Source organism: Streptomyces sp. NPDC000594 (assembly GCF_040299965.1).
GTDB lineage: Bacteria > Actinomycetota > Actinomycetes > Streptomycetales > Streptomycetaceae > Streptomyces.
In genome coordinates this window covers 1-49,093 of the sequence record NZ_JBEPCY010000035.1, presented here as the reverse complement: position 1 = coordinate 49,093, position 49,093 = coordinate 1, and the positions used below count along the sequence as shown (strand labels likewise).

The window sequence follows — 49,093 nt, the reverse complement described above, 5'->3', positions numbered from 1 at the left end:
TACGTCCTTCGACGACGTGCACCGCGAGGCGGTCCGGCTCGCCGCCGAGCAGGCCCTGCTGCGGGGCAACGTCAACGCGATGTTCACCAACCTCTCCCGGCGCTCCCAGGGCCTCATCCAGCGCCAGCTCTCGCTCATCTCCGAGCTGGAGTCCCGTGAGGCCGACCCGGACCAGCTCTCCTCGCTCTTCAAGCTGGACCACCTCGCGACCCGTATGCGCCGTAACGGCGAGAACCTCCTCGTCCTCGCGGGCGAGGAGCCCGGCCGCCGCTGGACCCGACCGGTCCCGCTGGTCGACGTCCTCCGCGCCGCCGCCTCCGAGGTGGAGCAGTACGAGCGGATCGAACTGGCCGCCGTGCCCGCGACCGAGGTCGCCGGCCGCGTGGTCAACGACCTCGTGCACCTCCTCGCCGAGCTGCTGGAGAACGCCACCTCGTTCTCCTCGCCGCAGACCAAGGTCCGGGTCACCGGCCACGCCCTGCCCGACGGGCGGGTCCTGGTCGAGATCCATGACACCGGCATCGGCCTCTCCCCCGAGGACCTCGCCGCGATCAACGAGCGGCTGGCCTCGCCGCCCACCGTGGATGTCTCGGTCTCCCGCCGCATGGGCCTCTTCGTGGTCGGCCGTCTGTCGCTGCGCCACGGCATCCGGATCCAGCTCCGCCCCTCCGACTCGGGCGGTACGACCGCGCTGGTCATGCTCCCGGTCGATGTCGCCCAGGGCGGCCGGAAGGCGCCCGGCGCCCCCGGTTCGGGTGTCCCCGGCGGTATGCCGCCGGGCGGCCCCGGTGGGGCGAACCGTCCCGGCGGTCCCGGTACGGGCGCCACCCAGGGCGGTCCGCTGCCCGGCATGGGTGCCCCGCAGCGCGGCCAGGTCGGCGCGGGCTCGGGCGGTCCCGGCCAGCGCACGGCCCTGCCCAGCCGTGACGGCGGGCCCCCGGCCGGCCGCAGCGGCGGTGGCCTCGCGGGCGCCTTCGGCAACCGTCCGCCCCAGAGCGGATCCCCGCGTGGCTCCGGTCCCAGCGGCCCCGGTGGCCTCGGTTCCGGCCCCGGTGGTCCCGGTGGCCGCGGCTCCGGCCCGGGTGGCCCGAACGCGGGCGACCGCGGCCGGCAGCTGCCCGCCTCCGGCGGGCCCCGGCCCGAACTGCCCGGTGGCGGCGGACCGCAGCGTCCGCAGACCCCGGCCTGGGGCGCCGAGCAGCCCGGCCGTCCCGGTGGCCCTGCCGGTCCCGGTGGCCCCGGCGCCGATGCGCCGCGCGGCCACGAGGAGGGCAACGCCCCGCGTTCCTCCGGTGCGCCGGGTGACCGTCCGGGTGCCGGCTCGCAGCAGCCCGGCACCGGCGCTCCGTTCGTCCGTCCCGATGTCTTCGGTCCTCCGGCGGGCGGCGGTGCCGCTTCCGGTGGCTTCCCGGCCCGGCCCGGCACGGGCCAGGACGGCCCGGCGGCGCCCGGACAGTTCGGCGACGGCCGGAACCAGGACCCCGCCGAGACCTCGCCGATGCCGAGGATCGACCTCGACGCGTCCCGGCCGCCGGTACGGGACCGGGAGCCGGGCGCGACCGGGCACTTCGCCCGCCAGGAGTTCCCCGGCCCCTCCGCCGAGCGGATACCGGGCACCGGTTACCAGGACCCGTCCTCGGGCCAGACCCCGCGCCCGGAGTTCCAGAACCCCTCCTCCGACCAGTCCGGGCAGTACGCGCGGCCCGGCTACCAGGACCCCTCGTCGGGGCAGTACGCCCAGCCCGGCTACGGCGACCCCGCCGCCACCGGCCAGTACACCCGGCCCGACTTCCAGAACCCCTCCTCCGACCAGTCCGGGCAGTACGCCCGGCCCGGCTACCAGGACCCGTCCTCGGGCCAGGTGCCGCGCCCGGAGTTCCAGGACCCGTCCTCCGGCCAGGTGCCGCGTCCCGAATTCCAGGACCCGTCCTCCGGGCAGTACGCCCAGCCCGGCTACGGCGACCCCGCCGCCACCGGCCAGTACACCCGGCCCGACTTCCAGGACCCCTCGTCCGGGCAGTACGCCCGGCCCGGCTACGGCGACCCCGCCGCCACCGGTCAGTTCCCCCGGACCGATCTCGGTGCCCCGCAGCCGCCCGCACCGGGCCAGGCGCCCGCGCCGCGCGGCTACGAGCCCGCGGAGGGTCACCGTCCGCCCGCCCTGCCGGACCGGCCGCAGCCCGAGGCGCTGCCGCCCGCGCCCGGCCCCGGCGACGGCCGTACCCCGCTCTTCGACACCCTGGAGACGGACTGGTTCCACTCCCAGGACCGGAGCCACCCGGAGCAGCCCGCCCCGGCGGACCGGCAGGGCGGCCAGGACGCACCCGCCGTGCGGCCCGAGCCCGCGGAGGAGCCCGAGGCGCTGCCCCGGCGTACCCCCGGGCAGTCCACCGACGGCACCGAAGGCGCCGAAGGACCCGAGGGCGCCGAGGGCTGGCGGACCTCTCCCAACGACGAGCTGGTGCGGCAGGCGGAACGGATCCGCAAGCCCGCCTCCGGCGGCGTCACCACCTCAGGACTCCCTCGCCGGGTCCCGCGCGCCAACCTGGTCGCGGGCACGGCGCAGGAGCAGAGCGCTCAGAGCGGTCCACAGGTCTCGCGAGCGCCCGACGACGTGCGCGGCCGACTCACCAATCTCCGCCGTGGCATTCAGCAGGGCCGTCAGCAGCAGAACAGCTCGACGACCGGCAGCTTCAACCTCGGCCCCACACACCCGCAGGAGCGTTAGTTGAGCCCGATGAGCCAGGCGGCGCAGAATCTGAACTGGTTGATCACCAACTTCGTGGACAACACCCCTGGGGTGTCCCACACGGTGGTGGTCTCCGCCGACGGACTCCTGCTGGCCATGTCCGAAGGATTCCCGCGCGACCGCGCCGACCAGCTGGCCGCGGTCGCCTCCGGGCTGACCTCGCTGACCGCGGGAGCCTCCCGCATCTTCGAGGGCGGTCCGGTGAGCCAGACCGTGGTGGAGATGGAGCGCGGCTTCCTCTTCCTGATGTCGATCTCGGACGGCTCGTCGCTGGCCGTACTGGCCCACCCCGAGTGCGACATCGGCCTGGTCGGCTATGAGATGGCCCTGCTGGTCGACCGCGCGGGCGGGGTGCTCACCCCGGACCTCCGCGCCGAGCTGCAGGGAAGTCTGCTGCATTGACCGCCGAAACCGACACCATCCATCCGCCCAGATCCAGACCATCCAGATAGCGCGCGCTCGCGCCGTCACCGTCAGGTCGCCCAACCGGACCCCCACCGGCCCGCTCCGACGGCACGCCGACCACTGCTGTCCCGCCCGGAGGACTCATGACCCCGCCAACCGCCTCCCACGATCCGTACGGCTCCCAAGCCGACTACGGTTTCGAGGGTGACCAGCCGCTGGTACGTCCGTACGCCATGACCGGTGGCCGGACCCGGCCCCGTTACCAGCTCGCCATCGAGGCGCTGGTGAGCACCACGGCCGACCCCGCGCTGCTCGCCGGTCTCCTCCCCGAGCACCAGCGGATCTGCCATCTGTGCCGTGAGGTCAAGTCCGTGGCCGAGGTGTCGGCCCTGCTGTCCATGCCGCTCGGCGTCGCCCGGATCCTCGTCGCCGACCTGGCGGAGGCCGGCATGGTGGCGATCCACCAGCCGGGCAACGGAGACGCCGGCGGCACGCCGGACGTGACACTGCTCGAAAGGGTGCTCAGTGGACTTCGCAAGCTCTAGCGGCGGTGCCGGTCCTCAGAGCCGGTCGACCACCAGCGCGAAGATCGTGGTGGCGGGCGGATTCGGCGTGGGCAAGACCACGTTCGTCGGCGCCGTCTCGGAGATCAACCCGCTGCGTACCGAAGCCGTCATGACATCGGCCTCCGCCGGAATCGACGACCTCACCCACACCGGGGACAAGACCACCACCACCGTGGCCATGGACTTCGGACGCATCACCCTCGACCAGGACCTGATCCTCTACCTCTTCGGCACCCCCGGACAGGACCGCTTCTGGTTCATGTGGGACGACCTCGTACGCGGCGCCATCGGCGCCGTCGTCCTCGTCGACACCCGCCGCCTCGCCGACTGCTTCCCCGCCGTCGACTACTTCGAGAACAGCGGCCTCCCCTTCGTCATCACCCTCAACGGCTTCGACGGACACCAGCCCTACAGCCCCGAAGAAGTCCGCGAAGCCCTCCAGATCGGCCCCGACACCCCCATCATCACCACCGACGCACGCCACCGCGCCGACGCCAAAAGCGCCCTCATCACCCTCGTCGAACACGCCCTCATGGCCCGGCTCAAGTAGACACGGCCATACGGAAGTTGTCGTAGTCACGGATGGGCGGACTGTGTCCTTTGACACGGTCCGCCCCCGTCTTCATAACGTTTCGACAGAGAATTGCCCCGGATCGGACACCCGACGCATCCGGACGGTGTCGCTGCGCTCACATTTCCCTTGCCTTTTGAAGCATCTCGCTCTTTATGCCCGTTTTATCTGTCGACCTGATCGCTCGGAATGGCTGATTCCAACTGTTTGGAACCCGCCCGCTCCACATGCTGAAATTCGACGGACTTCTGAGTGGTACCGCTCGGAAACAGGACAACGGCACCGTACCCGTGCCGGCGCCGAGAGGTTTTGGTCGAGTGAGGCGAAGCAAGAAGAGCTCCGCGGAGCAACAGGCGCGGGGCAACTTCACCCCGCCCCCGCGCACGGCGGCGGGGCCCTCCGGCGCGCCCGCCCCGGCTCCTCGTCCGGCCCCCGCCGCCTCCACCAGCCGGCTCTCCCCGCGCAACTGGCGGGTGCCCACCCGGCTGAACGCGATCCTGCTGATCCCGGTCCTCGTCGGCCTGGTCATGGGCGGCTTCCAGGTGAAGTCGTCCATCGACACCTGGAGCGAGGCCCAGGACGCCGAGCGGACCGCGCTCGTGGTGCGGGCCGCCGCCGAGTACGGCGCCGCGCTGCTCAACGAGCGCGACCTCACCGCCCAGCCGCTGCTCACCGCCACCACCGAGGAGGCCCGCCGCTCGGACGAGGTCACCCAGGCGTACACGGCCACCGACACCGCCAAGGCCGCCTTCGACAAGGCCGTGAAGGACATGCCCGCCGGGCAGGGCCTGGAGCGCCGGCTGAAGCTCTTCCGCGAGGAGGAGCCGGGGCTGAAGGAGCTGCGCGAGGCCGCCTACACCACCAGCCTGGACCCGGTCGCCACCGAGGAGGGCTATGTCCAGGTACAGCACTCCCTCATGGAGTTCGCCAACGAGCTGGGACTCGGCACCGGAAATGTGACGAGTTTCGGGCGCATGGTCTACGCCATTCAGCTGGCGAAGGCAGCTGAATCGCTTCAGCGCTCCATTGGTATGCACCTGTTGGTCCGTCCGAGTGGCAAGCCGGATGTCTTCCAGAAGCAGACCATCGCCTTCAATTCCTACAACTACCTGGAGCAGATCGCCGTCGCCGAGTTCGTCTCGGGCGGTACCCAGGGGGATGTGGACCGGCTTCAGTCGGCCATGGCCAAGCGGGACAACGAGAGCGAGAAGAAGCTGGCGGAGTCCGGCCTCGAACCGCCTCAGGAGAACGAATCCGTCTTCACCGGGATGGCCCGCCGTATCGGTACCGGCGCCGAGCCCTCGGAGCTGAAGAAGCGGGACATCACGCCCGAGACCTGGATGGCGGTCGCAACCGGAAAGTTCGAGGCCTACAGCGAGGTCGAGAACGAGCTGGTGGACCGGGCCGTCACCGAGGCCTCCTCCATCGCCTCCGACGCCCGCCGGGACGCCTTCGTCAACGGCGCCATCACCGTGGTCGCCCTGCTCGCCGCCTTCATCCTGGCCGGTGCCGTCGCCCGGCAGATGAGCCGCTCCATGCAGCGGCTGCGCACGGCCGCCTTCGGGATCGCCGAACAGCGGCTGCCGATGCTGGTCGACCAGCTCTCGCGGACCGATCCGGGCCGGGTCGACACCCGGGTGGAACCCATCCCGATCGACACCCAGGACGAGATCGGCGAGGTCGCCCGCGCCTTCGACCAGGTCCACCGGGAGGCCGTCCGGCTCGCCGCCGAACAGGCGATGCTGCGCGGCAATGTCAACGCGATCTTCACCAATCTCTCCCGCCGCAACCAGTCGCTGATCGAGGGCCAGCTGACCCTCATCACCGAGCTGGAGAACAGCGAGGCCGACCCCGACCAGCTGGCCTCCCTCTTCCGGCTCGACCATCTCGCCACCCGTATGCGCCGCAACGGCGAGAACCTCCTCATCCTGGCGGGTGAGGAGCCCGGCAGCCGCTGGAACCAGCCGGTGCCGCTGGTGGATGTGCTCCGCGCCGCCTCCTCCGAGGTGGAGTCGTACGAGCGGATCGAGCTGACCGGCGTCCCCGAGACCGAGATCCACGGCCAGGCCGTGACCGACCTCGTCCATCTCCTCGCCGAGCTGCTGGAGAACGCCACCACCTTCTCCTCGCCGCAGACCAAGGTCCGGGTGACCGCCACCCGGCTGCCCGACGGCCGGGTGATGATCGAGATCCATGACAAGGGCATCGGCCTGACCGCCGAGGACTTCGCGGACATCAACCACAAGCTGGCCAACCCGCCGGTGGTGGACGCCGCCGTCTCCCAGCGCATGGGCCTCTTCGTGGTGGGCCGGCTCGCCGACCGCCATGGCATCCGGGTCCAGCTGCGCCCCTCGGGCGAGCAGGCCGGCACCACCTCGCTGGTGATGCTCCCCGAGCCGATCACCCGGGGCGGGGGCGGCGAGGCGCCGCCGGAGAACGACTTCACCGTCTCCCAGATCATCCCGGAGCAGGAGTCCCTCACCACCGCCCCGCTGAAGACCGCCGCTGAGCTGGGCTTCGACGACTCCCGCTACGAGACCCAGCAGCCCCAGCAGCCGGGGGGCGCCGGACTCAACCCCGTCAACCGCTCACTGAAGCGCGGGGAGCGGCGTGCGGCACTGGAGGCGCAGTCGCAGCACCCCGCGCGCCCGGTGCCCGGGAACCAGCCGCACCAGGGCCACCAGGGCCAGGCGCAGGGCCAGCCACACGGCCAGGGTCACGGACACAGCCAGGGCCAGGGACACGGCCAGGGCCAGGGGTACGCCCCGCAGGGACAGCCGCAGGCCCAGGGGCAGCCGTACGCCCCGCAGGCCCCGGCCGACCCGTTCGGCGGACAGCCCTACGCCCAGCCGGGCTATCCGCAGCAGGACCAGGGCTCCCCCCAGCCGTACCCCGGATACCCGGCCACCGGGCATCCGCAGGGCACCGCGCCGGGCGCGCACGGCGGATACACCGCCGGGGGCCCGCAGGAGACCCTGCCCGCCCGCCAGGAGCCGCAGCAGCCCGTCCAGCCGGTCGCCGGGGGCTATACGGAGGATCCGTTCCAGGCCGCCGGGCAGGACCGGACGGGCTATGAGACGCCCTATGTCCACCAGCCCCACCAGGGTGACTGGACGGAACAGACCTCCTACCCCGCTGCGTTTGAGCCGAATTTCCAGCCAGAACCGGAGGCCGCTCCGACCCCTCAGGGCGGTCCCGGCATCGGTTCCGAGCGCGTAGGCTTCGACCGTCCGGGTCAGTCCCCGGGCGGCGGTCATCAACTGACCGAGGCCGGTCTGCCGCGCCGCGGCTCCCAGCAGCCGCACTCCGCGCCGCAGCAGCCCCGGGAGGAGTGGCGGCCGGCCGTGGAGGAAGCCCCGCGGACGCCGCGGAGCGACCGGTCCGAGGCGATGGGCGGCGCACACAGCTCCCCCGAGTCCACGGCCGGGCGTTCGGCCAACGACGAGCGCTGGCAGCGGGCGGAGAAGCTCCGTGAGCCGAAGGCGGGCGGGGTCACCTCGTCCGGGCTTCCGCGACGGGTGCCCAAGGCCAACCTCATCGAGGGCGCCGCGGAGCAGACCGCGGAGCAGGGTCCCCCGATCTCCCGCGCTCCGGAGGACATCCGCGGCAGGCTGAGCAATCTCCGCCGCGGTGTCCAGCGGGGACGCAGCGCGGGAACGGACACGAACGGACCGGGCCTCGGCCCGGGTAGCACCTACAACCAGGAGCGTTAGTGTGAGCCCGATGAGCCAGGCAGCGCAGAATCTGAACTGGTTGATCACCAACTTCGTGGACAACACCCCCGGGGTGTCCCACACGGTGGTGGTCTCCGCCGACGGACTCCTGCTGGCCATGTCCGAAGGATTCCCGCGTGACCGCGCCGACCAGCTGGCGGCCGTGGCCTCCGGGCTGACCTCGCTGACCGCGGGGGCCTCCCGCATCTTCGAGGGCGGCGCCGTCAACCAGACGGTCGTGGAGATGGAGCGCGGCTTCCTCTTCATCATGTCGATCTCGGACGGCTCCTCGCTGGCCGTACTGGCCCACCCCGAGGCCGATATCGGCCTGGTGGGTTACGAGATGGCCCTGCTGGTGGACCGCGCCGGGAATGTCCTGACTCCCGATCTGCGCGCGGAACTTCAGGGGAGCCTTCTCAACTAACCGGCAGACAGTGCGTTTCACGCCATCGCACCATAGGGTGCGGTGGCGCGGCTCCACAGGGACGGGACCGGCTACTCGCATTCGGAGGAGGAAACGTGGCAACACCCCCAGGCGGACACCCTTACGACGGCGCTGCTCACCGGAGGCCCGAGGAGCGATCCCGCCACCGCTACGGTTTCCCCCCGGCGCCGGAAGGAAACGGCGGTACCCCGCCGTACGAGCAGTACGAGAATCCTTCCTCCGAGCAGTACGGGCAGCACCAGCAGCACCAGCAGTACCAGCGATACGACGAGTACGAGGAGTACGGGCAACAGCAGCACCAGCCGCCGCCCTCCTCGTACGAACAACGGCCGTACGACCGGCAGCCGCCCTATGATCAGCGGGACCGCCGGGCGGCGGAACCGTCGCCCGTGCAGAACGCGCACAACCCGCTGGTCCGTCCGTACGCCATGACCGGCGGCCGGACCCGGCCGCGTTACCAGCTCGCCATCGAGGCGCTGGTCAGTACGACGGCTGATCCGATGAGTCTGCACGGGCAACTGCCCGAGCACCAGCGGATCTGCCGACTGTGCATCGAGATCAAGTCGGTCGCGGAGATCTCGGCACTGCTCCATATTCCCCTTGGCGTCGCCCGGATCCTCGTCGCCGACCTGGCGGAGGCCGGTCTCGTCGCCATCCACCAGCCCGGCGGCGACGAAGCCGCCGGTGGTCAGCCAGATGTGACACTGCTCGAAAGGGTGCTCAGTGGACTTCGCAAGCTCTAGCGGCGGTGCAGCCCGCTCAACCACCAGCGCGAAGATCGTGGTGGCGGGCGGATTCGGCGTGGGCAAGACCACGTTCGTCGGCGCCGTCTCGGAGATCAACCCGCTGCGTACCGAAGCCGTCATGACATCGGCCTCCGCCGGAATCGACGACCTCACCCACACCGGGGACAAGACCACCACCACCGTGGCCATGGACTTCGGACGCATCACCCTCGACCAGGACCTGATCCTCTACCTCTTCGGCACCCCCGGACAGGACCGCTTCTGGTTCATGTGGGACGACCTCGTACGCGGCGCCATCGGCGCCGTCGTCCTCGTCGACACCCGCCGCCTCGCCGACTGCTTCCCCGCCGTCGACTACTTCGAGAACAGCGGCCTCCCCTTCGTCATCACCCTCAACGGCTTCGACGGACACCAGCCCTACAGCCCCGAAGAAGTCCGCGAAGCCCTCCAGATCGGCCCCGACACCCCCATCATCACCACCGACGCACGCCACCGCGCCGACGCCAAAAGCGCCCTCATCACCCTCGTCGAACACGCCCTCATGGCCCGGCTGCGTTAGACGATCCCGCTCCACCGTCCGTCGGCCCCCCACGCCCTCTCTCCGGCGCGGGGGGCCGCCGGCCGTTCCGGAACGGTTTCTTCACGGCGGCACGGCGGCACGGCGCCGGCAGCACGCCGAGGGGCCCGTACTCCCCCCTGAACGGGTGGTGTACGGGCCCCTCGGTCGACGGAGAGGTCAGCCCTGCCAGCTGTGCGAGGGCTGGAAGCCGCGCTGGCGCTCCAGGCGCCGCCAGCCGGCCGCCGACGGACCGGCCGAGGCGGGCTCCTCCGGCTGGGCGGCGGCGCGGGCCAGCAGCACGGCGGTGATCGCCGCCAGCTCCTCGGGCGCGCAGTCGCCCTTCTCCACGCGCAGCAGTGAGGCATCGGTGGTAGGTGTGCTCATCGGTCGGGCTCCGTTCTCTCCGCCGCGTTACTGCGGGGGGTTGCCGTGCTTGCGAGAGGGGAGGTCGGCGTGCTTGGTGCGGAGCATCGCGAGCGCGGCGATCAGCACCTCGCGGGTCTCGGAGGGGTCGATCACATCGTCGACCAGGCCCCGCTCCGCCGCGTAGTACGGGTGCATCAGCTCGGACTTGTACTCCTTGACCATGCGGGTGCGCATGGCCTCGGGGTCCTCCGCCTCGGCGATCTGGCGGCGGAAGATGACATTGGCGGCTCCCTCGGCGCCCATCACCGCGATCTCGTTGGTGGGCCAGGCGTAGGTTAGGTCCGCTCCGATGGACTGGGAGTCCATGACGATGTACGCGCCGCCGTACGCCTTGCGCAGGATCAGCGAGATCCGGGGCACGGTCGCGTTGCAGTACGCGTAGAGCAGCTTGGCGCCGTGCCGGATGATCCCACCGTGCTCCTGGTCGACGCCCGGAAGGAAGCCGGGGACATCCAGGAAGGTGATGATCGGAATATTGAAAGCGTCGCACATCTGGACAAAGCGCGCACCCTTTTCCGATGCCTCGATGTCCAGGACACCGGCGAGGGTCTGCGGCTGGTTGGCCACGATGCCCACGACCTGGCCGTCCAGCCGGGCCAGGGCGCAGATGATGTTCCGCGCCCAGCGCTCGTGGACCTCCAGATAGTCGCCCTCGTCCACCAGCTCCTCGATGACCTGGTGCATGTCATAGGGGCGGTTGCCGTCGGCGGGGACCAGGTCCAGCAGCACGTCCGAGCGCCGGTCGGCGGGGTCGTCGGTGGCGACGGTCGGCGGGTTCTCGCGGTTGTTCTGGGGCAGCATCGACAGGAGGTAGCGCACCTCGGCGATGCAGGTCTCCTCGTCGTCATAGGCGAAGTGCGCCACCCCGCTGGTCTCGGCGTGCACATCCGCGCCGCCGAGCCCGTTCTGGGTGATCTCCTCGCCGGTGACGGCCTTGACCACATCGGGCCCGGTGATGAACATCTGCGAGGTCTCGCGGACCATGAACACAAAGTCGGTCAGGGCCGGGCTGTAGGCCGCGCCGCCCGCGCAGGGGCCGAGCATCACCGAGATCTGCGGGATCACACCGGACGCCCGGGTGTTCCGCTGGAAGATCCCGCCGTATCCGGCGAGCGCCGAGACGCCCTCCTGGATACGGGCACCGGCCCCGTCGTTCAGCGAGACCAGCGGAGCACCCGCCGCGATGGCCATGTCCATGATCTTGTGGATCTTGGTGGCATGGGCCTCGCCCAGCGCGCCGCCGAAGATCCGGAAGTCATGCGCGTACACAAAGACGGTCCGGCCCTCGACCGTCCCCCACCCGGTGATCACACCATCGGTGTACGGCTTCCGCGCCTCCAGGCCGAAGCCCGTGGCCCGGTGCCGCCGCAACTGCTCCACCTCACGGAACGAGCCCGCGTCCAGCAGCAGATCGATCCGCTCGCGCGCGGTCAGCTTGCCCTTGGCGTGCTGCGCCTCGGTAGCCCGGTCACTCGGGCCGCGAACCGCGCGCTCACGCAGCTCACGCAGCTCCGCCACACGGCCGCGCGCGTCCGTCGGCTCGCTGGGGGTCTCGTCCACAACGGTCATGCATCGACCCTACGGATCGATCCAAGGAAAGCATCCCGTTGACACCGAACAGTCTCCTGCCCGATCTCCTGTCGGCCCCTGACAGAACGGTGTGGCCCGCCGGTCCACCCACCAGCCCAGCACGGGTGACGATTATAGGAATCCCACAATCACCTCAGATCAACGCAATCTCGCAGCCATACCCCGCACCGGCCGTTGCACCGTTCAGCCGAAGCCTCAGCGCCCGTCCGGTGGAGATCACCTCGATCTGTGGATCATTCTCCAGGACCCGCCGCACCGGGTGGTGCCAGACGATCTCCAGGGGGGTGCCGGTGCGTGGCGGGTCGCCGACCCGGAGGGTGGCCCGGCGGCCGGGGCGGCGGCGTACGAGCACACTGGCCGGGCCGGTCGCGGTGAGCGGGCCCGCCCGGCCGGGCTCCCAGAAGTTCGCGGCGAGCAGCCCGATCGACGGCACCTCCACGGCCTGGCGGGCGCCGCCGCACGCGTGCACGGTGAGCCAGTCACGGTCGGCGGCGCGGGCGGCGACGGCCCGGCGGCTCGCGCCCGGCATCAGCAGATAGAGGTAGGAGGCGTCCACCGGGTCGACGCCGTGGTCCCAGTACAGGGTCTGGTAGCGGCGGGTGAGCGGGGCCGGGGAGCCGCCGGCGTTGATCTCCCGCCAGGAGCCGGTCCGGTCCTCGCGGAGCAGCCGCAGCGATCGGGGGCGGGCTCCGGGGTGCCTTTCCGTACGGGTACCGGGGCCCTGTTCCGTACGGACACCGGGGCCCTCTCCCGTACCGGGGCCGGGGCGGGTGCCCCATCGGCCGGCGGGCACCACCCAGCCGCCGTGGCCCGCGAGATGGACCCACCCCGGCCCCCGGGTGAGCACCGCGTCCCCGCCCTCGCCGAGATTGCGGTTGTCCACCACCGTCTCCACGGGGACACCGTCGGCGCAGCGGATCCCCGCTCCCAGGCAGATGATCGCGTCATCGGCGCAGAACCATGACTTCCGGGCGGTGAGGGTGGAGCCGAGCCCGGCGAGATCCTGGCCGAGGGCGGCGTACTCCCCGTCGGTCACCCCGCCGGTCCAGCGGGTGGCGGGCCGGGGCTCGCCCCACTCACCGCCCGCCCGGTCGGGCAGACGGCGGGTGGAGACCGTGGTGCCGGGCATCCGGTACGGGTCGACGGTGGGCCAGAACGCGTCGGTGTACTGGCCGCCCTGCCGGTCGGCGGGCCACCACAGCACCATCCCGGCCCCGGTGTGCCAGCCGCGCGGGTGCTCGCCGTTGCCGCACTCGTAGTACGCGATCCGCTCTGAGGCCATCGCGACGGCGGCAGCCCAGCCGGGGCGGCGGTGGACGGCCCGGTCCATCCCGGCGAAGAGCCGGTGGCCCACCGGTTCGGGGGCGACGGGCCCGGGGGCGGCGGCGATGGTGTGCAGCCGGGCCAGATCGGCGACGCCGAACTGGGGCGCGGTCAGCACCGGTTCGGTGGTGTCCCGCTCGATCCAGCCCCGGATACGGGCATGCCAGCGGGAACGTTCGGCGGGGCTCGCCCCCTCGGCGAGCAGCGCGATGGCGGCGATCATGGCATGGCCGTGGAAGTGGTCCCCGCGCAGGATCCGGGGGTCGTCCTGGAGCTGCCGCCCCCGGCTGACCGCCCGGCCGTTGACGGTGTCCATCATCAGCCCGTTGTGGATCAGGGGGGCGAAGGCGTGCTCGACGCTGTCGAGGACATGGCGCCGGGCGGGGTCGGTGATCTCCCAGGGTGATCCGCCGAGCAGCGCGAACAGCCGGGCAAGACCCTCCAGGAAGACCTGGCCGTAGGTGCCGGAGTAGGCGACCCGGGTGTGCTGGACGAAGGAGCCGTCCGCGTACATTCCGTCGCCCCGGGTGACATGGGGGAAGACCGGTGAGAGGGCGTCCCGGGCGAGGGCGAGCCGGTCCGGGGCACGGCCGAGGACCCCGCGCAGGGCGACCGAGCGGCAGAGGTCCACCCGGTTGGCCCCGGTGGAGACGCCGGTATAGGCGCCGAGGAGGGCGTCGGGGATGAAGTGGTCCACGGCGGCGCAGGCGGCGTCGCGCCGGTCGGTCCCCAGCTCGGGGCCGAGGACGGCGGCGGTGTCCAGCAGTAGCCGGGGGCTGCCGATCTGCCACTCCCACCAGTTGCCCCAGCGGGTGGTGCCGGGGTGGTAGACGGTGGTGGCCAGATGGTCCAGCCCCGTCAGGACGCCCGTGAGGAGGGCGGGGTCCCGGGTGTGGGTCCAGGCCTGGGCCATGGTCCAGAGCCGGCGGTAACTGCGGGTGATCCCGGCGGGCGGGTCATAGGGGTCGCCGGGCCAGAGCGAGCCGGGGGCGGGCGCCATGGTGGCCCGGTACCGCTCGGCCTCCTGGACACCGGCCGCGATCCGGGAGGCGTAGGGCTCGGCGGTGGGGTCGTAGCCGCCGCCGAGGGCGATGCCGAGCCAGCGGTGGCGCAGGGTCTCGTAGGGGTCGCCGGGGTCGCCCGGACCGCCGGGCTCCGGGGCGGTCCCGGTCCCGGTGGTCCCGGTCCCGGTGGTCCCGGTGCCGGTGGCGGCGGCCGGGCCGAGGGTGGCCGGGGCGAGGGCGGCGGTGAGCGCGGCGACCACGGCCCGGCGGGACCAGCGGTACGCGGCGGGCCGGGCGGGCGGCTGGGACACGGGACCTCCGATGCGCCGGACGCGATACGGGCCGTTCGCTCCGGTCTACCACGGGGCGCCGGGCGGCTGAAGGGCCGCGACCGAGCCGGGTTCCCGCAGAGTCACCCCATTGAGTGATGGTGATTTGCCGGGGAATTTCGGCCGCCAGCAGAGTGAAGCCGGGGCGGCCCCAGGTCCGCGCCGCGCCGGACCCGCCCCGACCCCCCACCCGTCTCCCCGTCCCGCCCCCGTGCGGCGCCCCGGGCGACCGGTCCGCACCGGACCGCGCCCCGGACCCGTCCGGGCACCGGCACACCGGAGGGGACATCAGTGAAGGAGCTGCCCACCGTGCCCATCGCACCCGTGGCCCCGGCGCCCGTTCCGCGCGCCCCCGGCCGTCTCCCGCTGCTCGGCCACGCCCCCGCGCTGCTGCGCGACCCGCTCGGCTTCATCGGCTCGCTGGCCAGGGTGGGCGGGGTGGTGCGGATATCGCTCGGCCCGCGCTCGGTCTGTGTGGTCACCCGGCCCGAACTGGTCCACACCCTGCTGGTGGCACTCGCGCACGACTGCCCGCGCGGCGCGGTGCAGGTCACCCTGCGCCGGGCCTTCGGGGACGGGCTGCTGATGTCGGAGGGGCGCGCCCACCGGGACCGCCGACGCGTGCTCCAGCCCGCCTTCACCGCCCGGGACATGGAGCACCGGATCCGCGCGGTGGAACGGGTGACCCGGGAGCGGACCGCCCGCTGGCGGGAGGGCCAGGTGCTGGATGTCGGCGGGCAGATGAGCCGGCTGGCCCTGGACATCGTCACCCGGGTGCTCTTCGGCTCCCGGCTCCGCGAGGAGTCCGCCGCCGCCTTCCACCGGGCGCTGCCGGACCTGGTCCGGGGGCAGATCGTCCGGTCGCTGCTGCCGCACCCGGCCTTCGCGCTGCTGCCGCTGCCGCTGAACCTCCGCTTCGAGTCGGCGGTACGGGCGCTCAACCGGGTGGTGGACCAGGCGGTGAACGGGTCCGGCGGCCCGGACTCGCTGCTGTGGCTGCTGCGCACGGCCCGGGACCCGTCGACCGGGCGGCGGCTGGACGAGGCCGCCGTACGCGCCGAGGCGATCACTGTCCTCGGCGCGGGCACCGAGACCGTCTCCACCACGCTGACCTGGCTCTTCCATGAGCTGACCCGGCATCCGGAGATCGCCGGGCGGCTGCTCGCGGAGCTGGACGGCCTCGGCGACGAGCCGCTGACCGCACCGGCCCTGGGCCGTCTTGAGCTGCTCCACCGGGTGCTGCGGGAGGTGCTGCGGCTGCACACGCCCAATGCCTTTCTGATGCGGACGGCCACCACCCGGGTGCGCCTCGGCCCGTACTCCGTCCCGGCCGGTACCGAGCTGCTGTACAGCCTGACCGCGCTCCACCGCGATCCGGAGCGCTATGCCCGGCCGCTGGTCTTCGACCCGGACCGCTGGGTGAACGGGAGCGGGGCGCGGGACCAGGGGGGCGAGCGGGAGCTGTTCCTCCCCTTCGGCGCGGGCAAGCACCGCTGCATCGGCGAGGGCTTCGCCTGGATGGAGCTGGCGGTGGTCGCCGCGACGGTGCTGCGCGAGTGGCGGCCGGTGCCCGTCGCCGGGGCGCGGGCGAGGGAGCGGGTCTGGACGACGGTCCAGGCGGACGGGGTGGCCATGGCGGTGACCCGCCGTCAGGGCCGCCCGGCCCCCGGCCCCGCCGCCGCTTCCTCCGCCGCCACGTCCTCTGCCTCCGCCTCCACTTCCTCCCAGGACCAGGGGGGAGCGGGATGAGCGGGGTGCCCGAGGGCCGACTGTCCCTGCTCGACCGCGAGGAGCGCCACACCGCCTGGCTCGCCCGGTACGGTCTGGTGGCCCCCGCCGACACGGACCAGTACCGCGGCTACGCGCTGCCCCGGCTGATAGAGCTGGCCTATCCGGGGGTCCCGGAGACCGAACTGGAGCTGCTCACCGATCTCCTGGGCTGGTACACCGTGCTGGACGACCACTTCGACGGCCCGGCGGGGCGGGATCTGCGGGTGGCCCGTACCCTCTTCCGGCGGTTCGAGGACATCGTCAACGGCTTCGGCGGCGGGCGGTGGTTCGCGATGCCGCCCGCGCCCTGGGCGGACAGCGTCTCCGCCGCCTGGGCGGATCTGTGCCGGCGGCAGGCGCAGGGCCGCAGCGCGGTGTGGAACCGCCGTTCGGCCCGGGACTGGCGGGACTGTCTCTACACCTTTGTCGCCGAGACGGTGCACCGCTCCCGGGGCAGCGGCCCCTCGGTGGTGGAGGCGCTGATGCTGCGGCGGCACGCCAGCTGTCTCTATCCGTTCCTGAATCTGCTGGAACGGGCGCTGGACACGGAGGCCCCCAGCGGGCTGCGCACCCATGGGCCGTGGCACCGGCTGCGGACCCACACCGCGGAGGCGGCGGGGCTGATCAACGATCTCTTCTCGCTCGCCCGTGAGGAACGGCGGGGGTCGGTCTTCAACACCGTCCTGGTGCTCCAGCGCGAGCACGGGGTGACCCGGGAGCGGGCGCTGGAGATCGTGGCCGAGCGCGTCCGCGAGCTGCGGCGGGAGTGCGTGCTGCTGCGGGAGGAGTGCGCCGCCGCGTACCCGGAGTGCCGCGGCTATCTGGAGGCCACCCGGCATCTGGTGGACGCGGTGGAGACCTGGGCGCGGTCCAGTGGGCGCTACAGCGGGCCGAACAGCCAGTTGCCCGGGGTGTCCCGGGTCTCGCTGGTGTAGTACTCCTCGACCGCGGCGTACACCTCGCCGCGGTCGAGATATCCGTCGCCGTCGATGTCGAGGGTGGTGAACGCCTCGGCCAGGGCGCGGGCGGAGAGCCCGAGCGTACGCCCGTACATCATGGTGAACTCCCGGCGGTCGATCCGGCCGTCCCCGTCCCGGTCGCAGAGGTCCAGCCAGGCCTGGAGCATGGTGCTCATCCGCCCGAGGAAGCCGGTGCGGTCCCGGGCGACGGCCCGGCGGACCCCGGTGGACCACTCCTCGCGGGAGATCGCGCTGTCCCCGTCGGTGTCCATGGGGCGCAGATCGGTACGCCACAGCACGGCGAAGGCCCGCTCCAGCCGGGCGACGGCGGCGGGGGCGCCGCCGGGGAAGGCCGTACCGAGGGTACGGGCGAGGCTGACCAGGTCCTGTTCCCGGATACGGCCGTCGCCGTCGGTGTCGAGCATGCGGAAGGAGCGGTCGAGCTTGAGATCCAGGACGGTGCGTTCGGTCATGGGCGGACGCTACCCGGGGCCGACGGGGGGAAGACCGCGCCCACGGGTGGTTTGAAAAGGCGCGGAGCCCAAACGGTACGGCTCGGAGGGCCACCCGAGGACCGGGAAAGTTGAATGTCGAACCATGAAGTTGAATGTTGGACGGAATAGCGCTACTGTCGTTCTCGTTGAACATTCAACCAACACCGGAGCGTCGCCGGCGCCCCTCCCCCACCGCCCCGAAGGAGCACATCGTCATGGGTCTCTTCAACCGCAGGTCCGCCACCGCCACCCTCCCCGCGACGGGCGCGACCGCCGCACCGGTCGACCCCGCGCTCGCCGCGCTGACCGGCGACTACGCCATCGACCCGGCGCACTCCAGCATCGGCTTCACCGTCCGTCACGCGATGGTCACCAATGTGCGGGGCAGCTTCGCCGACCATGAGGGCGTCCTCAAGCTGAACGGCGCGGAGCCGGCCGCCTCCAGCGCCTCCATCGATGTGCGCATCGACTCCATCGACACCGGCATCGCCGACCGGGACGCGCATCTGCGCAGCGGTGACTTCTTCGACACCGCCCAGTTCCCGCTGATGGCCTTCCGCTCCACCGGCGCCGAGCAGCTGGGCGGCGACCGCTACCGCGTCACCGGTGACCTCACGATCAAGGACGTCACCCGGCCGCTCGCCATCGACCTGGAGTTCAACGGCGCCGCCACCGACGTCTACGGCAACGAGCGCGTCGGCTTCGAGGGCAGCGCGGAGATCCTGCGCTCCGAGTGGGGCCTGACCTGGAACGCGGCGCTGGAGACCGGTGGCGTCATGGTCAGCGACAAGGTCAAGCTGACCTTCGACATCTCCGCGATCAAGTCGGCTGCCTGACCCCGACCGGTCCGAGCGGCAGTTCCCCAGAGCGCGCCCGCCCAGCCGCCCCGTGCGGCGAGGCGGGCGCTCTGCCGTCCGGGCCCGGCCCCGGGGCGGTCACCCCGGGTGCTCGGTCCCGCCGGTCACCCCGGGTGCCCGGCCCGGGGCAGATGTCCACTCCGAGGGCTCGGCTGTCTACTCCGAGGGCTCGACCCCGGCACGCAGCAGACCGTAGGTGTACGCGTCCTCCAGCGCCTGCCAGGAGGCGGCGATGACATTGTCGGCGACCCCGACCGTGGACCACTCCCCCGTACCGTCACCGGTGGTGATCAGTACCCGGGTGGTGGAGTCGGTGCCGTGCCGGCCCTCCAGGATGCGGACCTTGTAGTCCACCAGCTCCAACTTGGCGAGCTGGGGGTAGAAGCGTTCCAGCCCCACCCGCATCGCCCGGTCCAACGCGTTGACCGGGCCGTTCCCCTCCGCCGTGGCGACGATCCGCTCGCCCTTGGCCCACAGCTTCACGGTGGCCTCATTGGCGTGGCTGCCGTCGGGGCGGTCCTCCACGATCGCCCGCCAGGACTCGGTACGGAAGTAGCGCGGGGCCCGCCCCGCCACCTCGGCGCGCAGCAGCAGCTCGAAGGAGGCGTCGGCCGCCTCGTAGGTGTACCCCTTCAGCTCACGCTCCTTGACCCGGGCGACCACCCGGCCGACCAGCTCGCGGTCGTCGCCGAGGTCGATCCCCAGCTCCTTGCCCTTCAGCTCCACGGAGGCGCGTCCGGCCATGTCGGAGACGAGCATCCGCATGGTGTTGCCGACCAGCTCGGGGTCGATGTGCTGGTAGAGATCGGGGTCGACCTTGATCGCGGAGGCGTGCAGCCCGGCCTTGTGGGCGAAGGCGGAGACCCCGACATAGGGCTGGTGGGTGGAGGGCGTCAGGTTGACGACCTCGGCGATGGCGTGGGAGATCCGGGTCATCTCGGCGAGCGCGCCCTCGGGGAGCACCTTCTTGCCGTACTTCAGCTCCAGCGCGGCGACCACCGGGAAGAGGTTGGCGTTGCCGACCCGCTCGCCGTACCCGTTGGCGGTGCACTGGACATGGGTGGCGCCCGCGTCCACGGCGGCGAGGGTGTTGGCGACCGCGCAGCCGGTGTCGTCCTGGGTGTGGATGCCGAGCCGGGCCCCGGTGTCGGCGAGGACGGTGGCGACCACGTCCTGGATCTGGGCGGGGAGCATGCCGCCGTTGGTGTCGCAGAGGACCACCACATCGGCGCCCGCACCGGCGGCGGCGCGGACCACGGCCGTGGCGTAGGCGGGGTTGGCGCGGTAGCCGTCGAAGAAGTGCTCGCAGTCCACGAAGACCCGGCGGCCCTGCTCGCGCAGATGGGCGACGGTGTCGCGGACCATCTCCAGATTCTCGTCCAGGGTGGTGCGCAGGGCGAGTTCGACATGGCGGTCATGGGCCTTGGCGACCAGGGTGATCACCGGAGCGCCGGAGTCGAGCAACGCCTTGACCTGCGGGTCCTCCGCAGCCCTGCCGCCCGCGCGGCGGGTGGCGCCAAAGGCGACCAGCTGCGCGTTACGGAAGGTGATCTCCTGCTGGGCACGGGCGAAGAACTCCGTGTCCCGGGGGTTGGCCCCCGGCCAGCCGCCCTCGATGAAGGAGACACCGAAGTCGTCCAGGTACCGGGCGATGGTCAGCTTGTCCGCGACGGTGAGGTTGATCCCCTCGCGCTGGGCGCCGTCGCGCAGCGTCGTGTCGAAGACATGGAAGCTGTCGTCGGCACGGTGGCCCTCGTCGGATGCCGGGCCCTGGTCCGTGGGCTTTCTGGTCATGACTCTGTTGACTCCTGTCGGGTGAGTGGCTCCCGGAATATCTGGATCCACTTGCCCCCATCTTCGCGTGCCGTCCGTCACCGGCCGGGGTCGGGCCGGAAAAACGAAAAAACCCCTCGCGGGTGCGAGAGGTCTGCGCGCGGGTCTGGGGCACGGTGGCCGCGCCGTACGGGTGGTACGGGGCGGTCACTGCGGACCGGCGCGCCTGCTGCCGATAATCATCGTGAAGGTAGGCACGGGGGCAGTCTGGCACACCCCCGGGCCGGAACGGGATGGCAGTCTCACCATCCGGTCACCCGACCCTCCGGGGGCCGGTCGGGACCCCCGGGGGACCGGGCTCAGACGACGGGGGTGGTGGCCTCTTTCCGTCCGGCGGCCGGACGGTCGGCGCGGCCCACCCGGTTGAGGTCGATGTCCCGGGTCTCCCGCATCGTCAGATAGACGATCAGCGAGACCGCCGCGCAGCCCGCCACGTACCAGTAGAAGCCGGACTCGATCCCCCGGTCCTTGAACCAGAGGGCGACATACTCCGCCGTACCGCCGAAGAGCGCGTTGGCGACGGCGTACGGGAGGGCGACGCCCAGCGCCCGTACCCCGGTCGGGAACAGCTCCGCCTTCACACAGGCGTTGATGGAGGTATAGCCGGTGATCACCACCAGGGCGAGCAGCGACAGCCCGAAGGCGGGCCAGAAGGAGCCGGCGCGCTGGAGCAGGGTCATGATCGGGACGGTGAGGAGGGTCGATCCCACCGCGAAGGTGATCAGCAGCGGCCGGCGGCCGATCCGGTCGGAGAGCGCCCCGGCCAGCGGCTGGAGACAGGCGAAGACGATGAGCGCGCAGAAGGACACCAGGGTCGCGGTCTCCTTGGGCAGACCGGCGGTGTTGGAGAGGTACTTCGTCAGATAGGTGGTGTACGTGTAGTACGCCACGGTGCCGCCCATGGTCAGCGCGACGACCAGGAACGCCTCCCGCCGGTGGGCCATCAGGGCGCGGATGGTGCCCTTCTCGGTGTCGGGGGTGTCGTCGCCCGACTCCTCGTACACCTCCGTCTCCAGCATGTTCCGGCGCAGATAGAAGACGACGGCGGCGCCGAGCGCGCCGATGATGAAGGGGATGCGCCAGCCCCAGCTGTGCAGGGCCTCGTCGGACATCGTGCGCTGGAGCACGATCAGCAGGCCGAGGCCGAAGATCTGGCCGACGGTCATGGAGACGTACTGGAAGCTGGAGGCGAGGCCCCGGCGGCCGGGGGCGGACGCCTCGGTGAGATAGGTGGCGCTGGCGGCGTACTCCCCGCCGACGGAGAGCCCCTGGAGCAGCCGGGCGACGAGCAGCACGGCGGCGCCCCCGTACCCGGCGACGGAGTAGGTCGGGGCGACGGCGATGAGCAGGGCGGAGGCGGACATCAGGGTGACGGTGAGGGTGAGCGCCGCCTTGCGGCCTCTGCGGTCGCCGACCCGGCCGAGCAGCCAGCCGCCGACGGGGCGCATGAAGAAGCCGACGGCGAAGATCCCGGCGGTGTTCATCAGCTTGGCGGTCTCATTGCCCTCGGGGAAGAAGGCGCCCGCGAAGTAGGTGGCGAAGCTGGCGTAGACGAACCAGTCGAACCATTCGACCATATTGCCGGCGGAGCCGACCCAGATCTTTTTCCAGTGCTCTCGTCCCATGGGGGACCACCGTGCCGGAGCTGTCGGAACACCGACAAGAAGGGGGGCGGCAACGATCGGGAGTACTTGCGTGCGTTGCGTTCCCGGTCCCGTCCCCCCAGGTCACAGGGTTCTGGCCAAGGAGCGGTCAGGGAGCGGTCAGGGGGCGGTCAGGATGGTGGCGAGGAACTCGGCCACATGCGCCAGCGCGCGCTCCCGTCCGGCACCGGGGAGGCCGACGGCGACATGGACGCTGAACCCGTCGAGCAGCGCGCGCAGCCGGGTGGCGTAGCGGTCGGGGTCGACGGGCCGGAAATCACCCCGGGAGATCCCCTCGGCGAGCAGGGCGGCCAGGTCCCGGTGCCAGGCGCCCTCGATGGCGGCCTGCCGGGCGCGGGCGTCGGCCCCGGCGTTCTGGGAGCGGTTCCACACCTCCAGCCAGAGCGACCAGTGGGGGTCGCGGGGGCCGTCGGGGAGGTACAGCTCCACATAGGCCGCCAGCCGTTCGGCGACCGGGGCGGGGCCGGCGAGCAGGGCGGCCCGCTCGGCGCCGAGTCTGCCCTCGCTCCACTCCAGGGTGCGCAGCAGGAGTTCGTCCTTGGTGCGGAAGTAGTAGAGGAGATGGCCGCTGCTCATGCCGACCTCACGGCCGAGTCCGGCCATGGTCAGGCCGTCGAGTCCCCGGGTGGCGATGGTGGCCATGGCGGCGGCGAGGACGGACTCGCGGGGCGGGGCGATATTGCGGCGGCGGGTGGGAGGGGTCATCGGGTGGCCCGCCCGCCGGTGTCGCGGGGCGGGCCGCTCGGCTCGGTCATCCGTCAGTTCTACCCGATTCCGGTGCGGGCCGCCGCCGGGTCCGGGACAGTCGTCGCCGCCGGGTCCGCGACAGTCGTGGGGGGCTGGGTGTCAGGTCTCAGGGGCGGGGTGCCAGGGACCGGGGGCCGGGGGCGGGCAGCCAGGGGCGGGGCTGCTGCTGGGTGATGCAGTGGATACCGCCGCCGCCCGCGAAGATCGGCCGGGCGTCGACCAGGACGACCTCGCGGTCGGGGTGGAGCCGGCCCAGGATCCGTGCCGCCTCCTCGTCGCGGGGGTCGCCGAAGGCGCAGAGCACCACGGCGCCGTTGCAGAGATAGTGGTTGATGTACGAGTAGTCGGCCCAGCCGCCGTCCTCGTCGTGGAGGAGGGTGGGGGCGGGGAGTTCGACCACCTCCAGGGGGCGTCCGGCGGCGTCCTTGCGGGTACGGAGGAGGGCGACGTTCTCCGCGCAGATCGCGTGGTCGGGGTGGGCGGGGTCGGGCTGGGTGTGGGCCACGACCACACCGGGGCGGGCGAAGGCGGCGACGATGTCGACATGGCCGAGGGTGCCGTAGCCGTTGTAGTCGGCGGTCAGTCCGCGCCGCAGCCAGATCGCGGTGGTGGTGCCGAGCCGGGCGTGGATCTCGGCCTCGACCTCCTCGCGGGTCCAGCCGGGGTTGCGCTCGGGGCCGAGCTGCACGGTCTCGGTGAGCAGGACGGTGCCCTCGCCGTCCACATGGATCCCGCCGCCCTCATTGGTGAGCGGGGAGGGGTGGACGGGGATCCCGGCGAGGTCGGCGACCTCCCGGGCGATACGGGCGTCCTGGCCCCAGCGGGCCCACTCCTGGCCGCCCCAGCCGTTGAACACCCAGTCGACGGCGGCGAGCCGGGTGCCGTCGGTGACGAAGGTGGGGCCGATGTCCCGCATCCAGGCGTCGTCCAGCTCCCGTTCGGCCAGGTCGATCCCCGGGCCGAGCAGGGCGCGGGCCTCGTCGGCGCCGCCCGGCGGGACCACCATGGTCACCGGTTCGAAGCGGCGGACGGTCCGCGCGACCTCGGCCCAGGCCCGGCGGGCCTCGGCGAGATACCCACCGGTGAAGGTGGTGTTCGGCACCGGCCAGGCCATCCAGGTGCGCTCGTGCGGGGCCCATTCGGGCGGCATACGGAACAAGGTGCGGACTCCTGACGGGGTACGGGACGCGGCGGCGGTACGAGGGCTCCGGAGACCTGTGGGATTCCGGAGGCTTCAGAGGAAGTAGAGCCGGTTGAGGGAGACCGAGTCGGCCGGCTCCGAGCGGATCGGGTCCCCGTCGAGGGTGACCAGACCGCTCCCGCCGTCCACCTGGACCTCGCCGATACGGGAGTTGAGCAGCAGATCCGCGGGCCCGATGCCCCGGGTGCCCCGGACCGCGACCCTCCGGCGGCGGGTGGGCATCCGGTCGGCGCCCAGCTCCACGGCGGCCCCGGCGACGAAGGCGACGGAGATATCGGCCGCGGTCGCCCCGTACGCCCCGAACTGGGGTCCGAGGATCAGGGGTTCACAGGTGTCGGTGGCCGCGTTGGGGTCGCCGGTGACGCCATAGGCGGGGAAGCCGGACTTCAGGACGAGCTGGGGCTTGGCGCCGAAGAACTCGGGGCGCCAGAGCACGATGTCGGCCATCTTGCCGGTCTCGATGGAGCCGATCTCATGGGCGAGGCCATGGGCGATGGCGGGGTTGACGGTGAGCTTGGCGATATAGCGCAGCACCCGGCCGTTGTCGTCGTGCGGGCCGTCGCCCTCGACCGGTCCCAGCTCGGCCTTCATCTTCCCGGCCAGGGCGAAGGTGCGGCGGACGGTCTCCCCCGCGCGGCCCATGCCCTGGGCGTCGGAGGAGGTGATCCCGATCGCGCCCAGGTCGTGCAGGACATCCTCGGCGCCCATCGTCCCGGCCCGGATGCGGTCCCGGGCCATGGCGGCGTCACCGGGGAGGTCCGTCTTCAGATCGTGGACGGAGACGATCATCCCGTAGTGCTCGGCGACGGCGTCCCGGCCGAAGGGGAGGGTCGGGTTGGTGGAGGAGCCGATGACGTTCGGCACCCCCGCCATCTTGAGGACATTGGGCACATGCCCGCCGCCGCAGCCCTCGATGTGGAAGGCGTGGATGGTCCGACCGTCCAGCACCCTGAGGGTGTCCTCGACCGACAGGCACTCGTTCAGCCCGTCGCTGTGCAGGGCGACCTGGACATCGTGCTCGTCGGCGACGCGCAGGGCGGTGTCCAGGGCCCGGGTGTGGGCGCCCATGTCCTCATGGACCTTGAAGCCGCTGGCGCCGCCCTCGACCAGCGCCTCCAGCAGCGGCGCCGGGTCCGAGGAGGAGCCCCGGGCGAGGAAGCCGATGTTCACGGGCCAGGCGTCGAAGGCGCCGAAGGCATGGCGCAGCGCCCAGGGCGAGTTGACCCCGACCCCCCAGACGGGGCCGAACTCCTGCCCGATGACGGTGGTGACCCCGGAGGCCAGCGATGCCTCCATGATCCGCGGCGAGAGCAGATGGACATGGGTGTCGACGGCTCCGGCGGTGGCGATCAGCCCTTCGCCGGAGACGATGGTGGTACCGGTGCCGGTGACCACGTCGACCCCGTCGAGGGTGTCCGGGTTCCCGGCCCGCCCGATGCCGGCGATCCGGCCCTCGCGAATGCCGATGGAGACCTTGCGGATGCCCTGGACGGCATCGATGACCAGGACATTGCTGATGACGATGTCACAGGTGTCGCGGACGGCGGCGGCCTTGAGGTGGAGGCCGTCGCGGGCGGTCTTGCCGAAGCCCGCGAGGAATTCGTCGCCGGGGCGCTGGGCGTCGGACTCGACCCGGACGACGAGTCCGCTGTCGCCGAGGACGACCCGGTCACCGGCGCGGGGGCCGTGGACGGCGGCGTAGTCGCGCGGATCCATGGTGGTCATCGGTCCCTCCGGGGCGCGCTGGGGGTACGTCGTGGACCACCCGGGGTACGGGTGCCCGGACGGCCCGGAGTTCGGGGTCCCGTGCCGAGGCGGGCCACCGTGCCGGCCCGCCGGGAGAGCAGTCCGGTGGCGGTGGTCGCGACGGCGACGGCCACGGCGACCGTCAGCAGGGAGAGCGTGGGCAGCCCCTGTTCCTGCGGGGAGCGCTCGCCGGGCCGGGGGCAGACGGAGACCGCGATGACGGCGACGATCCCGATCATGGGGTGGCTCCCCGATAGCCGCAGGCGGCGGCCCTGCGCAGGGCCTCCGCACGGGCGCCGGGGGCGTCGAGGGGGCCGTCGACCAGTCCGGCGAACCCGATGGCGATCCGGTCGCCGCCGATGGGGACGAGGCCGACCTCGGCCTCCCCTCCCGGGTCGAAGCGGACGGAGGAGCCCGCGGGGACGCACAGCCGCATGCCGTAGGCGGCCGAACGGTCGAAGTCCAGCCGGGGGTTGGCCTCGAAGAAGTGGAAGTGGGAGGTGACGCTGACCGGGACGGACGCGGTGTTCCGTACGGTGAGGATCAGCTCGGGGCGGGGTGCGGGGGTGGCGGGTCCGGGCAGGACGGCGCCGGGGGCCGCCGGGCCGAGGGAGCCGCCGCCGATGGGGTCGGCGACCACGGCGAGCCGGGAGCCGTCGTCGAAGACGGCCTCCACATGGACCTCGGTCACCACATCGGCCACACCGGGCAGGACGTCGTCGGGCCCGAGCACCGCCCGTGCCGCCTCGATGGCCTCGGCGAGCCGCCGCCCGTCGCGGGCCGCCTCGCACACGGTGTCGGCGATCAGCGCGGTCGCCTCCGGCACATTGAGCCGCAGTCCGCGCGCCCGACGCGCCCGCGCCAGCTCGGCGGCGCTGAACAGCAGCAGCCGGTCCCGCTCGGTGGGGGTCAGTCGCATCTCACCGCACCTCCTTTAGAGCAGCACTCTAATGGGAGGGTGGAGGTCGGGGAAGGTGCGGGTGAGAGTTTTGAGCGATGCTCCAAGATGGGGGTACGGGGCTCCGCGCACCCGGCGGACCGTCCCGAGCGGGAGGCCCCGCGCACCAGCCGTACCGCCCCGGACGGAAGGCTCCGCGCACCCGGCGTACCGCCCCGGACGGAAAGCTCCGCGCACCAGCCCCGTACCGGCGACCGCGCACACCGGCCCGGACCGTCCCGGGTACGGGATCCCGCGCACCCGGCGGCGTACACGACAAAGCCCCGGAGCCCGGGGCACATTCCGGGGTCCGGGGCCTTCGCCCAGGTCAGCGCGGCATACGGGGTGCGGCGGTCACTGCCCCACGCGGCCGTCGACCCGCTCGCGCAGCAGATCCGCGTGGCCGCAGTGGCGCGCGTACTCCGCGATCTGCGCCACCAGCACATCGCGCAGCCGCTCCTCGCCCCCCGGCTGGGCCCCGAGATCGGAGAATCCGGCGTTCCGGGTGTCGAGGTCGGTGACACCGGCCAGATAGCGGTCGGTGCGGTCGACCTCGGTCCGCCACTGGCGGAAGGAGTCCGCCACGACCGCCGGGTCGGCGACCGCGCCGGTGAAGTCGCCGTCGCGGTCCTCATCGGTGCGGTAGAGCCTCGGCACGTCCTCACCGGCCATGATCCGGCGGAAGCGGCGCTCCTCCTCGGTGAGATGCCGCACCAGACCCAGCAGGGACATGGTGGACGGCGGCACCGAGCGCCGGGCGAGCTGCTCGGCGTCCAGACCGGCGCACTTCATCTCCAGGGTGAGACGGTAGTTGCGCAGATAGTCGAGCAGAAGATCGCGCTCGTCGAGGATCTCGGTGTCGGACTCGCGCGGGTCGTCGTCCGGGTCGACCCACATATCGGGATGGACCGTCGCCTCGGTCCACCGCTCCGCCGTCGATCCGGTGGGCTCCGATCCGGCGTGCTCCGATCCGGTGGGCTCCGGTCCGGTGGACTGCCCCGGTTCGGCGTGCCGCCCCGGTTCGGTGTACTGCTCCCCCAATGCCATGCGCGCATCATCGAGGTGCGCCGCCTCCGTCCGCCACCGAATATCGCCCCCGACCATGAGAGCCCGGGTCAGCGGACGGTCGCGGACAGGTCCTGGGCATAGGCCGCGATGGCGGGGGCGAAGGGCTTCAGCGTGGGGTCGGCGGAGGTCGTGGCGAGGAGTTCCAGCAGCAGCGGGACGGCCTCCTCCGCACGGCCGGTGTTGTGCAGGGCCATCGCCCAGAACGCCCGCAGCCCCGCATGCGCGGGGAACTCCGCGACCGCCCCGCGCAGGGTCCGCTCGGCCTCCTCGTACCGGCCGAGGATCCGGTAGGTGCTGCCGAGCCCGAGCAGCGCCTCGCAGCGGTCGGCCCCGCTCAGGCCCCCGCCCGCGAGGGCTCGTTCGTAGTGGGGGACGGCCGCCGCCTCCAGGCCGAGGACATCGTGGGCCCAGGCCGTCTGGTACGCGATCCCGGCGTCCTCCGGGAAGCGCGCGGCGAGCCGTACCAGCCGCTCCCGCGCCTCCTCCCGGCTCGCCCGGTCGCCCCGTTCCCGCAGGGCCACCGCCTCGGACAGTTCGCGCCGGGCTGCTTCGTCGTGGGCGGATCCCCGCTCGGATATGGACATGCCCCCATCCTGTCCCACCCGGGTGCCCTGATGAGGGTGCGGACACCCAGGTGGATACGGGGACGGGGATACGGGAAGGGGGCACGGCGGCGGACCCATCGGCGGATCCGCCGTCACCGGCGTGGGGCTCAGCCCAGGCCGTGCATCCAGCCGTGCTCGTCCGACGCGACACCGGTCTGGATGTCCAGCAGCCGCTTCCGCAGCTTCAGCGTCACCTCGCCGGGCTGACCGTCGCCCTGGATCCACTCACCGGTCGCCGACTTCACCAGGCCGACCGGGGTGATCACCGCGGCCGTGCCACAGGCGAAGACCTCGGTCAGGGTGCCGTTCTCGGTGTCGCGCCGCCACTGCTCGGTGGAGATCCGCCCCTCCTCGGCCGTGTACCCGAGGTCCCGGGCGAGGGTGAGCAGCGAGTCCCGGGTGATGCCCGCGAGCAGGGAGCCGGTCAGTTCGGGGGTGACAATGCGGTCCCCGTACACGAAGTACAGGTTCATCCCGCCCATCTCCTCGACCCAGCGGTGCTCCAGCGCGTCGAGCCAGACGACCTGGTCGCAGCCCTTGTCGGCGGCCTCGGCCTGGGCGAGCAGCGAGGCGGCGTAGTTACCGCCGGTCTTGGCGAAGCCCATGCCGCCGGGGACGGCGCGGACATAGTTCTCGGAGAGCCAGACGGAGACCGGCTTGACCCCGCCGGGGAAGTACGCGGCGGCCGGGGAGGCGATCACGATGAAGAGGTACTCATTGGCCGGGCGGACCCCGAGCCCGACCTCGGCCGCGATCATGAAGGGCCGCAGATAGAGCGAGGACTCGCCACCGTGCGGCGGGACCCAGGCGTTGTCCTGGCGGATCAGGGCGTCACAGGCGGCGATGAACAGCTCGGTGGGCAGCTCGGCCATGGCGAGCCGGCGGGCCGACCGCTGGAAGCGCTCCGCGTTGGCCTCGGGGCGGAAGGTCGCCACCGAGCCGTCGGGGCGGCGGTACGCCTTGAGTCCCTCGAAGATCTCCTGCGCATAGTGCAGGGTCATGTTCGCGGGGTCGATGGAGAGCGGCGCGTAGGGGGTGAGCTGGGCGTCGTGCCAGCCTCTGCCCTCCGTCCACTTGATGATCACCATGTGATCGGTGAAGTGGCGGCCGAATCCCGGGTTGGCCAGGATGGCCTCCCGCTCCGCGTCGGAGAGCGGGTGCGAGGAGGGCTTCAGCTCGATCGTGGGCATCGTCATGAGTGCTTCTGTCCTTCACCGTTGGATGTGACGGACCGCGCTCACGCCGCTACTGGATCTCGGACGTCCGGACATACCCGCATGCCACGGCCCGGTTCGATTATCGCTCGAATGGCTCGACGCGAGAAACAGGGTGGAAGGGGTGAAGGCGGTCCCGGTTGGATGGTGGCACCCGGGGCCGTACAGGACGAAGCCGCCGGGCGCGGTGGCGACCCGGCGGCTGTGTGGCAACGTCGGATCAGTTCGCTACGCGTACCGCGAGCGCGTCGCCGATCTCGTCCGTGGTGCGGAACGTGCCGTCCCGTCCCGCGAGGTCGGCGGAGACGGCCTCCTCGATCCGGACCGCCTCGGGCTCGAAGCCGAGGTGGCGCAGGAGGAGGGCGACGGAGAGGATCGTGGCGGTGGGGTCGGCCTTGCCGGTGCCGGCGATGTCCGGCGCCGAACCGTGGACCGGCTCGAACATCGAGGGGAACGCCCCGGCCGGGTTGATGTTCCCCGAGGCGGCCAGGCCGATGCCTCCGGTGACGGCGGCGGCGAGGTCGGTCAGGATGTCGCCGAAGAGGTTGTCGGTGACGATGACGTCAAAGCGCTCGGGCTGGGTGACAAAGAAGATCGTCGCCGCGTCGACATGCAGATAGTCGGTGGTGACCTGCGGGTACTCCTGGGCGACCCGGTCGAAGATGCCCTTCCACAGATGTCCGGCGTAGACCAGGACATTGTTCTTGTGGACGAGCGTCAGCTTCTTGCGGGGGCGGGCGGCGGCACGCTCGAAGGCGTCCCGGACCACGCGCTCCACGCCGTACGCGGTGTTCACGCTGACCTCGGTGGCGACCTCGGCGGGTGTGCCGGTACGGAGCGAGCCGCCATTGCCCGTGTAGGGGCCTTCGGTGCCCTCGCGCACGACCACGAAGTCGATCTCCGGACGCCCGGCGAGCGGGGTCGCGGTGTTCGGGAAGAGCTTCGACGGACGCAGGTTGATGTAGTGGTCGAAGGCGAAGCGCAGCTTGAGGAGGAGCCCGCGCTCCAGCACTCCGGAGGGCACGCTGGGGTCGCCGATGGCGCCGAGCAGGATGGCGTCGTGGCCCTTCAGGGCCTCCATCTCCGCGTCGGGGAGGGTCTCCCCGGTGCGGTGCCAGCGCTGCGCGCCGAGGTCATAGGGAGTGGTCTCCAGCTTTACATCCTGCGGGAGGACTGCCGAGAGGACCTTCAGGCCCTGGGCCACGACCTCCTGGCCGATGCCGTCACCGGGGATCACTGCGATGTTGAGGCTGCGAGACATGGCGGCACCCTACTCTTCGTCCCAGCCCATGAGCAGACTCCGTCCACCATGTGGACGAATTCCGGTCCGGACCCGGTCCGGACGCGGCCCGGTGCGACCGGCCCCGCGACTACTCCTCGGGGTCGACGGTCCCGCCGTTGTCCCTGCGGTCGAGGGAGCGCTGGAGCGCCGCCGCCGCGTTCCTGCGGTCGGCGTCGGAGGTGCGATGGGTGCGGCTCGGGTGGCGGCGGACCCGGCGAACGGTGTCAGCGGACATGATCGACTCCTTGGAGATCACGGGGATTTCGAAGGCGCCGGATGGGCGGGAGTCCCGTGCCGCAGGGGTGACTGCGCGGGGCACGGCTCGCACCGCCCTTCGCTGGATCGAGCGACGATTCGGCTGTCTCCACGCTAAGCCAGCCGGGCGCCGCTGTCTCCATAACTACTCGGACTTCCTACTATCTGAGACACAGATCATGAACCACCCGGCCACCTGGGCCGCCCGACACCACGAGCGGGCCCCGGCCCCCAGGTGTCCTGGGTGCCGGGGCCCGCTCCGCATCCGGTGTCAGCCGATGGCCTGACGGGTCTTCCAGTGGGCCGCCGGGGCGACGACCTCCTTACCGGAGCCCGCGAGCACGGTCCGGCCGCCGGAGTAGAAGCGGACGGATCCGTCGGACCGCACCGTCCAGACGTCGGGGATCGCGTCCCCGTCCGCGTCCGGCACCCCCATCAGGAACGGGATGCTCGCACGGGACCAGCCGGAGGCGCCGTACTCGATGTCCAGCCCGCCCAGGGAGGCGGCCTCGGAGGCCAGCGAGTCCAGATCGGTACCGCCCCCGCTCGCCGCCTTGCCCTTGCGCAGCAGCAGCCGGTGGCTCGCATCCGTCCGGTAGACGATGTCCGCCTCCCCGTCCCCGGTGATGTCCTGGACGCTCACCAGATCGCGCTCCAGCCACGCCGCCGAGGCCGCGAGTCGCCTCGCCTCGTCGATCGCCCCGCCGTGGTACCCGGTGAGCGCCCACAGCTCGTCACCGGCACGGACCACGAAGTCCCCGCGGCCGTCGCCGGTCATGTCCCCGGCGGCGATGATCTGGCTGAAGCTCTTGGGGCTGGGCGCGTTCTCGGGCAGCAGGATCTCCCGCCGCTTGTCGACGTTGACCGCGCCGTAGCCGTCACCGGGATAGATCCAGAGCCGGTCCTCGACGCGGACGACGAGATCCTGGAGGCCGTCGGCGCCGTAGATGTCCCCGCGATGGGTGATCAGCGCCCTGGCGAAGTGGCCGCCCTTCGGGGCCACGAACGGCGCCTTGGTGTCGGCCGCGGGATTGGGGTCCTTGTCGGGGTTGGCCCGGTAGGCGCCGGCCATCGAGTAGTCGAGGTCACCGGTTCCCTTGTTCAGTTCCTTGTCGGACTGCGAGGGATAGAGGGCGAGATTGCCCTCCTTGGTGACGACCATCATGTCCGGGAGGTCGTCACCGGTGAAGTCGCCGGGGGCGTCCGCCTGGTCGCGCGGGGTGACATAGAAGAAGTACAGCGTCGGCTGGGAGACATTGTCGGCGTCGTCCACGGTGCGCACATAGAGCACATTGGGGCCGGCCGTCGGAGGCCGCTGCGCGGGCAGCGTCAGCCAGTCCACCGTACTGGTCACCCCGTCCTTGCGCGGAGGGCTGATGGAGCCGGTGTACGAGGCCGAGTTGTACCCGTACTCGAAGCGCTTGACGTCCTTGTTCCGCGCCCGCAGCTTGAAAGTGCCGGTGGAGCCGAACTTCTTCTTGCTCCAGTTCGAGTCCTCGGCCTCGCTGCCGAAGCCGTCCCTTTCCTCGTCGGCGTTGGGATAGTCGTCGGACTCGACATCAGGAGCCTTGGGCGCGCTCAGGTCGAGCACAAAGCGGCAGGGTGTCTTGACCGGGGCGTGGCGCGAGCTGGAATTCGCGTCGTCGACGCCCTTGACCCGCCAGGAGTAGGTCGTCCCATTGGTCAGCCGGCTGGTGGGAAAGCGCGGGGTCTGCTCCCAGACAGATGTTCCCTGACCGCTGTCGGCGTTGACCTTCCCCGTGGCGCCGAGCAGATCGCCGGCGGTGTCCCACTTCCCAGTGGGCCACAGGTCGAAGTCCATGAAGTCGATGTTGCCGTCGGGGTCGGAGGCGGTGGCGGAGAAGGAGAGGTCGTCGGAGCCCATCCGGGCGTACGGCGCCTTGGTGGTGCACTCGGAATCCGGGTGGAGATCCAGCTTGGTGGGAGGGTTCGGCTTGCGGTTGAAGACGATGGTCACCTTCGGGGGGTATTCACCGTTGGCGCGGAACTTCTTCCAGGCGTACTGGGCGTCCTCGTCCCGGGCGCGGAGCCCGAGGGTCATTCCGTCCTCGCCCTTGTCGGCCTGCTTCTGCGCCGCCTTGCGGACATCGAAGGTCACGAAGTCGTCGCGACAGCCGGAGCTGTATCCGAGGGCGAACTTCTTGGTGGTGAGCTTGTTCTTGTCGTGCAGCTTGGGGGCGTTCTTCCAGTTGGTCCGTGAATTGATCGGTCCCGTGTGGTGCACGCTCATGGAGCGGGGGCTGCACGACCAGGAGTAGGTCGCCAGCATGGTGAGCTTCGCGGATTCGATCTTCGTGCCTTCGAGCTTCTTGTCGAAGGAGAAATTGAAGAAGGACCGGGAGGTTCCCCAGGTGTCGGACTCGAATCCGACGCGGGCCTCATGGGTGCCGTATTTGTTGAAGCCCCGGCCGTTGTAGAAGGTGGCCTTGGGGTGGCGGTTGTAGGCCGTCGTCCAGTTCTGCATGTCCTCCTTGACGGAGGGGTCGATGAAGACCGGGTAGACGGTTTCGGGGTTGTTCAGGAAGTCCTGGTCCGGGGTGAGGGTCCACTGGCCGTCGCTGAGGTCGGCGGTGACCAGCTCGCCCTGGGAGTCGGGTGAGGGACCGTCCAGCGCGGGGAGGTTCAGGGTCGCGGCGGGGCCGCCGTGGGTGGGGCCGGGGGTGGGTTCCCCGGGAGCGCTGGGCAGCGGCTCCTCCGGGCGGATCGGCGCCGGACCGTCCGTGGCGGTGGGCAGGGCCTCCGGGGAAGGGTCGGCCTGTTCGTCCGACTCGACCCGCTCCTCCTCGGTGGGGCCGGTGCTCGGCTCCGGTTCGGGAGTGCCGGTGTCGACGGGGTCGGGCGACTCGGGCTCGGTGGGCTGGTTCCCCGAGCCCACCGTGCCGTCGGTCACCGCGGGGGCGCCCTTGTTGTCCCACATCAGCGGCGTGGGCGAGTAGGCGACGGGTTCGCCGTCCGCGTTCTCCGCGCCGAGCACACCGGTGGCGGGGTCCAGCCGGAAGGTGAGGTCCGGGGAGCTGATGCCGTAGGCGAGCTGCTGCACCCGGGGGTTGGCCGCCGCGGCGCGGTTCTTCAGGACGAGGAGCTGGGCGAAGCCGCCGTTGTCGGCGGTGAGCACCAGGTCGGCGCCCGGGAAGATCTCCGGGTAGAGCGCGCGCGGACCGTCGATGATGGGCGCGGGGACGGGTCCCGGCCAGGTCAGCTGGATGCTGTGGGCGCCCACATGCAGGGTCACCAGCGGGCTGGCGGGCTCCGTGGTGGTGGCCGCGCGGCCCCCGGGAGCGGCACCGGGCAGCAGGGAGACCCGGCGGATCTCGTCACGGGAGGCACGGTCCGGGGACGGCTTCCGCTCGCCGGAATCCGCCCGGGAGCCGCTGGAATCCGTCCGGGATCCGCCGCCGGAATCGGTCCGGGATCCGTCGGAATCCGTTCGGGAGCCGGCGGAGAACACCACCCGCCCGCTGGTGACCTTGGGTTCCCAGCCCCGCCCGGTACGGCGGAGGGTGGTGTCCACGGGCTTCCACCCGCCGCCGGACTTGGCCCGGACCGGGGTCGCGTACAGGTCCATGGCCAGCTTGCCGTCGGCCCTGGCCCAGGTGGTGGACCGCTCCGTACGGGCCGGGACGACCTCGACGGACTTCCCGGTACGGGCGGCCCGGCGAAGCGCCGCGGCTTCCGTCAGCACGGCGGCGGATCGTTTCGGCTGGGCCTTGCTCGCGGTCCCGGGTGGATCCGGATCGTCGAGCCGCAGACCGGCATAGGTGACACCGGTCGCGGCGACGGCCGCGACCAGCAGGGCCGCCGTGGTGCGGCGGCCGGGCATACGACGCCAGGTGCGCGTCATCGGGCGGGTTCCCCTTCCCCCTGGAATCCGTCGCGCACGGCGCGGCCGGAGCTGAGACACCGCCCTGCCGTCCGTCGGACTTCCCCCGTCCGGACGGACCGTAGGGCAGGGCGAGCTGATGATGTCCCATCGGTGACGTTCCGTCACCCGCCTGATGACGGAGAAGGAAGAACCACCCGCCCGGCGAAGGCGTCTCCACCGTCAGACCGGGATGCCGCCATGTCCTGGAGTGTTCGCCTCAAGCAGCGGACATAATTGGACCAACACTCCCTCTCGGGGCGGGAATTATGAGGATGCGGCCCGATTGAGGCCGTAAGACCTTAAAGATCCAGCCAGTCGTCATTACTTGCCCTAGGCGCTTTTATGGCGCATTCGTCACGCTCGGTATCACTACATGCCGTGATGATGATCACAGGGCAGGCTGGAACCCTGGCGCACCGTCACAGGGCCGTCACAGAATCTCCGTCATCTGACGTAGATCATTTACGCGTGGTCGTCACCCGGTCGCGCTCTGAGAGGCTCGGGGGACCTCCCGTGTTCGGTCGACAAACGCCCGCTCGCACCATCCGTCTTCAACGGCGATTGCTCATACCCGCCATCGGTGCGGCGCTCCTGGCCGGCCTGCTGCCGGCCTCGGCGCTCGCCCTGCCGCCCAACCCCGCTCCCAACGCCGACGCGAACGGCCGGGAGGAGCTGAGCCTGGAGAAGATCTCCCGCAGCCTGCCGGTCCCCGGTGTCAGCCGCCTCGCGACGCTCGACCAGCTGAAGGTCGATGTCCCGGAGGACCAGCGGTCGGCACCGGCGGGGACCACCACTCCCGTGGCGCCCGCAACCGCACAGATCACCTTCCCCAGCGGCGGCCCGGCGGCCCGCAGCGCCACGGCGGATGCCCCGTCCCCGGTGGGAAATCTGCCGGTGAGCCTCGGCCGGGCCGAGGGCCAGGCGGCCCCCACGGGCACCTGGGGCGTCACCGTCCATGACCGCGCCACCCCGGTCGGCGAGGGCGCGGACGGCGCCGTGATCTCGGTCGACGGCCCCACCACCGGGGCCGTCCCCATCTCCGTCAAGGTCGACTACGGCAAGTTCCAGAACCTCAACGGCGCGGACTGGGCCTCCCGGCTGCGCCTGGTCCAGTTCCCCGACTGCTACCGGACCACCCCGGAGCTGGAGGAGTGCCACACCTACGAGGAACTGGAGACCGTCAACGACACCCGGAGCAAGTCCCTCACCGCGACCGTCGACCCGGCGGCCGAACCGGTACCGACCGACCCCGAATCGCCCACGCCCCCGGCCCTGGTGGCGGAAGGGGACGCACCGCTCAGTGCACCGCAGGCCCGCACCGCCGCGGCGGCCTCGGGCGGCGGCAGCGCCACCTTCGGCCTGACCGACTCCGGCGCCGGCGAGGGCGGCGCCTTCAAGGCGACCCCGCTCGCCAACAGCGGATCCTGGGCGGCCGGCAGTTCCTCGGGCGCCTTCTCCTGGACCTATCCGCTGGCGGTGCCGCCCCCTCCGGCGGGCCCCGCTCCCGAGATCGCCTTCTCCTACAACTCCCAGAGCGTGGACGGGCGTACGGCGGTCTCCTCGCCGCAGTCCTCCTGGATCGGCGAGGGCTGGGAGTACGACCCCGGCCATATCGAGCGCCGCTACCGGTCCTGTGAGGACGACCGGAAGACGCTCGGCGGGAAGACGCCGAACAACACGGCCAAGAAGAACAAGACCGCCGACCTGTGCTGGGTCTCGGACAACGCCGTGATGTCCCTCGGGGGGCGGACCACCGAACTCGTCCTGGACACCGCCGCGCAGATCCCGGCCGGGAGCAACACCCAGCAGATCTACCGCCCGCAGCAGGACGACGGCACCCGGGTCGAGCTGAAGGAGACCGCCGGCACCAACCGGGACAACAACGGTGAGTACTGGCTTGTCACCACGCCCGACGGCACCAAGCACTACTACGGGCTGAACAAGGTCGGCGGCGGACACGCCGAGACCGACTCCGTCTCCACCGTGCCGGTCTTCGGCAACCACCCCGATGAGCCCTGCCACGCGACGACCTTCGCCGCGTCCCGCTGCGGCTCCGGCAAGCAGCAGGCCTGGCGCTGGGGCCTGGACAAGGTGGTCGATGTCCACGACAACGCCATGGTGATCGACTGGCATCAGTCGAGCAATCACTACGCCGTCCGGAAGAAGTTCAAGTCCCCCGAGCGGTACGACCGCGCCGCCTACCCGGATCTCATCGAGTACGGCATGCGGGAGGGCGACCTCACCAAGCCCGCCGCCCGGGTGAACCTGGTGGCGGCCCAGCGCTGTCTGGCCACGGGCACGATCTGCGACTCCGCCAACTTCGACAAGACCACCGACCCCGGCGCCTATCGGCACTGGTGGGACAGCCCCGGCAACCTCAACTGCAAGGCGACCCAGAAGAACTGTTCCACTTTCCCGTCGTTCTGGACCCGGCTGCGGCTCTCCGAGGTCGTCACCGAGGCCCAGCGCCCCGGCTCCACGGCTCTCCAGAAGGTCGACTCGTACAAGCTGCACCAGTCCTTCCCGTCGGACTGGTACGACACCAGCCCCGGACTGTGGCTGAACTCCATCACCCGCACGGGCTACGCCCCGGGTGACACCACCGGCACGGTCCAGCACAGGGACGGTGTCAGCTTCGGCCACTACAAGGTCGGCTCCGGCTCCCCGCTCGGGAGTCGGCTGAAGGACCGGCAGCTGCCGAACCTGGTGCGCCGGGACAGCAAGGACCAGCGCCCCGGCTTCACCCGGCCGCGCATCGGCACCGTCTTCACCGAGGCCGGTGGCGAGGTCTCCGTCGAGTACAAGGGCGGCTGCGCGATCCAGCCCACCGAGGACAAGGAGCGGTACAACACCACCTGCTACCCGGTCCGCTGGTCGCCCGACGGCGACGAGAAGACCCCGAAGAAGGCCTGGTTCAACAAGTACGTCGTCGACTCGGTCACCGAGTCCGACCGGGTCAGCGGCCACGGCAAGCCCATCCTCACCAAGTACGGCTATGAGGGTGCCAACTGGTCGAAGAGCCAGGACGAGTTCACCCGTCCCGCCATCACCACCTACAGCGACTGGCGCGGCTACCGCCAGGTGACCTCGGTCAAGGGCAGCAAGACCGACCCCAAGCAGGGCAACCCGCAGCCACAGACGAAGTCGGTCACCCGCTACTTCCTGGGCGCGGGGGGCACGGTCAAGGATTCCACCGGCACGGAAGTGCTCGTCGCCGACGACCATCCGACCCTCGCCGGCCACACCGCCGAGTCCATCACCTACACCGGCACCAGCGGCAAGATCCTCAAGCGTGGTCTCCAGTTCCCCTGGGTCAAGCAGACCGCGTCCCGGGCCCGGCAGGCCGAGGACGGCACGAACCTTCCCGCGCTCACCGCCCACCGCAGTGGCATCCGCCGGGTCGACGACATCCAGACCGTCGGCACCTCGTACCGCACCGCCCGCGTCCTCACCGAGTTCGAGCCCACGTACGGGCTGCCCATCGAGGTCGAGACCCTTGTGGCGACGCCCAACGGCACAGGCGAAACCCTCTCGGAACGCCGCTGCGCCACGAGCACCTATGTACACAACACCGGTGACTGGATCATCGGGCTGCACCAGCAGGAGCGGGAGACCGCCACACCCTGTGGCACCGCGCACCAGCAGGCGGACCCCGCGACCGAGCTGATGAAGTCCGTCCGGACCAGCTATGACGGCAAGACGTTCGGCGCGATCCCGACCAAGGGCCTGGTGACCTCCGTCGCGGAGATCGACGGCAAGGGCACCTCCCACTCCATCGAGACCAAGAGCACCTACGACCCCCTGGGCCGGCTCCGTACCGTCACCGCGCCCGGTGCCGGCACCACCGAGACCCAGTACACCCCCGGCGACTCCGGCGGCGCCGTCACCTCCACCAAGGTGATCAACGACCTCGGCCATGCGGTCACCACCACCTACGACCCCGGCCGGCATCTGCCGCTCACCGTCAGCGACCCCAATGGGCGCGTCACCCGGAACGAGTACGACGCCCTGGGCCGCCTGGTGAAGGGCTGGTCGCCGTCGCGCTCGTCCGGCGGCAAGAGCCCGAACGCCGAGTTCACGTACGCACCCGCGACCGTGACGAGCGAGGGCGCCCGCCCGGCGAGCGTCACCGCGAGGACGCTCAAGAACAACGGCGACCGCACCACCGCGATCACGCTGTACGACGGCCTCGGCCGGCAGATCCAGACCCAGTCGGAGGCCCATGGCCCCGGCCGGATCATCACCGACACCAAGTACGACGACCACGGGCTGGTGGAGAAGCAGACCAGCCCCTATCTCGCCAAGGGTGAGCCGAGGCCCGAGCCCTTCGAGGTCAGGTCCCCCACCCTGGTGCCCAGCCACACCATGGCCGTCTACGACGGTCTGGAACGGCAGGTCCGGCTGGCGACGTACCACGGCGGCAAGTACCAGTACGAGGCACGCACCAGCTACGGCGACACCAGCACCACCATCGACCCGCCGGGCTCGACCTCGGCCACCGTGCGCACCGTCACGGACGCGGTCGGCAGGGTCAGCTCCATCGAGCACTACACCAAGACCGACCGCAATGCTTCGCGGGTCACCTCGTACGGCTACGACAAGCGGGGCCACCGCAGCGAGGTCAAGGACCCCGCGGGCAACACCTGGTCGTTCACGTACGACGCCCGCGGCCGGGTGACGGAGAGCAGGGACCCCGACACCGGGGAGACGAGGACCGAGTACGACGACGCCGACCGCGCCGTCAAGGTCACCAACGGCCGGCTGCTGGAGACCCGTACCGACTACGACACCGTCGGCCGGGTGAAGGCCGTCTGGGAGGGCACCGGGACCACCCCGGCCGAGCAGTTCACCTATGACTCGCTCCCCGGCGGCCTCGGCAAGCCGGTGGCGACCACCCGGAACACCTCCGTGGGCGCGATCACCAGCCGGGTCACCGGCTACGACAGCGAGTACCGGCCCACCGGCCGGGAGACGGTGATCCCCGCACACACCACCACCACGGGGCTCTCCGGTACGTACGCGTACAGCTACACGTACACCCAGACGGGCATGCCGAAGTCGGTCACCCTGCCCGCGAAGGGCGGGCTGGCGCAGGAGAAGGTCCTCACCCGCTACAACGAGGACGATCTCCCCGAGGTGACCGCCGGCCACTCCTGGTACACCAGCGATGTCACGTACTCGCCGTACGGCGAGGTCATGCGCTCGGTCTCCGGCGGCCAGCCCTACCGGGTCTGGACGACCAACTTCCTGAACGAGCACACCCGGGGACTGGCCCGTACCGTCGTCGACCGGGAGACCGCCGGTCCGCACCGGGTCTCGGACTCCTACTACTCCTACGACACCTCGGGAACGATCACCTCCAGCGCCCGTCAGCTGGCCAACGCCACTGGGGAGACCTGGGACAACCAGTGCTTCACCTATGACCTGATGGGCGAGCTGGTCCATGCCTGGACCTCCAATGTGGCGCCCCGGAAGGACGCCACCGGCTGCAAGTCCGCCAACGGTGCCGTCTGGGGCCACCGCGACGACGGCGGTCGCTCGGCCGGACCGGTCGCGGAGGCGCCCGACGCCGCCACCGACACCACCAGCCCGGACGCCGCGCTGACCGCCTCGCTGGCCAACGCCGCGCCCGACACGGCCACGGTCGCCACCGGCTCCACCGCCTACCGCCAGTCCTTCGCCTTCGACTGGATCGGCAACCGGGCGAAGATGACCGAGCACGACCCGGCCAACGCGGCGAACAACGTCACCTACACCTACAGCTACGGGCGTACGGCGGGGAACGGCACGGGGCCCAGCTCCGTCGCCCAGCCGCACACCCTCACCTCGGTGACCTCGTCCGCCGCGTCCAGGGCGAGCGACTACACCTACGACGCCGGCGGCAACACCACCCGGCGGAACTTCGACGGCACCACCCAGGACCAGGACCTGAAGTGGACGACGGAGAACCGGCTCGACACGATCACCGAGAACGGCGTCACCACGCGCTATGTCTATGACGCCGAGGGCAACCGCGTCCTGGAGCACTCGCCCAAGGGCGCGACGCTCTACCTCGGTGAGACCGAGCTGACGACCGACTCCACCGGCAAGATCACCAACGCCTCCCGCGCCTACCCGCACGCGGGCGCCGCGACCGTCGTCCGCTCCACCAAGGACGGCGCCACCACCGGGCACTCCCGCAGCGTGATGATCGCCGACCACCTGGGCACGGCGAACACCGCGATCGAGATCGCCTCCGGCCAGACCGTCACCCGCCGCGCCTTCAAGCCCTACGGCGAGATCCGCGGCACCAAGCCAGCCAACTGGCCCAACAAGCGCTCCTACCTGGGCGTCGGCATCGACGACGCGGCCACCGGCCTCACCCATATCGGCGCCCGCGAGTACGACCAGGCCAGCGGCCGGTTCATCTCGGCGGACCCGATCATGGACATCTCGGATCCGCTTCAGATGAACGGGTACGCGTACAGCAACAACAGCCCGGTCAGCAAGAGCGATCCGACCGGTCTCATGAGGGCCCCTGATACGGGCAGCGGCACCGTCAGCAATGGCGAGAAGCGGGCGATCCTCTCCCGGATGTATCGCGCCGACGGACTCTCGCCGCATCAGGCGCGTAACGCCGCTAACCAGGCTTGGTACAACTGGACCATCAGGCCCAAGATTCGGCCGTACTACCTCAAGGAACTGCCCGGCGTTGTCTTCAACATGAAAATTCCGGGTATGGGGAAGTACGTCAAAATCGTCAAGGAGAAGATAAAAGAGAAGGATCTCTGGCGGGAATACGGGCCCGACCCTTCGAGTCCCACCTACAACAAGGAAGTCGCCGGCGTACTGATGGACGCCTGCATGGAGTACTGCCCGGAGGGCAAGGACAAGGTCTTCCGGAGACTCCAGGCGGAAACGGCGAAGGTCGGCATCGGCCGAGGCGTGGGGCGAGGAGCCAGGGGACCGCGAAACGACCCATGCCCGAGCAGCTTTGTCCCGGGCACCCGGGTTCTGATGGCCGACGGCACCACCAAGCCGATCGAGGATGTACGGGTCGGCGACAGGGTCCTGGCCACCAATCCGAAGACCGGCAGGACCCAGGCCAGAACCGTCACCGCGGAGATCAACAGCGAGGGCGCCAAGACCCTCGTCAGGATCACCATCGACCTCGACGGCAAGAAGGGCGGGCCCACTGACTCCCTGACGGCCACGGACGCCCATCCGTTCTGGGTCCCGGAGCTCCGCGAGTGGCTCGACGCGACGGACCTGGCACCCGGCCAGTGGCTGAGGACCAGCGCGGGCACGCACGTCCAGATCACCGCGATCAAGCGCTGGACGCAGCAGGCGGCGGTGCACAACCTGAGCGTGGGGGGCATCCCTACGTACTATGTGCTGGCGGGGGCCGCGCCGGTCCTGGTTCACAACTGCGACAGCAGGCCCGATGGACCGGATCCCGACGGAAATATCGTCTACCGTGCACTGGCTGCGAATGATGACCCGGCCAATGGATTGACAGCCAGAGACCCCAGCAATGCAGGTGTCAGCCCTCTGTCGCATGTTGCCGGAAAGAAGCTGACGCCATGGATCTCAACAACCAAGAATCCCGGCATTGCATTCGATAAGTACAATCAAGGCCATGGGGTGGTTGCGATCGACCTGAGACGCATCCCGTATAGCTACGTAGACATCTCTTCTGGTCCGTTCCCGTCGAGCAGGAGGCATAGCGCCTACGCCAGGAAGGACTCAGAAGTTTTGGTCTGGCAGAATGTCCCGGCGGAGGCGATCGTCGACCACTGGCCTGGAGGATGAACATGGATGACCTGCTGGAACTTCTAGACGAAGCATGGGACGACGAGTCTGGATTTCTCGGAAAGCTTCGGTCTGGAGAATTTGATCTCGATGCCGGGGAAGCATACGTAGCGCTACTTTCTCGGATTCCTCCGATCGGCGAGACCGTGGAAGCGAGGCTCGTGCAACTCATCTGGTTCGCACCCATGTTCATCGAGTGGCAACTGGAGCGAGCCGCCAAGAGCGAGGATGAGCTTAAGCAGCTAAATCGCATTGCGACCCAGGTGCACGAGGCGGTATCCAATGTTCTCGGGATCCCGTAAGCCACTTCACTTCTTCTGATCTGCAAGTAAGCGCCAGGTAGTGAAGGGGAAGTGCTGCGGAAAATATCAGAACAGGGAGCCCTGCCGGACGCAGTCCGGCAGGGCTCCCTGGGCGTTTGACTGCAACGTCAGCGGACGGCTTGCGTCGGATGGGTCGTCAGGTTCGTCGTTGGCCCGGCCGAGGGTTGTTCCCAGGGTATCGATGGCTTGGCACTGGAGTCGGAGTCGGACGTGTGCGTAGACGCCAGCGGTGAAGTCGATTTGGGCATGACCAAGGAGTTCTTTGATCACGAGGTCGATGCCCTGCTCCAGGAGCAGAGTCGCTGTGGAGTGACGGAAGCCGTGGAAGCAGATCCGAATCCTGGAGGAAAGCGCATGGTGTTCCCGTTGATAGTGCCCCGCTCGCGGATGGCGGAGTTGATGATCGACCACCCCTGCCGGTCACTCGCCCTGCTCTCGCCCGGCACGATCAACGCCATCCTGGAGGACTCCGACGAGGAGTTCCGACTGGGCGGAGCAATGAGGTCCGTCCTTGATGACAGCTGGCACTCCCGCTACCACCATCCGAACAGGGTTGCCGAGAAAAGGTTCGGGTGGCGGGAGTTCTTCGAAGTCCTCAACACGGATGGCCCAGAGGTCGGGTTGTTCGGGCTGAAGGGCTGCGGGTGGGGGGTGATCGGGCTGACCGACGAGCGGGCCGAGAGAATCGTCGCCGCGCTGGTGCGACCGCCGGATGGCACGGTCTGGCCGATGGGGGCCCGGGAGACCTGAGGGCCGCCCCGCAAGGAAAAGGGCTCAGGGCCCCGCCGGGGAAGGCGGGGCCCTGAGATCGAGCGGGGCGGGGTGGGTCAGTGGATGCGGAAGGATGTGCCCGTCACGGTCACCCCGAGGGAGGCGTAGGTGTTCGGGGGAAGCGCGCCCCGGCAGGGGGAGGATCCCTGGTAGGTCCAGCAGGCGCTGGCCCGGTAGTTTCCGGTGTGGTAGTCGCCCCGGTAGGGCATGGAAGCCGTATAGGTACCCGGGGACCCGTAGAAGCCGAAATGGGCGTACGGGGTCTGGGTGGTGTACCAACACGCATCGCCCGAGTTGCAGAGATTTCGCTTTCCGATACGCGTATCGACGCGCGAGATCCCCTTGTCCACGGAGAGTATGGCGCCGGTCGTCGGGGAAAGCTTCACCGTCTTGGGCGCATCCGAGTTCAGCAGTTTCACTTCGGCGGCGCTGAGCGCGGACGTGGCGGACGAGGGCGGGGCCGCCGCAGCCTGACCGGCCGTGGAGATACCGGCGGCAACGACCATGGCGCCTGCCGCGAGCACCGGCAGTGCGCGGCGAAGATGTGACTTCACTGAGCCTCCGTCAAGTTGTTGTGCACCTGACCAACTTCAGACTTGACGAGATTAACGAGCCGTCCGGGATCTTCGGAAGGCGGCCGTCGACCAATGACCGAAAACCGGCGGCCTGGAATGCGTTATCCCGTGATATACGGAAGCGCCACCGCCGTAGCGGGTTTGTTGCGGCACGGCGGTCGGAAGTCGGCCCAACGGCTCCGTTTCCGCAGGACACAGAGTGTGTGGGTAACGAAACTTCCTTCGGAACGGAGTCGCCGGATACGGTGCCGCGCCCTGCCGTCACGGCTCCGCGCGCGGCCTCAGAGCACATCGCCATCGCGCCAGTCGAAGGCCAGGGCGGCCCCGCTCTCCAGGGTCACGCCCCGGACAAAGGTCGAGTCCTCCTCATCGGGGAAGTGGACCGGCCCGTCCGGACCGATGGCCTCGATCCGGCCCGGCCAGAGCCGCCACCCGCGCGAGCGGTAGAGCGCCGCGCCCTCGTCGGAGGCGGAGAGCGCGCCGAAGTCATAGGCGCGGTCGATGATCCCCTCCAGCTCCGCCATCACCTGGGAGCCGAGCCCCTGCCGGCGGCGGTCGGCCCGGACGGCCAGGGCCTCCACATAACCGACCCGGCGGAAGCGCCCCCCGTACCGCACCCGCCGCATGATCACACTGCCGTGGGCGGTGATCCGGCCCGCGCCGTCCCGGGCGAGGACATGCATCCCGCCCAGGCCGTGGTCGAAGTCCTCGTCACTGAAGTCGCCGTCGAAGCACTCGTCCAGGAAGACGCGGATGTCGGCCAGTTCGGCGGGGGTGAGCTGGGAGGTGTGGGCGGTACGGAGGGTGTCGGTCATGATCCGAGCCTGCCAGGCCCCGGGACCGGGGCCCACCGGATTACCCCTCCACCGGCAGGGGGGCACACGGAGCGCCGCAGCCCCGCCCTTGACGGCCGTCTCCCCCGCCCCCATTCTCCCAGTCATCCGATCAGTCATCCGATGTCCGGCCCGGGAGAAACCATGGCGACACGGCACCGATTACGCGGACTCGTCCTGCCGCTCTGCGGCGCGCTCACCACCGCCCTGCTGCTCGCTCCCCCGGCCCGCGCCCACCCCGACGAGCGGGTCTGGCGGATCCAGGGGGCGGACGGACTGGTCGCCCGGGTCGCGTTGGCGGCCGATACGGGAGCGCTCACCCTCGCCGTCGAGCGTCACGGCCGGACCGTCCTGGAGCCATCACCCCTGGGTCTCCGTACCGAAAGAACCGATCTCTCCAGCGGCCTACGGGCCATTGCGCGGGCCGACCGGACCGTCTCGGAGCACTATCGGACCACCACCGGCAAGAGCCGGTCCCGGCAGGTCCGGATGGCCGAGACCCGGCTCGGCTTCCGTACCCCCGACGGCACCCGCCTTGGGCTCACCGTCCGGGTCGCCCCCGACGGGGTCGCCTACCGCTACACCCTCCCCACCGGGGCCGGCCCGGTCACCGGGGAGTCCTCCGCCTTCGTCCTCCCCGCCGGCGCCGACTCCTGGCTCGGTCGCTACCGCGCGGACAACGAGAACCTGTTCGTCCCGTACCCCGCCGGCACCGCCCCCACCGGCGAGTACATGATGCAGGCGCTCTTCCGCACCCCCGGCGGCCATGCCCTGATCGCCGAGTCGGGGCTCGACGGCGACTGGTCCGGCGCCCGGCTCACCCACACCGCCGGATCACCGGTGTACGGGGTACGCCTCTGGGACGACCGCGTCGAGACCGCCGCACCGCAGACAAGCCCCGGCGCAAAGGGCGGCGGACGGCTCGACACCCCCTGGCGCGCGGTGATCACCGGCACCCTCGACCGGGTCGTCCGCTCCACCCTCACCGACGACCTCGCCCCCGCCTCCCGTATCCGCGACACCTCCTGGATCCTGCCCGGCCCCGCCCTGTGGACCTGGCTCGCCGGGGGCCGCCCAGCCGGGCAGAGCCTCACCCTCCAGAAGGGATATGTCGACTACGCGGCCCAACGCGGCTGGCCGTACACCGTCGTGGACGCGGGCTGGTACTTCGACCCGGCGCGGTGGGATGTCACCGACCCCGACTGGGAGCGGAACAGCTGGATCCCCGAACTGGTGCGGTACGGCGCCGCCCAGGGGGTCGGCATCCATGTCTGGATCCACTACCGGGACCTGGACACCGCCGAGGAACGGGCCCGATGGCTGCCGACGCTGCACCGCTGGGGCGTACGCGGGGTGAAGATCGACTTCATGGACGCGGAGTCCCAGGAGCGGCTGCGCTGGTACGACGAGATCCTCCCCGCGACCGCCGCGAACCGGCTCCTCGTCAACTTCCACGGCTCCACCATCCCCAAGGGCATGCAGCGGACCTGGCCGCATGTCATGACCCTGGAAGGCGTCAACGGCGAGGAGAAGCGCTCCAACACCGCCGACCATCTGACGATCCTCCCCTTCACCCGGAACGTCATCGGCTCGATGGACTTCACCCCCGGCTCCTTCCACCGCCCCGCCCGCCCCAACGCCGCATCCGACGCGGGTGAGCTGGGGCTCGCGGTGCTGTACGAGTCCGGCATCCAGAACCTCTCCGGTACGCCCGAGTCGTACGACGCCCGCCCCGAGGCCCGCCGCTTCCTGGAGCGGGTCCCCGCCGTCTGGGACGAGACCCGGCTGCTCACGGGCGCCCCCGGCGACTCCGCCGTCCTGGCCCGCCGCTCCGGCCCCCGCTGGTTCCTCGGCGGCATCCAGTCGGGCCCCGCCCGCGCCCTCCCCGTACCCCTCCGCATCGGCCCCGGCCCCTGGCTGGTCGAAACCCTCACCGACAGCCCCACCGGCCTCGTCCGCACCATCCACCGCACCTCCGGCGGCACCACCCTGGAGCTGCCCCTCCTCCGCGACGGCGGCTTCGCGGGCATCGCCTGCCGCTGGTACCCGGGGCGTACGGGCTGCTGACGCCGGTTTCCAGTAACGGAAAACGGAACCCCTTGATCTCCCGCCACCCGTACCCCGAGTATCGACATCGACACCCAACGTAAGGGGGCAACCTGTGACGCTGACTCGTCTGGTGGGCCAGTGCGAAGACGGCGACTGTCCGGCCATCTACGCGACGGACCGGGGAACGCTCGCCTTCCAGGGAGGCATCGTGGCCGATCACGGGCTGGTGATTCCGGCCCATGAGGCCCTGGTGGAGCTCCCTGTCGAACTCATCCGAAAGGCCGTTCGTGACAACCTCATCTAAGACCATCGGCGAGTGGTTCTCGGACTTCGAACGGGAGGCCTTCCGCCTGGAGACCCTGGACGACTACAGCCAGTCGGGCAGCGTGGAGGCGTACCAGGCGTTCGTCGCCGGCAAGCCCCAGCCGGCGGACTTCGCGACCAGCGACTGGGTGACCACGGTCGGGAACGCAACCCGGTCCGGGCGGCGCATGTACCGGGTGCACATCCTCAACCGCCCGCTCACCGAGTATCTGCGGTTCGAACTCTCCTGGGGCTACCGGCGGAACATGACCGCCGGGGAGGAGTTCTTCATCCTCGACACCACGGACCGGGAGAACCCGATCCCGGACGCCCCGGACTTCTGGCTCTTCGACGAGCGCGTGATCAGCGCCATGAAGTACGACGACGCGGGCAAGTACCTGGGCTCCGACTTCCTCGACGAGGAACGGCTCGCCACATTCCTCGCCTATCGGGACACGGCCATGGCCCAGGCTGTGCCGTTCCCCGAATGGTGGGCACAGTACGGCGTGTGAACAGAGCCACCCTCGGATCAGCGCTGCGGGAACTGCGGAAGTCCTCCGGACTGGAGGCCAAGGCGGTCGCCCGTGGCGCTGCCATGTCGTCCTCCAAACTGTCCAAGATCGAGAACGGCAACACGGCGCCGAGCGTCACCGATGTCGACTGCATCCTCACGGCCATAGGGGTTTCGGAGGGGGTCAAGGCCGAGTTCATGGCCGTGGCCAGAGAGGCGGCGACAGAGGTCGTCGCATGGCGGCTCGTCCGGCGCCTCGGCTACAGCCGCAAGCAGCAGCAGGTACAGGGAGTCGAAGCACAGACAACCCTGCTCCGGCTCTTTCAGCCCGCGCTGATCCCCGGCCTGCTCCAGACCCCTGAATATGTACGCGCGGTCTTCGCCCGCGAGAACCTCGGGCCAGAGCAGTTGGAGCGCACCATCGGCGCACGGCTGGCACGGCAGAGCGTCCTGTACTCGACGGAGAAGACCTTCCGCTTCGTCATCACGGAATCGGTTCTTCGCTGGCGCGTACTCCCACCTCTGATGATGGCCGGCCAGCTCGATCGCCTGGTCTCGGCTTCCCGCCTGCCCGGTGTGGACATACGGGTCGTGGCGCTGGCGACGCGGCAGACCGACTTCCCCAGTCACTCCTTCTGCATCACGGACGACCGCATGGTGACCATCGAGATGGCCCACGCGGAGATCGTCGCCACCGACCCCCGGGATGTCTCCCTCTACGTGGAGAAATTCGAACGGTTCGGCGCCAGTTCCCTCGCGGGTGATGACATGCGCGCCCTGGTCGAAGCCATCCGGAACGACTTCTTGCGCGAACGGGAAACCGGCTAGGAAGCCCCTCCCGGCGCGGTCAGCATGGGCCTTCCACCTACGAGGAAGGGCACACCAATGACCGACCTGTACGCACTCCCGCTCAAGGGAACGGCCTTCTCCCGGGCCTGCGGCGGCAACACCCACCCCGACGGGGAGGCATGCGTGACCCTCGCGAGGATCGGGCCG

At 70.7% G+C, this 49,093-nt stretch carries 37 protein-coding genes and 2 pseudogenes; 19 read left to right on the top strand and 20 right to left on the bottom strand.

The genetic code is table 11. The features are described from left to right. The 8 genes from ABT354_RS31330 to ABT354_RS31295 form a co-directional block, all read left to right on the top strand. On the top strand, positions 1-2,728 hold a 2,728-nt coding region (locus ABT354_RS31330), incomplete at its 5' end, for an ATP-binding protein (protein ID WP_351500035.1). 9 nt (positions 2,729-2,737) lie between these two features. Next, positions 2,738-3,151, top strand: a complete 414-nt coding sequence (locus tag ABT354_RS31325; RefSeq protein ID WP_351500112.1) for a roadblock/LC7 domain-containing protein — start codon at positions 2,738-2,740, stop codon at positions 3,149-3,151. Between the two features lie 146 nt (positions 3,152-3,297). Next, on the top strand, positions 3,298-3,699 hold the full coding sequence (locus tag ABT354_RS31320; protein ID WP_351500033.1) for a DUF742 domain-containing protein: 402 nt from the start codon (positions 3,298-3,300) through the stop codon (positions 3,697-3,699). Then, positions 3,680-4,270 carry a GTP-binding protein gene (locus ABT354_RS31315; protein ID WP_351500031.1) on the top strand — a complete coding sequence of 197 codons (591 nt, stop codon included), beginning with the start codon at positions 3,680-3,682 and terminating at the stop codon, positions 4,268-4,270. The genes ABT354_RS31320 and ABT354_RS31315 overlap by 20 nt, the downstream gene beginning before the upstream one ends. Positions 4,271-4,608: 338 nt before the next feature. Beyond that, entirely contained in the window at positions 4,609-8,004 is a 3,396-nt protein-coding gene (locus ABT354_RS31310) for a sensor histidine kinase (RefSeq protein ID WP_351500029.1), read from the top strand. Positions 8,005-8,014: 10 nt separating this feature from the next. Then, the gene (locus ABT354_RS31305) at positions 8,015-8,428 is read left to right on the top strand and encodes a roadblock/LC7 domain-containing protein (RefSeq protein ID WP_009997645.1); all 414 of its coding nucleotides are present in this window, start codon (positions 8,015-8,017) and stop codon (positions 8,426-8,428) included. A 95-nt stretch (positions 8,429-8,523) separates the two neighbouring features. Beyond that, positions 8,524-9,192 (top strand): DUF742 domain-containing protein, encoded by a 669-nt coding sequence (locus ABT354_RS31300; RefSeq protein ID WP_351500027.1) that lies wholly within the window; start codon positions 8,524-8,526, stop codon positions 9,190-9,192. Beyond that, on the top strand, positions 9,173-9,754 hold the full coding sequence (locus ABT354_RS31295; protein ID WP_351500025.1) for a GTP-binding protein: 582 nt from the start codon (positions 9,173-9,175) through the stop codon (positions 9,752-9,754). Before ABT354_RS31300 ends, ABT354_RS31295 begins: the two co-directional genes overlap by 20 nt. A 177-nt stretch (positions 9,755-9,931) precedes the next feature. Here the strand turns inward: ABT354_RS31295 and ABT354_RS31290 are convergent, their stop codons facing one another. From ABT354_RS31290 to ABT354_RS31280, 3 genes are all read right to left on the bottom strand, one after another. Then, positions 9,932-10,138, bottom strand: a complete 207-nt coding sequence (locus ABT354_RS31290; RefSeq protein ID WP_351500023.1) for an acyl-CoA carboxylase subunit epsilon — start codon at positions 10,136-10,138, stop codon at positions 9,932-9,934. Positions 10,139-10,165: 27 nt separating this feature from the next. Beyond that, positions 10,166-11,749: an acyl-CoA carboxylase subunit beta gene (locus tag ABT354_RS31285; RefSeq protein ID WP_351500021.1), complete on the bottom strand. Its 1,584-nt coding sequence runs from the start codon at positions 11,747-11,749 to the stop codon at positions 10,166-10,168. Between the two features lie 154 nt (positions 11,750-11,903). Beyond that, positions 11,904-14,408 carry a polysaccharide lyase 8 family protein gene (locus ABT354_RS31280; RefSeq protein ID WP_502983532.1) on the bottom strand — a complete coding sequence of 835 codons (2,505 nt, stop codon included), beginning with the start codon at positions 14,406-14,408 and terminating at the stop codon, positions 11,904-11,906. Between the two features lie 327 nt (positions 14,409-14,735). Between ABT354_RS31280 and ABT354_RS31275 the strand changes: the two genes are divergently transcribed. Next, the gene (locus ABT354_RS31275) at positions 14,736-16,175 is read left to right on the top strand and encodes a cytochrome P450 (protein WP_351500019.1); all 1,440 of its coding nucleotides are present in this window, start codon (positions 14,736-14,738) and stop codon (positions 16,173-16,175) included. Continuing rightward, the gene (locus ABT354_RS31270; RefSeq protein WP_351500017.1) at positions 16,172-17,131 is read left to right on the top strand and encodes a terpene synthase family protein; all 960 of its coding nucleotides are present in this window, start codon (positions 16,172-16,174) and stop codon (positions 17,129-17,131) included. Before ABT354_RS31275 ends, ABT354_RS31270 begins: the two co-directional genes overlap by 4 nt. Here ABT354_RS31270 and ABT354_RS31265 read toward each other — a convergent pair. Beyond that, positions 17,077-17,628, bottom strand: a complete 552-nt coding sequence (locus tag ABT354_RS31265; protein ID WP_351500015.1) for an EF-hand domain-containing protein — start codon at positions 17,626-17,628, stop codon at positions 17,077-17,079. The genes ABT354_RS31270 and ABT354_RS31265 overlap by 55 nt on opposite strands. Before the next feature lie 236 nt (positions 17,629-17,864). Here ABT354_RS31265 and ABT354_RS31260 point away from each other — a divergent pair, with 236 nt between their 5' ends. Next, entirely contained in the window at positions 17,865-18,485 is a 621-nt protein-coding gene (locus tag ABT354_RS31260) for a YceI family protein (protein WP_351500013.1), read from the top strand. A gap of 177 nt (positions 18,486-18,662) precedes the next feature. On the opposite strand, the gene cimA is transcribed toward ABT354_RS31260, so the two are convergent. From cimA to ABT354_RS31195, 13 genes are all read right to left on the bottom strand, one after another. After that, positions 18,663-20,300 (bottom strand): citramalate synthase, encoded by a 1,638-nt coding sequence (gene cimA, locus ABT354_RS31255; protein WP_351500011.1) that lies wholly within the window; start codon positions 20,298-20,300, stop codon positions 18,663-18,665. A gap of 338 nt (positions 20,301-20,638) precedes the next feature. Further along, the gene (locus ABT354_RS31250) at positions 20,639-21,964 is read right to left on the bottom strand and encodes an MFS transporter (protein WP_351500009.1); all 1,326 of its coding nucleotides are present in this window, start codon (positions 21,962-21,964) and stop codon (positions 20,639-20,641) included. A 138-nt stretch (positions 21,965-22,102) separates the two neighbouring features. Further along, a complete protein-coding gene (locus ABT354_RS31245) occupies positions 22,103-22,708 on the bottom strand; it encodes a TetR/AcrR family transcriptional regulator (protein ID WP_351500007.1) in 606 nt (201 codons plus the stop codon). Between the two features lie 148 nt (positions 22,709-22,856). Further along, entirely contained in the window at positions 22,857-23,900 is a 1,044-nt protein-coding gene (locus ABT354_RS31240) for an agmatine deiminase family protein (RefSeq protein WP_351500004.1), read from the bottom strand. A gap of 84 nt (positions 23,901-23,984) precedes the next feature. After that, positions 23,985-25,667 carry an urease subunit alpha gene (locus ABT354_RS31235; RefSeq protein ID WP_351500108.1) on the bottom strand — a complete coding sequence of 561 codons (1,683 nt, stop codon included), beginning with the start codon at positions 25,665-25,667 and terminating at the stop codon, positions 23,985-23,987. Positions 25,668-25,672: 5 nt separating this feature from the next. Then, entirely contained in the window at positions 25,673-25,936 is a 264-nt protein-coding gene (locus ABT354_RS31230) for a hypothetical protein (RefSeq protein WP_351500003.1), read from the bottom strand. Beyond that, positions 25,933-26,616 carry an urease subunit gamma gene (gene ureA, locus ABT354_RS31225; RefSeq protein WP_351500001.1) on the bottom strand — a complete coding sequence of 228 codons (684 nt, stop codon included), beginning with the start codon at positions 26,614-26,616 and terminating at the stop codon, positions 25,933-25,935. Before ureA ends, ABT354_RS31230 begins: the two co-directional genes overlap by 4 nt. Before the next feature lie 372 nt (positions 26,617-26,988). Then, complete coding sequence (locus ABT354_RS31220; RefSeq protein ID WP_351500106.1) at positions 26,989-27,531, bottom strand: DinB family protein; 543 nt, start codon at positions 27,529-27,531, stop codon at positions 26,989-26,991. Between the two features lie 218 nt (positions 27,532-27,749). Continuing rightward, entirely contained in the window at positions 27,750-28,286 is a 537-nt protein-coding gene (locus ABT354_RS31215; protein WP_351499999.1) for a tetratricopeptide repeat protein, read from the bottom strand. A 128-nt stretch (positions 28,287-28,414) separates the two neighbouring features. Next, a complete protein-coding gene (locus ABT354_RS31210) occupies positions 28,415-29,503 on the bottom strand; it encodes a branched-chain amino acid aminotransferase (protein ID WP_351499997.1) in 1,089 nt (362 codons plus the stop codon). Positions 29,504-29,741: 238 nt separating this feature from the next. Continuing rightward, positions 29,742-30,782 carry a 3-isopropylmalate dehydrogenase gene (locus tag ABT354_RS31205; protein WP_351499995.1) on the bottom strand — a complete coding sequence of 347 codons (1,041 nt, stop codon included), beginning with the start codon at positions 30,780-30,782 and terminating at the stop codon, positions 29,742-29,744. Between the two features lie 109 nt (positions 30,783-30,891). Next, the gene (locus tag ABT354_RS31200) at positions 30,892-31,038 is read right to left on the bottom strand and encodes a hypothetical protein (protein ID WP_351499993.1); all 147 of its coding nucleotides are present in this window, start codon (positions 31,036-31,038) and stop codon (positions 30,892-30,894) included. A 291-nt stretch (positions 31,039-31,329) separates the two neighbouring features. Beyond that, complete coding sequence (locus ABT354_RS31195) at positions 31,330-34,920, bottom strand: DNRLRE domain-containing protein (RefSeq protein ID WP_351499991.1); 3,591 nt, start codon at positions 34,918-34,920, stop codon at positions 31,330-31,332. A 588-nt stretch (positions 34,921-35,508) separates the two neighbouring features. Here ABT354_RS31195 and ABT354_RS31190 point away from each other — a divergent pair. Together ABT354_RS31190 and ABT354_RS31185 are read left to right on the top strand one after the other, a co-directional pair. After that, positions 35,509-42,732, top strand: a complete 7,224-nt coding sequence (locus ABT354_RS31190; RefSeq protein ID WP_502983535.1) for an RHS repeat-associated core domain-containing protein — start codon at positions 35,509-35,511, stop codon at positions 42,730-42,732. A gap of 2 nt (positions 42,733-42,734) precedes the next feature. Next, on the top strand, positions 42,735-43,034 hold the full coding sequence (locus ABT354_RS31185) for a hypothetical protein (RefSeq protein ID WP_351499987.1): 300 nt from the start codon (positions 42,735-42,737) through the stop codon (positions 43,032-43,034). Between the two features lie 66 nt (positions 43,035-43,100). On the opposite strand, the pseudogene ABT354_RS31180 reads toward ABT354_RS31185, so the two are convergent. After that, positions 43,101-43,391 (bottom strand): annotated as a pseudogene (locus ABT354_RS31180) (tyrosine-type recombinase/integrase); the annotation flags it as partial. On the opposite strand from ABT354_RS31180, the gene ABT354_RS31175 reads away from it, so the two are divergent. Next, positions 43,302-43,805: a hypothetical protein gene (locus ABT354_RS31175; RefSeq protein WP_351500113.1), complete on the top strand. Its 504-nt coding sequence runs from the start codon at positions 43,302-43,304 to the stop codon at positions 43,803-43,805. The pseudogene ABT354_RS31180 and the gene ABT354_RS31175 overlap by 90 nt on opposite strands. A 77-nt stretch (positions 43,806-43,882) precedes the next feature. On the opposite strand, the gene ABT354_RS31170 is transcribed toward ABT354_RS31175, so the two are convergent. Both ABT354_RS31170 and ABT354_RS31165 read right to left on the bottom strand, forming a co-directional pair. Next, positions 43,883-44,380, bottom strand: a complete 498-nt coding sequence (locus tag ABT354_RS31170) for a hypothetical protein (RefSeq protein ID WP_351499985.1) — start codon at positions 44,378-44,380, stop codon at positions 43,883-43,885. 302 nt (positions 44,381-44,682) lie between these two features. After that, complete coding sequence (locus tag ABT354_RS31165; protein WP_351499983.1) at positions 44,683-45,216, bottom strand: GNAT family N-acetyltransferase; 534 nt, start codon at positions 45,214-45,216, stop codon at positions 44,683-44,685. A 162-nt stretch (positions 45,217-45,378) separates the two neighbouring features. Between ABT354_RS31165 and ABT354_RS31160 the strand changes: the two genes are divergently transcribed. From ABT354_RS31160 to ABT354_RS31140, 5 genes and pseudogenes are all read left to right on the top strand, one after another. Next, on the top strand, positions 45,379-47,301 hold the full coding sequence (locus ABT354_RS31160; protein WP_351499981.1) for a glycoside hydrolase family 97 protein: 1,923 nt from the start codon (positions 45,379-45,381) through the stop codon (positions 47,299-47,301). A gap of 94 nt (positions 47,302-47,395) precedes the next feature. Next, on the top strand, positions 47,396-47,587 hold the full coding sequence (locus ABT354_RS31155; RefSeq protein ID WP_351499979.1) for a hypothetical protein: 192 nt from the start codon (positions 47,396-47,398) through the stop codon (positions 47,585-47,587). Further along, positions 47,571-48,098, top strand: coding sequence for a DUF6879 family protein (locus tag ABT354_RS31150; protein WP_351499977.1), 528 nt, complete (start codon positions 47,571-47,573; stop codon positions 48,096-48,098). The genes ABT354_RS31155 and ABT354_RS31150 overlap by 17 nt, the downstream gene beginning before the upstream one ends. Then, positions 48,095-48,925, top strand: a complete 831-nt coding sequence (locus ABT354_RS31145) for a helix-turn-helix domain-containing protein (RefSeq protein ID WP_351499975.1) — start codon at positions 48,095-48,097, stop codon at positions 48,923-48,925. The genes ABT354_RS31150 and ABT354_RS31145 overlap by 4 nt, the downstream gene beginning before the upstream one ends. 57 nt (positions 48,926-48,982) lie before the next feature. Continuing rightward, positions 48,983-49,093: pseudogene (locus ABT354_RS31140) on the top strand (DUF397 domain-containing protein); the annotation flags it as partial.

Bases quoted from the DNA above. Each gene is read 5' to 3' on its own strand.
- ABT354_RS31270 (WP_351500017.1), top strand. From the start codon at position 16,172: ATGAGCGGGGTGCCCGAGGGCCGACTGTCCCTGCTCGACCGCGAGGAG.
- ABT354_RS31265 (WP_351500015.1), bottom strand. From the start codon at position 17,628: ATGACCGAACGCACCGTCCTGGATCTCAAGCTCGACCGCTCCTTCCGC.
- ABT354_RS31325 (WP_351500112.1), top strand. From the start codon at position 2,738: ATGAGCCAGGCGGCGCAGAATCTGAACTGGTTGATCACCAACTTCGTG.
- ABT354_RS31305 (WP_009997645.1), top strand. From the start codon at position 8,015: ATGAGCCAGGCAGCGCAGAATCTGAACTGGTTGATCACCAACTTCGTG.
- ABT354_RS31250 (WP_351500009.1), bottom strand. From the start codon at position 21,964: ATGGGACGAGAGCACTGGAAAAAGATCTGGGTCGGCTCCGCCGGCAAT.
- ABT354_RS31230 (WP_351500003.1), bottom strand. From the start codon at position 25,936: ATGATCGGGATCGTCGCCGTCATCGCGGTCTCCGTCTGCCCCCGGCCC.
- ABT354_RS31185 (WP_351499987.1), top strand. From the start codon at position 42,735: ATGGATGACCTGCTGGAACTTCTAGACGAAGCATGGGACGACGAGTCT.
- ABT354_RS31245 (WP_351500007.1), bottom strand. From the start codon at position 22,708: ATGACCCCTCCCACCCGCCGCCGCAATATCGCCCCGCCCCGCGAGTCC.
- ABT354_RS31320 (WP_351500033.1), top strand. From the start codon at position 3,298: ATGACCCCGCCAACCGCCTCCCACGATCCGTACGGCTCCCAAGCCGAC.
- ABT354_RS31215 (WP_351499999.1), bottom strand. From the start codon at position 28,286: ATGTCCATATCCGAGCGGGGATCCGCCCACGACGAAGCAGCCCGGCGC.
- ureA (WP_351500001.1), bottom strand. From the start codon at position 26,616: ATGCGACTGACCCCCACCGAGCGGGACCGGCTGCTGCTGTTCAGCGCC.
- ABT354_RS31220 (WP_351500106.1), bottom strand. From the start codon at position 27,531: ATGTGGGTCGACCCGGACGACGACCCGCGCGAGTCCGACACCGAGATC.
- ABT354_RS31240 (WP_351500004.1), bottom strand. From the start codon at position 23,900: ATGCCGCCCGAATGGGCCCCGCACGAGCGCACCTGGATGGCCTGGCCG.
- ABT354_RS31160 (WP_351499981.1), top strand. From the start codon at position 45,379: ATGGCGACACGGCACCGATTACGCGGACTCGTCCTGCCGCTCTGCGGC.
- ABT354_RS31260 (WP_351500013.1), top strand. From the start codon at position 17,865: ATGGGTCTCTTCAACCGCAGGTCCGCCACCGCCACCCTCCCCGCGACG.
- ABT354_RS31205 (WP_351499995.1), bottom strand. From the start codon at position 30,782: ATGTCTCGCAGCCTCAACATCGCAGTGATCCCCGGTGACGGCATCGGC.
- ABT354_RS31165 (WP_351499983.1), bottom strand. From the start codon at position 45,216: ATGACCGACACCCTCCGTACCGCCCACACCTCCCAGCTCACCCCCGCC.
- ABT354_RS31195 (WP_351499991.1), bottom strand. From the start codon at position 34,920: ATGACGCGCACCTGGCGTCGTATGCCCGGCCGCCGCACCACGGCGGCC.
- ABT354_RS31175 (WP_351500113.1), top strand. From the start codon at position 43,302: ATGACCAAGGAGTTCTTTGATCACGAGGTCGATGCCCTGCTCCAGGAG.
- ABT354_RS31290 (WP_351500023.1), bottom strand. From the start codon at position 10,138: ATGAGCACACCTACCACCGATGCCTCACTGCTGCGCGTGGAGAAGGGC.
- ABT354_RS31210 (WP_351499997.1), bottom strand. From the start codon at position 29,503: ATGACGATGCCCACGATCGAGCTGAAGCCCTCCTCGCACCCGCTCTCC.
- ABT354_RS31235 (WP_351500108.1), bottom strand. From the start codon at position 25,667: ATGGATCCGCGCGACTACGCCGCCGTCCACGGCCCCCGCGCCGGTGAC.
- ABT354_RS31285 (WP_351500021.1), bottom strand. From the start codon at position 11,749: ATGACCGTTGTGGACGAGACCCCCAGCGAGCCGACGGACGCGCGCGGC.
- cimA (WP_351500011.1), bottom strand. From the start codon at position 20,300: ATGACCAGAAAGCCCACGGACCAGGGCCCGGCATCCGACGAGGGCCAC.
- ABT354_RS31200 (WP_351499993.1), bottom strand. From the start codon at position 31,038: ATGTCCGCTGACACCGTTCGCCGGGTCCGCCGCCACCCGAGCCGCACC.